Here is a 57,017-nt window from a genome sequence, read left to right as displayed (position 1 = left end):
TCCGCGACAACGGCATGCTGGTGGTCGGCGACCGTGCCGAGATCCAGCTGGACAATGGCGAAGCCAAGGTCGAGAACGCCGAGTACGTGATCCACAAGGGCCATGTCCGCGGCAACGCGCTCTACGCCAAGCGCGAAGAAAGTGCCGTCGTCCGACTCAAGGACGGTACATACACCCGTTGCGAACCGGGCAACAACGCCTGGCACCTGAAGGGCAACAACATCAAGCTGGACCCGGCCACCGGCTTCGGCACCGCGACCAACGTGACCTTGCGGGTGAAGGACATTCCGGTCTTCTACACCCCTTACATCTATTTCCCGATCGACGATCGCCGCCAGTCCGGTTTCCTTGCGCCGGGCATCGGTTCGTCGAGCGACAACGGCTTCACCCTGTCGACGCCGTACTACTTCAACCTCGCGCCGAACTACGACGCCACCCTCTATCCGACCTACATGGCCAATCGTGGTCTGATGATGGAAGGCGAGTTCCGTTACCTGACCAAAGGCAGCGAAGGTCAAGTCGGCGGCGCCTACCTGGACGATAAGGAAGACGAGCGCGAGCTGCAGTCTGACTACGAAGACCAGCGCTGGATGTACAACTGGCAGCACGTAGGTGGCCTGGACGAGCGCCTGCTGGCCGAGGTCGACTACACCGACATTAGCGATCCGTACTACTTCCAGGACCTCGACAGCGACCTGGAAAATCTGCAGACACCGGACTTCCTCAATCAGCGCGGCACTCTGAGCTGGCGCGGCGATTCCTTCACCGCCCGCCTCAATGCCCATGCCTATGCGCAGACCAGCGTGGTCGATGTCACGCCGTACGAGCGTCTGCCGCAGCTGACTCTGGACGGCAAATTGCCGTTCCAGCCTGGCGGAGTGAACTTCACCTACGGCACCGAGTACGTCCGCTTCGACCGCGATCTGCGCAGCGGCAACTTCATCGACGAGGATGGCAATCCGGAGCCTTGGTACGACAACTACGTGAGCGGCATCGCACGCGCCAACGGCGAGCGAATTCATCTTGAGCCAGGCATGAGCCTGCCACTCAACTGGACCTGGGGCTACGTCAAGCCAAGCCTGAAGTACGCCTATACCCAGTACGACCTAGATCTGGACTCCATCGGCAAGGCCCAGGTTGGCGGTGATTTCGAAGATTCGCCGGATCGCAGCGTGCCAATCGCCAGTATCGACAGCGGCCTGTACTTCGATCGCAATACCCAGTGGTTCGGCACCAACTACCGCCAGACCTTGGAACCGCGCGCCTACTACCTGTATGTACCGGAAGAAGACCAGGACGAGATTCCGGTATTCGATACTGGTGAATACCGCTTCAACTATGCCTCGCTGTTCCGCGACAACCGCTTCACCGGCCGTGATCGCATCGGCGACGAGAACAAGCTGTCGCTGGGCGTGACCAATCGCTGGATCGAGGACAATGGCTTCGAGCGTCAGCGCTTCAGCATCGGCCAGGCTATCCATTTCACCGATCGCAAGGTGCAGATGCCGGGCATTGATTATCGCACCCGCGACGATGCCAAGGCTGATTTCTCGCCTTACGCACTGGAGTACATGTACCGCTTCAATCGCGACTGGCGCCTGACCTCGGACTTCAACTGGGACGGCGAAGCGCACCGCACCCGTTCCGGCAGTCTGATGTTCCACTACCAGCCGGAAGACAATCCGAACAAGGTGATCAACGCGGGTTACCGCTACCGCGACGACACCATTCGCTACGACCAGGCCAGCGGTACCTGGACCTACGGCAGCGACTTCGGCACGCCGGGCAGCCCGAACTACATCGAGGACTACTACAAGATCCAGCAGCACGATTTCTCGGTCATCTGGCCGATCGTGTCGCAATGGAACGTGATCGCCCGCTGGCAGCGCGACTACGCACGCGACCGTACGCTCGAGGCCTTCGGCGGCTTCGAATACGACAGTTGCTGCTGGAAGCTGCGCCTGATCAACCGCTACTGGATCGACTACGACGAAACCAGCCTCAACCCTGACACCAACGAGGAGCCGGACCGCGGCATCTTCCTGCAGATCGTCCTCAAGGGCCTCGGCAACGTGTTGGGCGGCAAGACTGAGAGCTTCCTCGAGCAAGGCATTCAAGGTTACCGTGAACGTGAAGAACAAGCTTTCTGATTGCCTGCGCCCGCTGTTGCTGGGCGCAGTTTTCCTCGCTTCCGCCGCACAGGCGCAGCTCCAGTCCATTGATCGTGTGGTCGCCATCGTCGACAACGACGTGATCATGTACAGCCAACTGGATCAGCGTCTGCGCGAGGTCGAGCAGACCATCGGCAAACGCGGCGGTCAGCTGCCGCCGCAGGATGTGCTGCAGCAGCAGGTGCTGGAACGCCTGATCGTCGAGAACCTGCAACTGCAGATTGGCGACCGCTCCGGCATCCGCATCACCGACGAAGAACTGAACCAGGCCATGGAAGGGATTGCCCAGCGCAACCGCCTGAATCTGGACCAGTTCCGCGCTGCCCTGATCCGTGACGGCCTGTCCTACGACGAGGCCCGCGAGCAGGTTCGTCGCGAGATGGTCATCAGCCGCGTGCGCCAGCGCCGTGTGGCCGAGCGTATCCAGGTGACCGATCAGGAAGTGCAGAACTTCCTGTCCTCGGATCTGGGCGAGATGCAGCTGTCGGAAGAGTTCCGCCTGGCCAATATTTTGATCCCGGTTCAGGAAGCGGCCTCTCCGGACGAGATCCGTGCAGCCGCGCAGAAGACCTCCGAGGTATATGACAGCCTGCGCAATGGCGCCGACTTCGCCCAGACAGCGATGTCCAATTCCGCCAGCGAGAACGCCCTGGAAGGCGGCGAGATCGGCTGGCGCAAGGCGGCCCAGCTGCCGCCGGCGTTCGCCGAGATAATTCGCGCGCTGTCGGTCGGCGACATCACCGAGCCGGTTCGCACTCCCGGCGGCTTCATGATCGTCAAACTGCTCGACAAGCGCGGCGGCGACACCCTTGTGCGCGATGAGGTGCATGTGCGCCACATCCTGATCAAGCCCAACGAAGTGCGCAGCGAAGAAGAGACCCGCCGCCTGGTGGAACGTCTGTACCAGCGCATCGTCGCCGGTGAGGACTTCGCCACCTTGGCCAAGAGCTTCTCCGAAGACCCGGGTTCCGCCCTCAATGGCGGCGATCTCAACTGGATCGACCCCAACACCCTGGTCCCGGAATTCCGCGAAGTGATGGCCAAGACGCCGAGTGGCCAGCTGTCCGAGCCGTTCAAGAGCCCCTACGGCTGGCACGTGCTGGAAGTCCTCGGTCGGCGCGCCACCGACAGCAGCGAGCAGTACCGCGAGCAACAGGCGATGAACGTCCTGCGCAACCGCAAGTACGACGAAGAGCTGCAGGCCTGGCTGCGCCAGATCCGCGACGAAGCCTACGTCGAGATCAAGCTCTGATCGCCTGATCGCAGTGAAAGAGCCCGGTTCCACCGGGCTTTTTTTCGCCCACGCCTTTGGGCGTAATGTATCCCTATCGAATCCGCTGCACTCTGATGAGGCCGCCCATGACCACTTCCCGCCTATTTGCCTTGACCCCCGGCGAGCCCGCCGGCATCGGCCCGGACCTGTGCCTGCTACTGGCCCGCGAGGTGCAGCCCGAGGCGCTGGTGGCCATCGCCAGCCACGACCTGCTGTCCGAGCGCGCCCAGCAGTTGGGACTGAGCATCGAGCTGATCGGCGTCGGTCCCGGCCAATGGCCGAGCACCCCGGCTCCGGCGGGCAGCCTGTATGTCTGGGATACGCCGCTGGCAACTCCGGTCAGCACCGGTCAGCTGGACCAGGCCAACTCCGCCTATGTACTGGAGACCCTGACCCGCGCCGGCCAGGGCTGCATCGACGGCACTTTTGCCGGGATGATCACCGCGCCCGTGCACAAGGGCGTGATCAACGAGGCCGGCATTCCCTTCTCCGGCCACACCGAATTCCTCGCCGAACTGACCGCCACCGAGCAGGTGGTGATGATGCTGGCGACCCGCGGCCTGCGTGTGGCCTTGGTGACCACCCATCTACCGCTCAAGGACGTGGCGGCGGCCATCACCGACGAGCGCCTGGCCCGCGTCACGCGCATCCTGCATGCCGACCTGGTGCAGAAGTTCGGCATCGCCCACCCACGTATCCTGGTCTGCGGCCTCAACCCGCATGCCGGCGAGGGTGGCCACCTGGGGCGCGAGGAGATCGAGGTTATAGAGCCGACATTGGAACGCCTACGTGGCGAGGGCCTGAACCTGGTCGGCCCACTGCCGGCCGACACCCTGTTCACCCCCAAGCACCTCGAGCACTGCGACGCGGTGCTGGCCATGTACCACGACCAGGGCCTGCCGGTACTCAAGTACAAGGGCTTCGGCGCAGCAGTCAACGTCACCCTGGGCCTGCCGATCATCCGCACCTCGGTCGACCACGGCACCGCCCTGGACCTGGCCGGCAGCGGCAGGATCGATACCGGCAGCCTGCAGGTCGCGCTGGAAACCGCTTACCAGATGGTCAGCGCACGCCGCGCTTAGAGCCTGAGCCCGCGGCTGCTAAACTGCCGCTCTTTGCATTGCGCTTTGAGCTTGTGCTTGAAGCTTGGAGCCGTACCGATGTCCGAATACCAACACCGCGCGCGCAAGCGCTTCGGCCAGAACTTCCTGCACGATGCTGGGGTGATCCACCGCATCCTGCGCGCCATCCACGCCAAGGAAGGCGAGCGCCTGCTGGAGATCGGCCCGGGCCAGGGTGCACTGACCGAGGGCCTGCTGGGCAGCGGCGCGCAGCTCGACGTGATCGAGCTGGACCTCGACCTGATCCCCATCCTGCAAGGCAAGTTCGGCGATAACCCGCGCTTCAAGCTGAACCAGGGCGACGCGCTGAAGTTCGATTTCACCCGCCTGGACGCCGCGCCGCACAGCCTGCGCGTGGTCGGCAACCTGCCCTACAACATCTCCACCCCGCTGATCTTCCACCTGCTGGACAACGCCCCGCTGATCCGCGACATGCACTTCATGCTGCAGAAGGAAGTGGTCGAGCGCCTGGCCGCCGAGCCGGGTGGTGGCGACTGGGGCAGGCTGTCGATCATGGTCCAGTACCACTGCCGGGTGGAGCACCTGTTCAACGTCGGCCCAGGGGCCTTCAACCCGCCGCCCAAGGTCGACTCGGCCATCGTCCGCCTGGTGCCGCACGAGACCCTGCCGCACCCAGCCAAGGACCACCGTCTGCTCGAGCGGGTGGTGCGCGAGGCCTTCAATATGCGCCGCAAGACCCTGCGCAACACCCTCAAGCAACTGCTGCCGAACGAGGCCATCGAGGCCGCCGGCGTGGACGGTGGGCTGCGCCCGGAACAGCTGGACCTGGCCGCCTTCGTGCGCCTGGCCGATCAGCTGGCCGAGCGCCAGGCCACCGGCCAAGCGGACTAAACTGCCCTTTCAGCCTGTCGAGTTTTCCCAGATGGCCGACCCGCGTTACCAGATCGACGTCAGCGTCGAGACCCGCTACCTCCCGGAACAGTCGACTCCGGAGCAGAACCGCTATGCCTTCGCCTACACCGTCACCCTGCACAATGGCGGCACCGAGGCGGCCAAGCTGCTCAGCCGGCACTGGATCATCACCGATGGCGACGGCCGCGTGCAGGAAGTCCGCGGCGCCGGCGTGATCGGCCAGCAGCCCCGCCTGGAGCCGGGCCAGAGCCACACCTACAGCAGCGGCACGGTGATGGCGACCAAGGTCGGCAACATGCATGGCAGCTACCAGATGATCGCCGACGACGGCAAACGCTTCGATGCGCCCATCGCCCCGTTCCGCCTGGCCATGCCGGGGGCCCTGCACTGATGGCCACTTATGCGGTGGGTGACCTGCAGGGCTGCCTGCAACCACTGAAATGCCTGTTGCAGCGGGTCGCCTTCGACCCAGCCCAAGACAAGTTGTGGCTGGTCGGCGACCTGGTCAACCGCGGCCCAGAATCACTGGAGACCCTGCGTTTCCTCTATGCGATCCGCGATGCGCTGGTCTGCGTACTCGGCAACCACGACCTGCACCTGCTGGCTGTCGCGCACAACGTCGAGCGCCTGAAGAAGAATGACACCCTGCGGGAAATCCTCGAGGCTCCGGACCGCAAGGACCTGCTCGAGTGGCTGCGCCGGCAGAAGCTGATGCACCATGACGAGCAGCGCGACATCGCCATGGTGCACGCCGGCATCCCGCCGCAGTGGACGCTGAAGAAGGCACTCAAGCGCGCCGCCGAAGTCGAAGAAGTACTGCTCGACGATGCCCGCCTGCCGCTGTTCCTCGACGGCATGTACGGCAACGAGCCAGCCAGGTGGGACAGCGATCTGCACGGCGTCACTCGCCTGCGGGTGATCACCAACTACTTCACCCGCATGCGTTTCTGCACCGAGGACGGCACGCTCGACTTGAAGAGCAAGGAAGGCGTGGACACCGCCCCCCCCGGCTACGCTCCCTGGTTCAGCTGGCCCGAGCGCAAGACTCGTGGACAGAAGATCATTTTCGGCCACTGGGCGGCACTGGAAGGCAATTGCGACGAGCCCGGCCTCTCGGCTCTGGACAGCGGCTGCGTGTGGGGCGGCGCCATGACCCTGATGAACATCGATAGCGGCGAGAAATTCCGCTGCGACTGCAAGGAGACTCCCGTATGAGCGACTTCAAACGCATACCCCCGGAGCAGGCCCAGGCCCTGCGCGAGCAAGGCGCCGTGGTGGTGGACATTCGCGACCCGCAGAGCTTCGCCAACGGCCATATCAGCGGCTCGCACCACCTGGACAACCAAAGCCTGGCGGACTTCATCGCCAAGGCCGACTTCGATGCGCCGCTGATCGTCTCCTGCTACCACGGCAACTCCAGCCAGAGCGCCGCCGCCTACCTGGCGCACCAGGGCTTTGCCGAGGTGTACAGCCTGGATGGCGGCTTCGAGCTGTGGCGCAGCCAGTATCCGGATCAGGTCTCCAGCGGCGACATCGAGTAATTTTTCTGCGCGGCGCAAAGCCGCGCCACCCGCCGCCTGCAGACGACTTACCGACGAGCGGTTACGTCTTGTCACCATCTCTACACGCTTGACGCCGCCGAAATCGAACTACGCTTAGGGCGAGGCCATCCAGAAGGAAGAGCCGGCAGACCGGTTCCGGGCCATCGGTAGCGTCTTTATGGTGTCAGGGGGATTTCCAACGGCTGAGCAGCCGTCCTCTTGTGCACCCGCCCGAATGACCCGCCCCCGGCTCCACGCAAGCGAGCGAGGTGCAGTCATGAGTATATTCAGCCACTTCCAGCAACGATTCGAGGCGACTCGGCAGGAAGAATATTCCCTGCAGGAATATCTGGAGCTGTGCAAAACGGACCGCAGCGCCTATGCCACCGCGGCCGAACGCATGCTGATGGCGATTGGCTCGCCCGAGCTGTTGGACACTTCGGTCGACCCGCGGCTATCACGGATCTTTTCCAACAAGGTGATCCGCCGTTACCCGGCCTTCGCCGACTTCCATGGCATGGAAGAGTGCATCGACCAGATCGTCTCCTACTTCCGCCATGCCGCTCAGGGCCTGGAGGAGAAGAAGCAGATCCTCTATCTGCTGGGTCCGGTAGGCGGCGGCAAGTCGTCGCTGGCCGAGAAGCTCAAGCAGTTGATGGAACACATCCCCTTCTACGCCATCAAGGGCTCGCCGGTGTTCGAGTCGCCACTCGGCCTGTTCAATCCCGACGAGGACGGCAAGATCCTCGAAGAGGAATACGGCATCCCACAGCGCTACCTGCGCACGGTGATCTCGCCCTGGGCCAGCAAGCGCCTCAACGAATTCGGCGGTGACATCAGCAAGTTCCGCGTGGTCAAGCTGCACCCCTCGATCCTCAACCAGATCGCCATCGCCAAGACCGAGCCGGGTGACGAGAACAACCAGGACATCTCCGCCCTGGTGGGCAAAGTGGATATTCGCAAGCTGGAGGAATTCCCGCAGAACGACGCCGACGCCTACAGCTACTCGGGCGCCCTGTGCCGGGCCAACCAGGGCCTGATGGAATTCGTCGAGATGTTCAAAGCGCCGATCAAGGTGCTGCACCCGCTGCTGACCGCCACCCAGGAGGGCAACTACAACAGCACCGAGGGCCTCGGCGGGCTGCCCTACAGCGGCATCATCCTGGCCCACTCCAACGAGTCCGAGTGGCACAGCTTCCGCAACAACAAGAACAACGAGGCGTTCATCGACCGCATCTACATCGTCAAGGTGCCGTACTGCCTGCGGGTCACCGACGAGGTACGCATCTACGACAAGCTGCTGATCAACAGCTCGCTGGCCAACGCGCACTGCGCGCCGGACACCCTGAAGATGCTCGCCCAGTTCTCCACCCTGTCGCGCCTGAAGGAGCCGGAGAACTCAAACATCTACTCGAAGATGCGCGTGTACGACGGCGAAAACCTCAAGGATACCGATCCCAAGGCTAAGTCGATCCAGGAATACCGCGACTCCGCTGGCGTCGACGAGGGCATGGCAGGGCTGTCGACCCGCTTCGCCTTCAAGATCCTGTCCAAGGTGTTCAACTTCGACCCGCACGAAATCGCCGCCAACCCGGTGCACCTGCTGTACGTGCTGGAGCAGCAGATCGAGCAGGAACAGTTCCCTGCCGAGACACGCGAGCGCTACCTGCGCTACATCAAGGAATACCTGGCGCCGCGCTATATCGAGTTCATCGGCAAGGAGATCCAGACCGCCTACCTGGAGTCCTACAGCGAGTACGGCCAGAACATCTTCGACCGCTACGTGCTATACGCCGACTTCTGGATCCAGGATCAGGAATACCGCGACCCGGAGACCGGCGAGATCCTCAACCGCGTGGCCCTCAACGAGGAGCTGGAGAAGATCGAGAAACCGGCCGGCATCAGCAACCCGAAGGACTTCCGCAACGAGATCGTCAACTTCGTGCTGCGCGCCCGCGCCAACAACAACGGCAAGAACCCCACCTGGCTCAGCTACGAGAAGCTGCGCGTGGTGATCGAGAAGAAGATGTTCTCCAACACCGAGGATCTGCTGCCGGTCATCAGCTTCAACGCCAAGGCCAGCAAGGAGGACCAACAGAAGCACAACGACTTCGTCACTCGTATGGTCGAACGTGGCTACACCGAGAAGCAGGTGCGCCTGCTGTCCGAGTGGTACCTGCGGGTTCGCAAGTCGCAGTAACCCGCCGTCGGCGCGCCGCCCCAGGCGGCGCCGACTGCCGTGCGCCCCAGGGAGCACGCGCTAAGGAGACGTCATGAGCTACGTGATCGACCGGCGCCTGAACGGCAAGAACAAGAGCACGGTGAACCGCCAGCGCTTCCTGCGGCGTTACCGTGAACACATCAAGAAGGCCGTCGAGGAGGCGGTCAGCCGGCGCTCCATCACCGACATGGAGCACGGCGAGCAGATCAGCATTCCCGGCCGCGACATCGACGAGCCGGTGCTGCACCACGGCCGTGGCGGCCGGCAGAACGTCGTGCACCCGGGCAACAAGGAGTTCAGCGCCGGCGACCACGTGCCGCGCCCCTCCGGCGGTGGTGGCGGACGCGGGCCGGGCAAGGCGAGCAACTCCGGCGAAGGCATGGACGAGTTCGTGTTCCAGATCACCCAGGAGGAATTCCTCGACTTCATGTTCGAGGACCTGGAGCTGCCCAACCTGATCAAGCGTCACCTGACCGGTACCGACACCTTCAAGACGGTGCGCGCCGGCATCAGCAACGAGGGCAATCCCTCGCGCATCAATATCGTCCGCACCCTGCGCTCCGCCCATGCCCGGCGTATCGCCCTGTCCGGCTCCAGCCGCGGCAAGCTGCGCGAAGCCAAGGCCGAACTGGAGCGCCTCAGACGCGAGGAGCCGGACAACTTCGGCGACATCCAGGAGATCGAGGCGGAGATCGAGCGCCTCAGCGCGCGCATCCATCGCATCCCGTTCCTCGACACCTTCGACCTCAAGTACAACCTGCTGGTCAAGCAGCCCAACCCCAGCTCCAAGGCGGTGATGTTCTGCCTGATGGACGTGTCCGGCTCCATGACCCAGGCGACCAAGGACATCGCCAAGCGCTTCTTCATCCTTCTCTATCTTTTCCTTAAGCGGAACTACGAGCGCATCGAGGTGGTGTTCATCCGCCATCACACCAGCGCGAAGGAAGTGGATGAGGAGGAATTCTTCTATTCACGGGAAACCGGCGGCACCATCGTATCCAGCGCCCTAAAGCTAATGCAGGAGATCATGGTCGAGCGCTACCCGACCAACGAGTGGAACATCTACGGCGCCCAGGCCTCGGATGGGGACAACTGGAACGACGACTCGCCGGTGTGCCGCGACATCCTGATCAACCAGATCATGCCGTTCATGCAGTACTTCACCTACGTCGAGATCACCCCGCGCGAGCACCAGGCGCTGTGGTACGAGTACGAACAGGTCAGCGAGACCTTCGCCAATTCGTTCGCCCAGCAGCAGCTGGTTTCCGCCGCGGACATCTACCCGGTGTTCCGCGAGCTGTTCCAGCGCCGCATGGTCACCTGAGGGCCGCCCCATGAGCGCAGCCGAGAAAAGACGCCAGCCATTGTCCACCGGCTCGGAATGGACCTTCGAGCTGATCCGCGCCTACGACCGCGAGATCGCCCGCATCGCCGAGCGCTATGCGCTGGACACCTACCCCAACCAGATCGAGGTGATCACCGCCGAGCAGATGATGGATGCCTACGCCTCGGTCGGCATGCCGCTGGGCTATCACCACTGGTCCTACGGCAAGCACTTCCTGGCCACCGAGAAGGGCTACTCGCGCGGGCAGATGGGCCTGGCCTACGAGATCGTGATCAATTCCGATCCGTGCATCGCCTATCTCATGGAAGAGAACACCATGTGCATGCAGACACTGGTGATCGCCCACGCCTGCTACGGCCACAACAGCTTCTTCAAGGGCAACTACCTGTTCCGCACCTGGACCGACGCCAGCTCGATCATCGACTACCTGGTGTTCGCCAAGCAGTACATCATGCAGTGCGAGGAGCGCCACGGCATCGACGCGGTGGAGGAACTGCTCGACTCCTGCCACGCGCTGATGAACTACGGCGTGGACCGCTACAAGCGCCCCTACCCGATCTCCGCCGAAGAAGAACGGCGCCGGCAGAAGGACCGCGAAGAGCACCTGCAGAAGCAGATCAACGACCTCTGGCGCACCATTCCCAAGAGCTCGCGCAAGGGCCACGAGCACGACAGCAAGCGCTGGCCGGACGAGCCGCAGGAGAACATCCTGTACTTCCTGGAGAAGCACGCGCCGCTGCTGGAGCCTTGGCAGCGCGAGGTGGTGCGCATCGTGCGCAAGATTGCCCAGTACTTCTACCCGCAGCGCCAGACCCAGGTGATGAACGAGGGCTGGGCCACCTTCTGGCATTACACCCTGATGAACGACCTGTACGACGAGGGCCTGGTCACCGAAGGCTTCATGATGGAGTTCCTGCAGTCGCACACCGGAGTGATCTACCAGCCCGGCTTCGACAGTCCCTACTACAGCGGCATCAACCCCTACACCCTGGGCTTCGCCATCTACAGCGACATCCGCCGTATCTGCGAAAAACCCACCGAGGAGGACAAGCGCTGGTTCCCGGACATCGCTGGCAGCGACTGGCTGTCCACGCTCAAGTTCGCCATGGCCAATTTCAAGGACGAGAGTTTCATCCTGCAGTTCCTCTCGCCCAAGGTCATCCGCGACCTCAAGCTGTTCAGCGTACTCGACGACGACCAGCAGGAAGACCTGCTGATCCCGGCAATCCACGACGAGCCTGGCTACCGACAAATCCGCGAGACCCTGGCCGCCCAATACAACCTGGGCAACCGTGAGCCCAACGTGCAGATCTTCAGCGTCGACCGCCGCGGCGATCGCTCACTGACCCTGCGCCACCAGCAACACGACCGCAAGCCGCTGGGCGACTCCACCCAGGAGGTGCTCAAGCACCTGCATCGCCTGTGGGGCTTCGACATCCATCTGGAGAGCATGCGCGGCGATCAGGTGGTCGGCGTGCAGCATGTTCCCCCCAGGGGCGAATCGAGCGACGACAACGAGTATCCGCGCCTGGACCTGGTGATACCGCCCATCTGACTCCTTGACGCCGGAGAGACGAGGAAGCGCCGTCCGGCGCTTTCGCTTATCCTCCGCCGCAACGGAGGAATCGACATGCAGATCTACAAGGTTGGCGGCGCCGTGCGCGACCGCCTGCTCGGCCGCGAGGTCAGCGATATCGACTGGGTGGTGGTGGGCGCCACCGCCGAGGCCATGCAGGCCCAGGGCTTTCGCCCGGTGGGCGCCGACTTCCCCGTATTCCTCCACCCGCAGACCGGGGAGGAATACGCCCTCGCCCGCACCGAGCGCAAATCCGGCCAGGGCTACGGTGGTTTCACCTTCCACGCCAGCCCGGACGTCACCCTCGAAGAAGACCTGACCCGTCGCGACCTGACCATCAATGCCATGGCCGAGGACGATGACGGCCAGGTGATCGACCCCTATGGCGGCCTGCAGGATCTCGAAGATCGCCTGCTGCGCCACGTCTCCCCGGCCTTCGCCGAAGACCCGCTGCGGGTGCTGCGCGTCGCCCGCTTCGCCGCCCGCTATGCGCCGCTGGGCTTCCACGTGGCCGACGAAACCCAGGCGCTGATGCACCAGCTGGCCGAATCCGGCGAGCTCAAGGCGCTGACGCCCGAACGCAGCTGGAAGGAAATCTCCCGCGCATTGATGGAGCCGCGCCCAGATGTGTTCATCCAGGTGCTGCGCGACTGCGGCGCCCTGGCCGAGCTGCTGCCGGAACTCGACGCGCTGTTCGGCGTGCCCCAGCCCGAAGCCCATCATCCGGAAGTGGATACCGGCGTGCACTGCCTGATGGTGCTGCAGCAATGCGCCCAGCACGAACAACCGCTAACCGTACGCTGGGCTTGCCTGCTGCATGACTTGGGCAAGGGTCGCACGCCGCCAGAAGAATGGCCGCGGCATATTGCCCACGAGCATCGCGGACGCAAGCTGATCGACGCGGTGAACCAGCGCTGCAAAGTGCCCAAGGACTGCGCCGAGCTGGCCCTGCTGGTCGGCGAATATCACACCCACGGCCACCGCGCCCTGGAGCTGCGCGCCAACACCCTGCTGGAATTGCTGCAGAGCTTCGACGTGTACCGGCGGCCACAGCGCTTCGAGGAGTTCATCGCCGCCTGCGAGATGGACGCCCGCGGCCGCCTGGGCCTGGAGCAGCGCGAGTATCCGCAATCCGCCTATCTGCGCGGCGCCATGCAGGCCGCCCGGGCAGTGGCGGTGCAGCCGCTGGTGCAACAAGGGTTCAGGGGGGCAGAACTGGGCGAGGCGCTCAAGGGCGAGCGCCTGAAAGCGCTCAAAGCCTACAAGGCAGGTGCTGGCGGGGAATAGCGCTACAGCGCGGCGGGAAAGGCCTGCCGCAGCTCGGCCGGCGTCAGCTCGGCGCCACGCCACTGGAACGGCACCGGCCACAGCACCTGGTCGATGCTCGCCTCGCGCCACAGTTCGGCGAAGGATTGGCCGGTACCCGGATGAATCTCCTGCGGCGCCAGCAGGGCCAGCGGCCAGAGCACGAAGGCGTTCTTCAGGATTTCCGCCCGCGGCAACACCAGGCCATCGAAGCTGCCCGCCAGGTCGTCGTACAGCAGCACATCGATATCCAGCGGCAAGCCCTTGCGTTCGGGGGCGTAGCGACCGTTGTCGGCCTCGATGAACTTGAGCCGGCGATCCAGCTCGTGCAGCGGCAAGTCGGTGTTCGCGCTGACCACCAGGTTGTAGAAGTTGCCGCTCTTGATCCCCACCGGGCGACTCTCGAACACCGGTGAGCAGCGCAGTTCGCCGAGCAGTTCGCTCAGGGCATCGAGCCCGGCTGTGAGTAGGCGCTCGCGATCGATGTTGCTGCCGAGGCCCAGAAAGACTTGGGTCATGCGCGGCTACGCTCGATTTCCACGCCGACCGCGCGGGCGGCCGGGTTGGCGCCGGGTTTGGTCACCTTGAGGCGCAGCCAGGGCGCACCGAACTGCGCCAACAGACTCTCGGCCAGACGCTCGGCGAAGGTCTCCACCAGCTCGAACTGGGCGGCACCGGCGAACGCCTGCACATGCTGATTGATCGCGGCGTAATCGAGGGCCTTGCCCAGGTCGTCAGTGGCGGCGGCCGGGCGAATATCCCAGGCGAACGTCAGGTCCAGCAGCAGGCATTGGCGAATGCCGCGCTCCCAGTCGTAGGCCCCGATCAGGGTGTCGACTTCCAGACCTTCGATGAAAACCTTGTCCAAACCTCGTCTCCGCTGCACGACAAGACCCTTGTCCCGCCGCTAGAATCGGGGCTCTCTCGCCCCGGAATGGATACCATGCTCTGGCTGCTGGCACTGCTCGCCTATCTGCTCGGCTCGCTGTCCTTCGCCATCCTGCTCAGCCGTCTGAGCGGCGGGCCGGACCCACGCGCCAGCGGCTCGGGCAACCCCGGTGCCACCAACATGCTGCGAGTCGCCGGCAAGAAACTGGCCGTGCTCACGCTGCTCGGCGATCTGCTCAAGGGCCTGCTGCCGGTGCTGATCGCCTACCTGCTCGGCCTCGGCATCCAGCAGCAGGCGTGGATCGGCCTGGCTGCCGTGGTCGGCCATCTTTACCCGCTGTACTTCCGTTTCAAGGGCGGCAAGGGTGTCGCCACCGCCGCCGGCATGCTGCTCGGCCTGTATCCGCCGGCCGCCCTGCTGGCCCTCGCCGCCTGGGCGCTGACCTTATATCTCACCCGCACCAGCTCGCTAGCATCGCTGATCGCCACGCCCCTGACCCTGCCCCTGCTGGCCTGGCAGCAACCGGCAGCGTTGCTGCCAATGTGCGTGCTGACCGGGCTGATCGTATGGCGCCATCGCGGCAATCTACGCGACCTGCTGGCCGGACGCGAACGGCATTTCTAATCGCCGGACTGAGCCCGGCTCAGATGGCCGGCAGCTGCTCCATTGGCCAGCGGGCCTGCACCTTGATCTCCGGTCCCTCGTGCTGGCCGGCCAGCAGGCGCTGGCAGCCGGCGTAGGCGATCATCGCCCCATTGTCGGTGCAGAAGCGCGGACGTGCGTAAAACACCTTGCCCTTGAGCCCGGCCAGCATGCTTTCCAGCGACTTGCGCAGGGCCTGGTTGGCACTCACGCCGCCGGCGATCACCAGGCTGTTCAGCCCGGTCTGCTTGAGCGCACGCTTGCACTTGATGGTCAGCGTATCGACCACCGCCTCCTGGAACGCCAGGGACACATCGGCGCGGGTCTGCTCGCTGGCATCGCCGGCGTCGCGGCACTGCTGCCAGGTGTTGAGGGTGAAGGTCTTCAGGCCGCTGAAGCTGAAATCCAGACCGGGCCGGTCGGTCATCGGCCGCGGGAAGGTGAAACGCCCCGGCGTACCGTTTTCCGCTAGGCGTGCGATCTCCGGGCCGCCCGGATAATTCAGGCCCATCAGCTTGGCGGTCTTGTCGAAGGCCTCGCCGGCGGCGTCGTCCACCGACTCGCCGAGCAGCTGATAGCGACCGATGCCGTCGACCCGCACCAGCTGGGTATGCCCACCGGAAACGAGCAAGGCGACGAACGGAAAAGCCGGTGGCTGCTCTTCCAGCATCGGCGCCAGCAGATGACCTTCCATATGGTGCACGCCCACCGCCGGAATGCCCCAGGCGAACGCCAGGGCCTGGGCGCAGGAGGCGCCCACCAGCAGCGCCCCGACCAGGCCGGGGCCGAAGGTATAGGCGATGGCCTCGATTTGAGCGGCCTCGACCCCTGCCTCGCCCAGCACCTGACGAATCAGCGGCAGCATGCGCTTGACGTGGTCACGCGAGGCCAGCTCAGGCACCACCCCGCCGTAGACGCGATGCAGGTCGATCTGGCTGAACAGCGCATCGGCCAGCAGGCCGCGCTCGCTGTCGTAGAGGGCGACGCCGGTTTCGTCGCAGGAGGTTTCCAGTCCCAGCACTAGCATGGGTTCGAACCTTCAAAACTGGGCTAAATAAGGAGGCGCGCATGATAATCGCCGTCCCCGACACCGGCCAGCGCTTTTCGATCAGAGGCTTTGCATTCCACGGCGCGAGGCGTTAATATCCGCAACCCTTGAAAACCGACGTATTCCCGTGCCCTAGCCGGATCGCGTCGTCCATTCGGTAAAACAGTGAAGGTACGACCTGGATGCCAGCCGTCAAAGTTAAAGAGAACGAACCCTTCGACGTAGCTCTGCGTCGTTTCAAGCGCTCCTGCGAGAAGGCCGGTGTCCTCGCCGAAGTTCGTAGCCGCGAGTTCTACGAGAAGCCCACCACCGAGCGTAAGCGCAAAGCCGCTGCCGCTGTTAAGCGCCACGCCAAGAAAGTGCAGCGCGAACAGCGTCGCCGCGAGCGCCTGTACTGAGTTATCAGTCGCGCCGCTAAGGCTTCCGCAACGCCCGGCTTATGCCGGGCTTTGCATTTTCAGGCTGCAGCTCGCCTCAAGCTCCATCGACTCCGCTTCGCCACCCGGCGAATGACCGGAGTTTTTTCGTTTATGCTCCCGCCTTCGGCAACCGCAGACTGACGACTCCATGGCCGGCCTGATTCCGCAATCCTTCATCGATGACCTACTCAACCGCACCGACATTGTCGAGGTGGTGAGCTCGCGCATCCAGCTGAAGAAGACCGGCAAAAACTACTCGGCCTGCTGCCCATTCCACAAGGAGAAGACTCCCTCCTTCAGCGTCAGCCCGGACAAGCAGTTCTACTACTGCTTCGGCTGCGGCGCCGGCGGCAATGCCCTCGGTTTCGTCATGGACCACGACAGTCTGGACTTCCTCCAGGCCGTCGAGGATCTGGCCAAGCGCGCCGGCATGGATATCCCGCGCGAGGAAGGTGGACGAGGGCGCACACCACGCCAGCCCACCGACTCGCCGCTCTACCCGCTGCTGACCGCCGCCGCCGACTACTACCGCCAGGCACTGAAGAGCCATCCGACACGCAAGTCGGCGGTGGAGTACCTGAAGGGCCGCGGCCTGACCGGTGAGATCGCCCGCGACTTCGGCCTCGGCTTCGCCCCGCCAGGCTGGGACAACCTGCTCAAGCACCTGGGCGGCGACAGCCTACAACAGAAGGCGATGATCGACGCCGGCCTGCTGATCGAGAACGCCGAGAGCGGCAAGCGCTACGACCGCTTCCGCGACCGGGTGATGTTCCCCATCCGCGACAGCCGCGGGCGCATCATCGCCTTCGGCGGCCGCGTCCTAGGCGATGACAAGCCGAAGTACCTGAACTCCCCGGAGACCCCGGTATTCCACAAGGGCCAGGAGCTCTACGGCCTGTACGAGGCACGCAAGAGCAATCGCGACCTCGACGAGGTCATGGTGGTCGAGGGCTACATGGACGTCATCGCCCTGGCCCAGCAAGGCCTGCGCAACGCGGTGGCCACCCTCGGCACGGCGACCAGCGAGGAGCACCTCAAGCGCCTGTTCCGCCTGGTGCCCAGCGTGCTGTTTTGCTTCGACGGCGACGGCGCCGGGCGCAAGGCTGCCTGGCGCGCCCTGGAAGCCACCCTGCCAAACCTGCAGGACGGCCGCCGCGCGCGCTTCCTGTTCCTGCCCGAGGGCGAGGACCCGGACACCCTGGTGCGCAGCGAAGGCACCGACGCCTTCCGCGCGCGCATTAACCAGCACGCCCAGCCGCTGGCCGACTACTTCTTCCAGCAGCTATCGGAAGAAGCCGATCCACGCTCACTGGAAGGCAAGGCGCACCTGGTCACCCTGGCCGCACCGCTGATCGACAAGATTCCCGGCAACCACCTGCGAGCCCTGATGCGCCAGCGCCTGAGCGAGATCACCGGCCTCTCAGGCGAGATGCTCAGCCAGGTCACCCAGAGCGCGCCCCCCACCTCTGCGACAGCCGTCAGCAGCCACGAGCCGCCGGCCGACTACGGGCACTACTACGACGCCCAGCCGGAATACGGCGACATCGCCGACTACGCCAACCATATCGAGCCACCGGCCGAGGCCTACGAACAGAAGAAGCCTTGGCAGAAAGGCGAGGGCAAGTCCTGGAAGAAGGACGGCGAGTGGAAAAAGGGCGGCGACTGGAAGAAAGGCTCGCGCGACAACGCTCCACCGCGCAAACCGGTGCACGTGGAAACGCCGACCCTGACCGCCCTGCGCACACTGCTGCATCATCCGCACCTAGCCCAGAAGGTCGAGGATGTCAGCCACTTCGCCCACGAAGACGACACCTATGCCCAGTTGCTGGTCGCCCTGGTCGGCACCCTGCAGAAGAGCCCGAAGCTGCGCTCGCTGCAGCTGATCGCCCGCTGGCACGGCACAGAACAAGGCCGCCTGCTGCGCGCTCTGGCGGAAAAGGAATGGCTGATTTCGGCGGACAACCTTGAACAACAGTTTTTCGACACTATAACTAGCCTTGTAGGCCGCCAACGTGAGCGCAGCCTGGAACAACTGCTTCGCAAGGCCCGTCAAAGTGAACTAAGCGCAGAGGAAAAAGAGCAGCTGCGCGACCTGCTCAGCCGCAGTGCATCTCCCGTCTCCCCGACCTCAGCTGGCGCGTGAGGCCAATGCTCGGCTATAATGCTCAGCTTATTTTCAGCCCGCCAAGACCTTCAGTGGATAGGGTGTTATGTCCGGAAAAGCGCAACAGCAATCTCGTTTGAAAGAATTGATCGCCCGTGGTCGTGAGCAGGGTTACCTGACTTACGCGGACGTCAACGACCACCTGCCGGAGGAAATTTCCGATCCGGAGCAGGTGGAAGACATCATCCGCATGATCAACGACATGGGGATCAATGTATTCGAAACCGCTCCGGATGCGGATGCCCTGTTGCTGGCCGAAGCCGACACCGACGAAGCTGCAGCTGAAGAAGCTGCTGCTGCTCTGGCTGCGGTAGAGACCGATATTGGCCGCACCACCGACCCGGTGCGCATGTACATGCGCGAAATGGGCACCGTAGAGCTGCTGACCCGCGAAGGCGAGATCGAGATCGCCAAGCGCATCGAGGAAGGCATCCGTGAAGTCATGGGCGCCATTTCCCTGTTCCCGGGCACCGTCGACAGCATCCTCGCTGAATACCAGCGCGTCACCACCGAAGGCGGCCGTCTCTCCGACGTGCTCAGCGGCTACATCGACCCCGACGACGGCAACCTGCCGGCCGAGGAAGTCGAACCCGAGCTGAAGGAAGCCACTGCCGAGGCCAAGGACGACGAGGACGAGGAAGAAGAAGGCGACAGCGACTCCGATGACGAAGGCGATGGCGGTCCGGACCCGGAAGAAGCCGCCCGTCGTTTCGGCGCCGTTGCCGAGCAGCTGGAGAAGACCCGCAAGGTTCTGAAGAAGCACGGCCGTGGCAGCAAGCAGGCGGAGAAGGAGCAAGCGCTCCTGGCCGAGCTGTTCATGCCGATCAAGCTGGTGCCCAAGCAGTTCGACGCCTTGGTCGAGCGCGTACGCGGTTCGCTGGACCAGGTTCGCTCCCAGGAACGCGCCATCATGCAGCTGTGCGTGCGTGATGCCCGCATGCCGCGCGCCGACTTCCTCAAGCTGTTCCCCGGCAACGAAGTCTCCCAGGACTGGGCCGCCGGCCTGGCCAAGGGCAAGGCCAAGTACGCCGAAGCCATCGGCAACCTGCTGGCCGACATCCAGCGCTGCCAGGAAAAGATGTCCGCCATCGAGGCCGACGCCGGCCTGGTGATCGCCGAGATCAAGGACATCAACCGCCGCCTGTCCATCGGCGAAGCGAAAGCTCGCCGGGCGAAGAAAGAGATGGTCGAGGCCAACCTGCGCCTGGTGATCTCCATCGCCAAGAAGTACACCAACCGCGGCCTGCAGTTCCTCGACCTGATCCAGGAAGGCAACATCGGCCTGATGAAGGCGGTGGACAAGTTCGAATACCGCCGCGGCTACAAGTTCTCGACCTACGCCACTTGGTGGATCCGTCAGGCGATCACCCGCTCGATCGCCGACCAGGCGCGCACCATCCGTATTCCGGTGCACATGATCGAGACGATCAACAAGCTCAACCGCATCTCCCGTCAGATGCTCCAGGAGATGGGCCGCGAGCCGACTCCGGAAGAGCTTGGCGAGCGCATGGAGATGCCTGAGGACAAGATCCGCAAGGTCCTGAAGATCGCCAAAGAGCCGATCTCCATGGAAACCCCGATCGGCGACGACGAAGATTCGCACCTGGGCGACTTCATCGAGGACTCCACCATGCAGTCGCCGATCGAGGTGGCTACCGTGGAAAGCCTCAAGGAAGCCACCCGCGAAGTCCTGGCCGGGCTCACCGCTCGCGAGGCCAAGGTCCTGCGTATGCGCTTCGGCATCGACATGAACACCGACCACACCCTCGAGGAAGTCGGCAAGCAGTTCGATGTCACCCGTGAGCGTATCCGGCAGATCGAGGCCAAGGCGCTGCGCAAGCTGCGCCACCCGACCCGCAGCGAACACCTGCGCTCGTTCCTCGACGAGTGATGACAGAAACCCCGGCAAATGCCGGGGTTTTTGTTTATGCCGGCAGACACGCCCAGCTACACTAAAACCATCTACAGCGTTTCCGGAACCGCCCGCATGTCGCGTCCGCTGGCCATTCTCCTGTCGTGTCTGGCGTTCTGGGCGTTCCCGGCGGCCGCCCTGACCCTCAGCCCGGAAGAACAGGCTTGGCTGGCCGAGCATCCGCAATTGCGCCTGGGCATCGACGCCTCCTGGCCACCCTTCGAGTTCCGCGACGAACAGGGCCGCTACAGCGGCCTCAGCGCCAGCTACGTCGAACTGATCGAAGAGCGCCTAAAGGTCCGCGTACTGCCGGTGGAGCCCCGCAGCTGGAGTGAAGTGCTGGCCGGCGCCAAGAGCGGTGAACTGGACCTGCTGCCCGGCATCATGTCCACCCCCGAACGCCAGCGCGACCTGGTCTTCACCCGCCCCTATCTCGACTTCCCCATCGTCATCCTGGCCCAAAGCAGCGGGCCGCAACCCCGCCGACTCGATCAGTTGTATGGTCTGAAGATCGCGGTGGTGCAGGACTATGCGCCCCACGAGCTGCTGCGCAGCCGCCATCCAGATCTCAACCTGTTGCCATTGCCCAGCGTCACCGCCGCCCTGCAGGCCCTGGCCACCGGACAGGCGGACGCACTGATCGGCGACCTGGCCTCGAGCGTCTGGAGCCTGCGCCAGCTCAAGCTGGAGGGTCTGCTGGTGAGCGGCGAAACGCCCTATCGCTACCAGCTGGCCATGGCCGCGCCGCACGGCCACAGCACCTTGATCGGCATCCTCGACAAGGTCTTTGCCGAACTCACGCCAGAAGAAATCGCCAACCTGCAGGAGCCCTGGGTTGGTGGCGTGCTAGACGAGCGCGACGCCTGGCAACGCACCCTGTTGCTGTACGGCGTGCCGGCACTGCTGCTGGCCCTGCTGGTGCTGGCCATGGTGCTGCGCATCAACCAGCGTCTGCGCCAGGAAATGCGCGGGCGCAAGGAGCTGGAAGAACGCCTGCGTGACAGCGAGCAGCATTACCGCGGCCTGGTCGAGAGCCTCAACGCGGTGGCCTGGCAGATGCGCATGGAAGACCTGCGCTTTACCTATGTCTCGCCGCACGCAGAGAAACTGCTCGGCCATCCCCTCGCAGACTGGCTGGAGCCGGGCTTCTGGCAACGCACCCTGCATCCGGATGATGCTGTCCGGGCCCAGCAGTACTGCCTGTCAGAAAGCCAGGCGGGCCGCGACCACAGCCTGGACTACCGGATGCTGGCGGCCGACGGCAGCACCGTGTGGATCCGCGACATCGTCACCCTGATCCCCAGCAGCGACGGCACGCTGCTGCGCGGGCTGATGATCGACATCAGCGAGGCCAAGCGGGTCGAGCAGGCCCAGCGCCTGTCGGAAGAAAAATTCGAGCTGGTGTTCCACAACTGCCCGGACATCCTGGTCATCGCGCGGCGTCAGGATGGCGTGCTGCTGACGGTCAACCGCACGTTCGAACAGCAGCTCGGCATCAGCGCCCAGGAGGCCATTGGCAAGACCGCCACCGAACTGGATATCTGGGGTCTGCCCAGCATCGGCCCGATGCTGCTCGACCGCCTGCAGCAGAAGGTCCTGAACAATATCGAGATGCCCTTCCGCCGCCGCAGCGGCGAGCAGTTCACCGGCCTGATCTCCGCCCAGCACATCGAGATGGACGGCCAGCCGGCGCTGGTGATAGCGGTGCGCGACATCACCGAGGTGAAGCGCACCCAGCAGCAGCTGCGGCTATCCGAAGAGAAATTCGCCAAGGCCTTCCACGCCTCGCCGGACGGCCTGCTGATCACCCGCGTGCGTGACGGCATGATCGTCGAGGCCAACGACGGCTTCTTCCGCATCACCGGCCACGACAGCCAACAGGCGGTGGGCCACACCACTTTGGAGATCGGCCTGTGGGCCGACCCGCAGGACCGCGACAGCATGATCGAGCAGATCCGCACCAACGGCTCGATCAACGATTTCCGCGCCTGGATCAACACCAGCAACGGTCAGCGCCGCCTGGGCGACCTCGCCGTGCAGCCGATCATGATCGAGGGCGAGGCATGCATGCTGATCATCGCCCGCGACATCACCGAGCGCGAACAGATGCAGGAGCGCCTGCACCAGGCCGCCACTGTGTTCGAGAGCACGGCCGAGGGAGTGATGATCACCGACCTCGATCAGCGCATCACCGCCGTCAATCGCGCCTTCTCCACCATCACCGGCTACAGCGAATCCGAGGCCCTGGGCCAGAGCCCTCGCCTGCTGGCCTCGGGCAGGCACGACAGCGCCTTCTACGCCGCCATGTGGCACCAGCTGGCCGCCGAGGGCCATTGGCAGGGCGAGATCTGGAACCGGCGCAAGGATGGCGAGCTATACCCGGAATGGCTAACCATCAGCGCGGTGCGCGACCAGAGCGGGCTGATCACCCACTTCGTCGGCGTATTCGCCGACATCAGTTCGCTCAAGCACGCCCAGGCTCGCCTGGACTACCAGGCCCACCACGACCCGCTCACCGGCCTGCCCAACCGCATGCTGTTCGAGAGCCGCCTGGACAATGCTCTGAACGACGCACGCACCGACCACAGCCGCGGCGCCGTGCTGTTCCTCGACCTGGACCGTTTCAAGCACATCAACGACAGCCTCGGCCATCCGGTGGGCGACCTGCTGCTCCAGAGCATCGCCCAGCGCCTGCGCGAGCAGCTGCGCGACGTCGACACGGTAGCCCGCCTGGGCGGCGACGAGTTCATCGTGCTGCTGCCCGGCCTGCACCAGCCACGCGACGCCGAGCGGGTCGCCACCAAGCTGCTGACCTGCTTCAACGCGCCGTTCCAGGCCGACGGCCATGAGTTCTTCATCAGCTCCAGCATCGGCATCAGCCTGTTCCCGGAGGACGGCAACGACGTCGCCACCCTGGTAAAGAACGCCGACGCGGCCATGTACAGCTCCAAGGCCAAGGGCCGCAACCGCATCGAGTTCTACACCCGCAACCTGACCTTCCAGGCCACCGAGCGCATGACCCTGGAACTGGAGCTGCGCCGCGCCATCGAGCGTGACGAGCTGAGCCTGCACTACCAGCCCAAGCTGTGCCTGCACACAGGGCAACTGGTCGGCGCCGAGGCGCTGATCCGCTGGAACCACCCGGTGTTCGGCGAGATTCCACCGGACCGTTTCATCCCGCTGGCCGAAGACAACGGCATGATTCTGCAGCTCGGGGACTGGGTGCTGCAGGAGGCCTGCCGGCAAATGCGCGAATGGCAGGACAGCCATGCGCCCTTCGGCCCGCTGTCAGTCAACCTGTCCGGCAGCCAGCTGCGCCAGACACAACTGGTCGAGCGCATCGCCGGCACCCTCAGCGACTTCGGTCTGGCCGCCAGCAGCCTGCAACTGGAAATCACCGAGAGCTTCATCATGACCCAGGCCGAGGAGGCCCTGCTGATCCTGCATGAGCTGAAGAAGCTCGGCTTGCAGCTGGCCATCGACGACTTCGGCACCGGCTACTCCTCGCTCAGCTACCTCAAGCGCCTGCCGCTGGACATCCTGAAGATCGACAAATCCTTCGTCCGCGGCCTGCCCGGCGACCCGGACGACGCCGCCATTACCCGCGCCATCATCGCCCTGGGTCGCAGCCTGCAGATGACGGTGATCGCCGAGGGCGTGGAGACCAAGGCCCAGGAGATCTTTCTCACCAGCGAAGGCTGCGAGCAGATCCAGGGCTACGTGATCAGCCGACCGCTCTCTGCCGAGTCCTTCGCCGCCAATTTCCTCGGCCCATTGCCGATTGGCAGCGCGGAAAAGGCGCCGGTATAATCCGCCGCTCCTTCTGAGGGCCTATAGCTCAGTCGGTTAGAGCAGAGGACTCATAATCCTTTGGTCCACGGTTCGAGTCCGTGTGGGCCCACCAAATGAAAAGTCGCGCACTGCGCGGCTTTCGCTCTTCTAGCCGCCCTTGCGGCGCAGGAAGAATGCGCCACAGCTCACACTGCACTGATGTAGAGTCCAAGTACCGGACGCTTGGTAGCGGAGCCCGTTGCTCAAACCTTGAAAACCCGTGTCGTTCTCAATAGATTTGCGCGCGCCCCACCGCCGTGCCGGCCAGGCCTTCCGACCGGCCAGTCTTTCCTTGAATTACCAGGATGGTGATTGATATGCCGAGCCCCAGCGATTCCACGCCTTTCTCTTATGTGAATCTATCGAGCAGCGTACAGACCAACAGTGTTATCCACGGAACCAAGTGGGGAGGTGCGACTGGCACTGGCACGACGCTGAGTTATAGCTTCATCGGCGCATCTGCGACCTTTGCCGCCGACTACTCGGGAGACAATGAACACCTTGCCGCCTTCGTCCTAAGCGCCGGCCAGCAGACTGCAGCTATCAGTGCCCTGGCCAAGTGGAGTTCGTTAGCCAATATCGCCTTCAACTTTGTCAGCGAAACCACAGCAGAGGTGGGCACGCTGCGCTTCGGTGGTTACACCAATATGGATGCGGACGCATCGGCCTGGGCTTACCTTCCAGGTGGATATGCCGCGGCCGGAGATGTCTGGCTTAGCCCATCAACCGGCAGCGATCCAGAGCCGGGCGACTTCGATTACCACACACTCGTTCACGAGATAGGTCATGCGCTGGGTCTCAAGCATCCCTTCACGACCAGCAGCCTAAACAGTACATCGCTGGCGGGCACGCTATACGACGACGTACGTTATACGGTGATGAGCTACTACGGTCCTTATGCTTTTGAGCCCACCGGGCCGATGTTGCTGGACGTAGCGGCAATCCAGCATCTATACGGCGCTAATATGAACTGGCAAACCGGCAACAACGTTTATCAATGGGGGGCAGACCAGAGTATTTTCGAAACAATCTGGGATGCAGGCGGTATCGACACCATAGATGCCAGCAACCAAGCAGGCGCTGTCAGCGTCAACTTGAATGCAGGTAGCTTCAGTAGCATCGGCACAACCTTCTGGAGCAACGACGGCTATACCAACAACGGGTTGTCAATCGCATATGGCGCCCAGATTGAGAATGCCATTGGCTCTGCACACGACGACACTGTGATAGGCAACGGCGCCAATAATGTACTGGATGGTGGTGCAGGCAACGACACTATCTCCTATCTCTATGCCATACAAGCCGTAACGGTGAGTTTGGCGCTTACCGCCCCCCAAGCCACCGGCGTCTCAGGCACAGACACGCTGACCAACTTCGAAAATCTTGTCGGCAGCCAGTACGACGATCGACTCGCAGGTAATGCTGCGGATAACCAGCTTATTGGCGATGCTGGCAAGGACGTACTGAACGGCGGCGGCGGCGCAGACAACATGATCGGTGGCGACGGCGACGACACCTACCATGTGGACAACCATCGTGATGTTGTAAGCGAAACCAACGCCCTAACCAGCAGTGGTGGCACTGACATCGTCTATAGCGCCCTGAGCGCCTATACATTGGGCAGCAATATCGAAAACCTGCGCATACTTTCCAGCACTGCGGCAGACGCTAGTGGCAATGCTCTAAACAATGTGATCTATGCCGGCGCTGGCAATAATGTTCTCAATGGCGCCGCGGGTATCGACACCCTCTCCTACATCTTCGCCACCCGATCTGTTTCCGTGAACCTTAGCCTTACCAGCGCCCAGACCACAGGAGGCTCAGGCGCTGACACCCTGCTTAACATCGAAAACCTAAGCGGCAGCATCTATGACGATGCGCTCACGGGAAATGGCCTGGCAAATCGACTGATCGGAGATGCCGGTCGGGACATCCTAAATGGCGGAGCGGGTGCCGATGTACTGATAGGGGGCAATGGCAACGACGCTTACTATGTAGATAGTAGTGACGACATAGTCAGCGAAACCAATACTGATTTGACCATCGGCGGCAGCGATACCGTATATAGCTATCTTTCGTCCTATACCCTTGGAAGTAATGTCGAGAATTTATTCATTAATGCCAAGGGCATTGCGAGCGGAGCCGGTAACTCCTTAAATAATACAGTGCATGCGGGGAGCGGAGATAATCGCCTTGATGGAGGTGCTGGGGACGATATGCTTTCGTACCTCAACTATGTCAGCCAAGGTGTCTCCATCAATCTCAGCGTGACTACCGCCCAGTCCACTGGCGGCTCTGGTATAGATACCATTCTTAATTTCGAGCGGCTGGCCGGCAGCAACTACGACGATCGCCTTACCGGAAATGGCGCAGACAACACGCTTTATGGGAACGCCGGCAACGACATTCTGAATGGAGGCGCAGGCAGCGATGTTCTACTGGGCGGCAGTGGTAGTGACCAACTGACAGGAGGAGCCGGTGCAGATCGTTTCGACTTCGATGCCCTGAACGATTTTGGTCTAGGTTTCCTGCGCGATGTGATCAAAGACTTCAAGCTGACCGAGGGCGATACAATCGATTTGTCCGGAGTGGATGCCAACATCGCCACTTCTGGTACCAACGATGCTTTCAGCTTCATCGGTAACAACGCCTTCAGCAATGCGAATGCCAGCGGGCAACTGCGCTTCGAAAGTGGCATTCTCTACGGTAGCGTCAATGCCGACGCAGCCGCCGAGTTTGAAATCCAACTGCTAGGAGTCAGCAGTTTCAGCAGCAACGCCCTTATCGCCTAGAGCATCAATAGCACGATATCACCGCTGCTATAACCATGAAAAAGCCGCGCATCTGCGCGGCTTTTTCTGTATTTCATGCGCTTAAAACCGCGCACATGCAGCACGCCGAACAGCAGCACCTGCAAACGATCCTGCCAGGGCTGGGCCGGACGTTGCAGACGTCCGCAGCAGGGCGATCTCCAGCATATGCACCAGCAGCATCAGTGCCGCGACCCAGGTAATGTAGGGGCCGGAGAAAGGCTGCAGCAGGTTGACCAGCGCCAGCAGCCAGAACACGACCAGCGCGCCCTTGGCGATTCTCAGCATGGACGAATCCTTCAGCTGTAGAGAAAGGTCGGGCCCGGATGTTCGCGGCCGTCGTCGACGCCTACTTCCAGGGCCAGCAGTTCGTTGAGCCGGCCGCTCAGGCGCTCGATCAGCGCGCGCTGCGCCTGTGGGTCGGCGGCCAGGTTGTGCAGCTCGTCAGGATCGCTCTGGGTGTCGTACAGCTCCAGGTCGTTGCGCGCCAGCAGGTCGTCGAAGCTGGCCGAGATGTTGTGATCCTCGGCGGCGAAGTAGCGGGCAAACTTGTAGCGGCCGTCATGGATGCCACGGAACAGCGCGCGATTCTTCATCGACGGACCGAGCTGCATATGCGCCAGCGACTCCTGGATGATCGCCCGGGCGTGACCTGGTCATGGTCGCGCATCACCGCCTCGGTGAAACCCGGGTCCAGATACATGACCACGCCGTAGTCGTACAGGTGGCCGCGCTCATCGCGCGCGGAGCGCTTGCTCGCCCCGCCGATGCTCTCGGCCAGGCTGACGTCCGCCAGCTGCGGATAGCGCTCGACCTGCCCCGCCATGCCCAGCCCGGCCAGTTCCAGCACGGTCGGCACGATGTCGACGGTGGAGCCCAGCGCTTCGCTGGTGAAACCCTACTGGATATCCGGGTGGCGGACGATGAAATTGACCCGGGCGTTCTCCTTGTACATGTGCGGGCCCTTCTGCCGCAGCTGGTGGGCACCGGCCATCTCGCCGTGGTCGGCGGTAACGATGACGATAGTGTCGTCGGCCAGGCCGCTGCTCTCCAGCGCCAGCAGCACCTGTTCGATGGACTGGTCGACGTCGCGCACGCAGTTCAGGTAGTAGCTCTGCAGGACCTGCCAGGCCTGCTCGTCCTTGGGGTCGAGGCGACCATAGACGTTATTGCACAGCTCCACGTCGGCGCGCTGGGCCCAGGGTTTGCGGCTCAGGTCCTCGGCGTAGAAGCTCTTCGGCAGCGGCAGGTCCCAGTGCTGCTCGTACAGCCCGGTGCTCGGCCCGGCGAGATCGGGCCGAGGAAGTTACGCCGCAGGCGGCTCTGCTCCTGCCTGATTCCCGAGCTGTAGAACATGATGTCGTGCGGGTTGACGAAGTTGACCGCGAGGAACCACGGCTGCTCGTCGCTGCGGTGCTGCTGCAGCCAGGCCACCGAGTCGCTGGCGGTGACCTTGTCGTAGATGGAGCCGGTCATCAGCGAGCCATGCGGGTCGCCATTCAGGTTGTAGTCGGCGAAGCCATACGGCAGCAGCGCATCGGTGCTCGGCTGTACCACGCCGTAGGTGAGGTTGCTCGACTGCTCGATGTGCGACAGGTGCCACTTGCCCTTGTAGGCGGTCAGATAGCCCTGCTTGCGCAGCATGTGGCCGAGGGTGGGAATCTGCGGCGACAGCTCGCGGAACGGCGGCAGGCCGACGTTGGCGGTGATCAGCGTCTGCTGCGTGTGCTGGCCGGTGAACAGCACCGAGCGCGACGGCGAACAGGGCGTGGTGTTGACGTGGAAATTGCCCAGGCTCGCCGCGTGCTGCAGCAGCCGCTCGTGGCCGGGCAGCGGCACGGCGCTGGGCAGGTCCTGATGGGCGCGCTGCTGGTCGGTGACGATCAGCTGGATGTTCGGCTTGCGCCCGGCCGGGCGCTGCACCGCCGGAGCCCCCAGCAAGGGGCCGGCCAGGCTGGCGACGCCGGTCGCCCCCGCCAGCTTGAGCAGATCACGACGCCGCATCAGTGCCTCCTTGTCAGCGAATGGTCAGCCCGAAGGGCTCTTCGCCGAAGTCGAAGCAACCGAGGAAGGTCTTGATATCCAGCAGGTTGCCGTCGACCTTGACGTCGCCCAGCAGCATGCCCTTGACCAGCCCGCCCTCGCCAGTCAGCAGGGTATCCATGAAGCTCTTGTCCATCGTCAGCTTGAGCACAGTGCCCTCGGGGATGCCGCGATGCAGTTGGGCCACACCGCGGCGCACTTCCAGCGCCCACTGCTCGCCGACATCGGGGAACTCGAAGCCGAGGGTCATCTGCACATCGGCCGATTTTTCCGGGTCGATGCGGGTCACCCAGTTGCCGAGGAAGGCCTGTGGGGTGAAGTTCTTCACCATCTGCGGCGAGAGGAATACGCCGCGCAGTACCTGAGCCTGCTCGCGCACATCCTCGCCGTCGAACTGCCGTTCCAACTCCATGGCGCTGGTCAGGTACCAGTTGCGCCAGTTGATGTTCATGCTGGCGTAACCCAGCTTGCGGAAGCTGCGCGCCTTGATGTCGCGCGCCAGCTCATCCTCGCGGTCGACGCGGATGGCATAGCCGGAAAGCTCCGCGGCCCATTGGTAGTCGCCGGCGAGGTAGGCCTTGCCCGCCTCCAGCAACAGCTTGTCGCGCCCACCCATCAGGGCGATCAGGCGCTGCGCTTTTTCGCGCGGCGGTATCGGGTCGAGATCCACCGGGTCGCCCTGGAACCAGCCCAGGTAGCCGTTGTAGATCTGCCGCACGCTGTGCTTGACCGTGCCGTAGTACTCGCGCAGGTAGGGGGTGTAGCTGGCCAGGTGCGGCGGCAGCTTGACCTTTTCCACCAGCTCGTCCGGAGTCAGCCCCTTGTTCATCCAGCGCACGGTCTGATCGTGGATATAGGCGATACCGTCGCGGGTCATGCGCAGCACCTCCTCCACTTTTTCTGCGCCGGTCACCGGGCGGCCGTGCAGTGGCACCATGTACTCGGCCTTGAGCGAGCGCAGCAGGTCGAGGCTGGCCACCCACAGCACCGGGTCGCGGAACTTGGTGCCGCGCAGGGTGTGGATGTTCGGCAGGGTCGGCCCCTGGTCGACCTCGGCGCTGATCAGCACCTTGTTGTTCGGCAGGTACAGCACTATCTCGTCCGGCGCCTCGCTGGGCGCGTGGAAGAATTGCACCGGCAGGCCGGCGATGGTGGTGTCCAGACGCTCCTTGAAGGTGATGGTGGGGGCGATGAAAGTCGACGGATCGGCCTTGGCGATCGGGCCGATGCCACCGTTCATATCTTTGTTGTCGGCCGGCTTGAGGAAGGTGCCGAAGGTATAGGCCGAACGCACGCCGAGAACCGGCCCGACCTGCGCGCCCTGGGCTACCACGTTGGCCAGCAGGGTATCGTGGGCGTAGATCTGCACCTCGCCGCTGGCCACCTGCTCGGGGCTGACGAAGGCCTGCACGCCGTTGATGTGGTCCGGGTGGAAGTGGGTGTAGACCACCGCCTTGACCGGCTTGGCACTGACCTTGCGCAGCTCGTCCATGATCTTGCGCGACTCGCTCACCGACTCGCCGGTGTCGACGATGATCAGCCCCTCGGGCGCATCGATGGCGACCACGTTGCCGAGCTGCCAACCGACCGCCGACCAGACGTTGTCGGCCACCTTGTACAGCTTCTGGGTGAAGTGCGCGGTATGCGCCTTGAGTTCGGGATGGATGCTCGGCTCGATGCGTTCCTCGGGCAGGGCGGCAACGGCAGACAAAGGCAGGCTGGCGGCCAGCAGCAGGCCACCGAAACGGCTGGACAGTCTCATGGGGCAGGGGCTCGTGGTGTTTGTTAAAAGTAGCTGCAGACTGATCCAGCCCAAGCCATAATTCCAATGCATTCTTTTCTATGACTTGATGCGTATTTCGCATGAACGATCTTCGTCAGCTTCGTCACTTCGTCGCCCTCGCCGATCATGGACACTTCGCCCGAGCGGCCGAGGCCGTGCACCTCAGCCAGCCGGCGCTGAGCCGCAGCATCCAGGCGCTGGAAAGCGGCCTGGGCTGCACCCTGGTGGATCGGCACAGCCGGGGCATCAGCCTCACCGCGCATGGCCAACTGGTGCTGGAGCACGCACGGCGCCTGCTCGCCGGCAGCCAGGCGCTGAGCAATGCGGTGAGCCAGCTAGGCAATCTAGCCAGCGGCGAACTGCGCCTGGGTTCAGGCCCATACCCCGCCGCGCGCCTGGTACCGCAAGCCATCGGCCAGTTCGCCCAGCGTTATCCGCAGGTGCGCGTGGACCTGCAGATCGACAACTGGCAGCAGCTGCGCACGCGCCTGCTCAACGACCAACTGGAACTGTTCGTCGCCGATATCCGCGAGCTGCACGAAGACCCGCAACTGCGGGTGGAGGCGCTGCGCCGTCATCCCGGTGTGCTGTTCTGCCGCCCGCAGCACCCCCTGCGCCAGCATGCCCGCCCCCTGCAGAGCGGCGAGCTGCAGGCCTATGCCCTGGCCGGCACGCAGCTGCCACAGACGGTGGCGGATGCACTGCAACACCTGGGCGGCGGCCAGGCGCTAAGCATTCAGTGCGACAACTTCATGGTTCTCAAGGAACTGGTATCCAGCAGCGATGTGCTGAGCATGGCGCCCTGGGACGTGATCGCCCACGACGTGCAGGCCGGGCGCCTGGCCCTGTTGCAGCTGAGCGAACTGCCGTTGGCCAGTTCGGCCTACGGCATCGTCAGCCGCGCCGGGCACAGCCTCTCGCCGGCCGCGGAGCAGCTATTGCAGCTGCTCCGCGAGCAGGACCGCGATAGCGAGATCCCGGACCTGCCTTCACCCTGATCCACCTCAGAGCTTATGCCGGGCGGCGTACAGGCAGACCATCTCCATCGCTAGGGTGGCGCCAGCCAGGGCGGTGATTTCCGCGTTGTCGTAAGGCGGCGCCACTTCCACCACATCCATGCCAACCAGGTTGATGCCACGCAGGCCACGGAGGATTTCCAGGGCCTGGTGACTGCTCAGCCCGCCGCAGACCGGGGTGCCGGTGCCCGGCGCGAAGGCCGGGTCGAGGCAGTCGATGTCGAAGGTCAGGTACACCGGGTTGTCGCCGACACGGGCGCGGATCAGCTCGGCGATCTGTTCAGGGGTGCAGCGGTTAACCTGCCGCGCATCCAGCACCTGGAAGCCCATCACATCATCGTTGGTGGTGCGCAGGCCGACCTGCACCGAGCGCGCGGGGTCGACCAGGCCGTCCTTGGCGGCGTGGTAGAACATGGTGCCGTGGTCGATGCGCGCGCCCTCCTCGTCCGGCCAGGTGTCGCTGTGCGCGTCGAAGTGGATCAGCGACAGGGTGCCGTGCTTCTTGGCGTGGGCCTTGAGCAGCGGGTAGCTGATGAAGTGGTCGCCACCCAGGGTGAGCATGGCGCAGCCGGCGGCGAGGATCTTGTCGGCGTGCGCCTCGATGGCCGCCGGGGTGTCCTGCGGCGTGCCGTGGTCGAAGTAGCAGTCGCCGTAGTCGATGCAGGCCAGCAGGTCGAAGGGGTCGAACTCCCAGGGGAAGTGACGGGCCCAGGCCGATTGGATCGACGCGGCGCGGATGGCGCGCGGACCGAAGCGGCTGCCCGGGCGGTTGGTGGTGGCGGTGTCGAACGGCACGCCGCTGACCACCAGATCCACTCCGCGCAAATCGCGGGTGTAGCGGCGGCGCATGAAGCTGGTGATGCCGGCGTAGGTCGGCTCGGCCGCAGTGCCGTAGAGGCTGTCGCGGGTCATCGCCTGGTCGTTGTCGAAGGCTTGGTCCATGGTCATTGCTCGGTCTGGAAGAAGTAATGCTTTTGTAGGAGCGAGCTCTGCTCGCGAAGCATTCGCCGGGGAATTTCGCGAGCAGAGCTCGCTCCTACAGTGGCTCGCTGAACAATCAGTACTGGGTGCGGAACGCCGTCCACAGGCGGGTACGCTGGCGCATCTCGCGCAGCGGCAGGCTCTGTTCGGCGAACAACTTGGCGCGCATGTCCGCGCCCGGATAGATGTCCGGATCGCCGCTCACCGCCTCGTCCAGCAACGGCGTGGCGGCGCGGTTGGCATTGGCGAAGTACAGCGAGTTGGTCAGCTCGGCGATGGCGTCGGGCTTAAGCATGAAGTCGATGAAGGCGCGGGCGGCCGCGGGGTGCGGCGCGTCCACCGGGATGGCCAGGGTGTCGAACCAGATCAGCGTGCCTTCCTTAGGAATCCGGTAGACCACCGAGAACGGCTGCTTGGCCTCGAGGGCGCGGGCGGTGGCCATGCCGGCGTCGCCGGTGTAGGTCAGCGCCAGGCAGGTTTCGCCCTTGGCCAGGTCGTCGATCTGCCGGCTCTGGCCGACGTAGCGCAGGTTCGGCTGCAGCTGGGCCAGCAGATCCTTGGCCGCCTCGCGGTCGGCCTCGGCGGTGCTGTACGGGTCCTTGCCCAGGTAGTTGAGCACCACGGCGATCACCTCCTGCGGCGAATCGAGCACGCTGATGCCGCAGTCCTTGAGCTTGCTGGCGTACTCGGGCTTGAACAGCAGGTCGAGGCTGTCCAGCGCCACGCCGGGCAGGCGCTGCTCCACCGCTTCCTTGTTGATGCCCAGGCCGATGGTGCCCCAGGTGTAGGGCACGCCGTAGGCATTGCCGGGGTCGACGCCGGCCAGCTTGGCCAGCAGTTCGGAGTCGAGGTTGACCTTGCCGGCCAGCTCGCCCACCGGCTGCAGCGCCTTGGCGCTGATGGCGCGGCCGAGCACGCTGGAGGACGGGAAGACGATGTCGTAGCCGCTGCCGCCGGTGAGCAGCTTGCTCTCCAGGACTTCGGCACTGTCGAAGGTGTCGTATTTGACCTTGATCCCGGTCTCGGCCTGGAAGCGCTGCAGCGCCTGCACCGGCACGTAGTCCGCCCAGTTATAGAGGTTGAGAACTTTTTCCTCGGCCTGCACCGGCAAGGCGAAGGCGAACACAAGCAAACTGGCGACTAGGCGCATGAGCGGATTCCTCGGCAGATTCGGTAGCCCGCGCCCCTCTGTTGGGGGCTGTGGAGTGAAGCCATCCTGCGCCGCCGTTTGCTTCCGATAAATACGAAGTGATCTACTCTGGCATCGCCATCTATCAATGTATGGAGCCCCCATGCTCAGCCAACTGCGCGACCTCGACCTGCAACTGCTGCGCCTGTTCGTCAGCGTGGTGGAGAACGGCGGCTTCAGCGCCGCCCAAGGCGAGCTGGGCATCGGCCAGTCGACCATCAGCACGCAGATGGCCAAGCTGGAGACGCGCCTGGGTTTTCGCCTGTGCGAGCGCGGCAAGGCCGGGTTCCGCCTGACGCCCAAAGGCGAGCAGGTGCTGGCCGCCACGCGCAGGCTTTTCGGCGCCATCGAGACCTTCAAGGGCGAGGCCCAGGGCATGGCCGACAAGCTGCTCGGCGAGCTGATCATCGGCCTTTCCGAGTCGCTCGACGGCCATGTTCTGCAAAGCGTCGCCGCGGCCATCGGGCGCTTTCGCCGGCGTAACCAGGCGGTGCAGATCGAGCTGATCAGCGCTACTCCGGCGGAGCTGGAACGGCGTCTGCTGCAGGGCCAGCTGCACCTGGCCATCGGCTACTTTTCCGGCACCCAGAGCGCGCTGGACTACCAGCCGCTGTTCGAGGAACAGCAGTCGCTGTATTGCGCCAAGGGCCACCCGCTGTTCGGCCAGGCTAAAGTCAGCCACGCCGACCTCGACGCCTGCGATCGGGTACTCCACCCCTACCGCTTCATCGCCGCCGACGAACCCTGGCAAGCCGGCAGCAGCAGTGCGCGCTGCGAGCAGGTCGAAGGCAGCCTGGCGTTCATCCTCTCCGGCGCGCACATCGGCTATCTGCCGCAGCACGTGGCGGCGCCCTGGGTCGCCAGCGGACAGCTACGCGAAGTGCTGCCGAACGAAGTCGGCTTCAGCGTGCAGTTCCGCCTCACCCGGCATCGAGGGCGCCAGCCCAGCGAAGCACAGCAGGCCCTCAATGCGGACCTGCTGGCGAGCTTCGCCGGCTAGGGCTCAGCGGCGTGGTCGGCGTCCTGCGTGCTCGCGCTGGCGCAACCGCTCGGCGAGAGCATCGAGCGCATGCAGGGCCTGATGGATGCCCTGGTGCAGGGCGCGCGGCGCGGCGGCCGAGGTGGATGCAGCGGCGAAGTCTTCGGCTTCGAGCTGATAACGCGGGTCGAAGAGGTCGAACCTATCCATAACCAATTCCTCACGAATCGTGGCCAACGCGGTATGCGCGGGCGCAATCGGGCAGTGACAGGCATCGGGGATTGTTCTTGTTCGGCCAGCGTGCCGCCGGTTGATGACACGCCTGCAGGCTATGACCCACCTGCGTGTCGGCGGTTTCGCCGCCGTTGATCAAATTCTGCGCAAACGCCTTCACGAACAAGCCGGCGAAATGTCGCAGCCTGGCCAAACCGCGCGCCAGAGCGGGGGCGTAATCGGCGCGGCGCACTATAGTTTCCTGCTCAAGTCTTCAGTCCGTTCCCCCACTCGTATCCCAGGAGTCACCATGAGCAAGGTTTACAAGGTCGCGGTCATCGTCGGCAGCCTGCGCAAGGCCTCGATCAACCGCAAGCTAGCACTGGCGCTGGCCGAACTAGCTCCGCCCTCGCTGCAACTGCAGATCGTCGAGATTGGTGAGTTGCCGCTATACAGCGAGGACATCGACGTCACTCCGCCCCCGGCCGCCTACACGGCCTTTCGCGACCAGGTGAAAGCGGCCGACGCGCTGCTGTTCGTCACCCCGGAATACAATCGCTCGATCCCCGCACCGATGAAGAACGCCATCGACGTGGGCTCACGCCCCTATGGCCAGAGCGCCTTCAGCGGCAAACCCGGCGCCGTACTCAGCGCCTCGCCAGGCGCCGTCGGTGGCTTCGGCGCCAACCACCACCTGCGTCAATGCCTGGTGTTCCTCGACGTCCCCGTGCTACAGCAACCCGAGGCCTATCTGGGCGGCGCCGGCAACTTCTTCGACGACAACGGCAAGCCGAACGACGGCATCAAGGGCTTCCTGCAGAAGTTCATCGACGCCTATGCCGCTTGGGTGGAGAAAAACCTGAAGGACTAGAGCCCTTGTAGCAGACTGAGGATGGCCTGCGGCCGCTGGTTGGCCTGGGCCAGAATGGCGGTTGCCGCCTGTTGCAGAATCTGGTTCCTGACCAGGTTGGCGACCTCCACCGCGTAGTCGGTATCCCTGATCCGACTGCGCGCCGCGGAGAGGTTTTCCGACATGTTCTGCAGGTTGGCGATGGTGTATTCGAGGCGATTCTGCACCGCGCCAAGCCCGGCCCTGGTGCTGTCTATCATGCTCAGCGCCCCGTCTATGACACCGATTGCCGTCTGCGCTCCGGTATCGGTGAGCAGGTCGACTTCAGCGACCTGCTCAAAGTGGCTGAAGTTGGTCGCCGTGCTGCCGTCCACGGTCGCCACATCCACTGCAGTCGAGAAGGCCGAGGCACTGCTCAGGCGCACCACACCGATGGCACGTAGGGCCGAGTCGTCGGTCAGCGTGGCCACCGAGGCGGTCAGCTCTTCCTCGCCGGCATAGTCGAAGCCCTGTACCTGAGCCGTACCGGTACTTTCCGAGAGGAAATTTTCCAGGGCAATATCGTCGCCCCGCTCGCTGATCATCCATAGCTGGCCGCCTTCGACGCGCGTGAAGATACCGGTTTCCAGCGACTCGGCATTGATTGCTTCGGCCAACTGCGTGAGGTCGCCATTCTCGATCTCGGCACTGATGCTGAGCGCATCGCCATTCAAGTCCTGGAGATCGAAGGAGTAGCGGTCATCGGCACTAAAGCTCAGCTGCAGCACGGTGCGCGCATCCGCCGTCACGCCTGTCTGATCGGAGCGCTTGTTGATGGCCTTGGCCACCTCCCATGCAGAGCCCGCCACCGCGAAGCTCTGGGTCTTGCGCCCGGCGATGGTCAACTCGCCACTCACATCGTTGTCCGGCAGGCTGCCGTTCTGCTGCAACAGCCCACCCAACTGATCGGCGGTGCCACTGCCCGCGGTGCCATTGGTCAAATCGCGAACATTGCTGCCCAGACGGTTGGCGTTGAAGTTGCCGAGCCCGATGGGAATAGACTCGAAAGCACCTGCGCCTACCTGGATGGCGGTCGAGCCAAAACTGCCATCGAGCAGCTTGCGACCGGCGAAGCTGGTGGTTTCGGCAATTCGCGTCAGCTCCTGCTGCAGCTGCGCGACCTCCTGCTGCAGTGCATCGCGCTCGCTACCGCCGTTGGAGCCGTTGGCCGCCTGCAGCGCAAGGTCGCGCATGCGCTGGAGGATATTGGTGGATTGTTGCAGCGCCCCTTCGGCGGTTTGCGCCAAGGATATGCCATCGTTGGCATTGCGGATCGCCACGCCCATGCCGCTGATCTGGCTATTCAGGCGATTGGAGATGATCAGACCGGCGGCATCGTCCTTGGCGCTGTTGATGCGATAGCCGGTGGACAGACGCTGCATCGAAATTTCCAGCGCACGCGTCGACTCATTCAGCGCACGCTGAACGCCGAGTGACGACACGTTGGTAAGAGTCAACGCCATGCAGGCAATCCCTTGGACAACAGCTGTTCCCTGGCCGATACCACAGGCCCAATCCGACCTATCGCCAGAGCCATCGGCCGTAGCCGGGAATTCTTTAGACCGTCCGTCTCCCTCGTCAGGACGGGCTAGGCTTGTCTGCACTGCAGGAGATTGCCATGTCCACCGAGCCGCCCGACGACAGCCACTGGCTGGCCCCCGACCAGGATCGGCGCCAGGCCGAGGGGCTGGGCGCGGCGCTGGAGGTGCGGGCGCGCAGCGGCGAGTCCATGCGTGGCTTTCGCCTCAAGTACGCCAATCTCGCCGGCATCGACCTGGTCCATCACGGCAGTCGCGAGGGCTATGACCTGCGTGAGGCCGACCTGTACCGCGCCGACCTGCAGAACGCTCACCTGTTCGCCCTGAACCTGCGCGGTGCCTCGCTGATGAAGGCCGACCTGCGTGGCGCCAACCTACACTGCGCCGACCTGCGCGACTGCAACCTGCTGGGCGTGCGCCTGGAAGGCGCGCGGCTGGACAATGTGCTGTGGGATCGCCAGCTGATCCAGGAGCGCCGGGGTCGCGAGCGCCAGCGGGAAGGCGACGCGGAAGGCGCGCGGCAGAACTTCGAGGAGGCCGAGGAGACCTACCGCAACCTGCGCCTGCGTCTGGAGAAGGCCGGCCTGTTCGAGCAGGCCGGGCAGTTCTTCCACCGCGAGATGGTCATGCGCCGCCTGCAGATGCCGCGGCTGTCGAGCCGGCGCCTGTTCTCCTGGTTGGTCGACCTGTTCTCCGGCTACGGCGAGAAGCCGCTCAACGTGGTGCTGTTCTCCCTCGGCCTGATCGTCGCCTGCGGCCTGCTCTACTTCCTGGTCGGCGTGCGCCATGGCGACCTGCCCCTAGGCCTGGCCCTGGAGCGTGGCCTGGCGGCCAACCTGCGCGACCTGCTCGACTGCCTCTATTACAGCGTGGTGACCTTCACCACCCTGGGCTATGGCGACATCACGCCCCACGGCCTGGCGCGGCCGATCGCCGCCTTCGAGGCCTTCGCCGGCAGCTTCACCATGGCACTGTTCGTGGTGGTGTTCGTGAAGAAGATGACCCGCTGATGCAGGGCGAATCGACCGTGTTGGCGGTGCTGGTGATCGGTGCCGGCTTCTCCGGCATCGGCATGGGCATTCGCCTGCGTCAGGCCGGCATCGAGGACTTCTTGATCCTAGAAAGGGCCGGCGAGATCGGCGGCACCTGGCGCGACAACCATTACCCGGGCGCCGCCTGCGATGTCGAGTCACACCTCTACTCCTTCTCCTTCGAGCCGCGTGCCGACTGGTCGCGCAAGTATTCCGGGCAGGCGGAAATTCTCGACTACCTGCAGCACTGCGTGCGCCGCTACGGCCTGGCGCCGCATATCCGCTGCAACGCGACCATGACGGCGGCCCGCTATGACGAAGCCGGCGGCCACTGGAGCGTGCAGCTGGCGAGCGGCGAACAGCTGCGCACGCGGGTGCTGGTCAGTGCCGTCGGCGCGCTCAGCGAACCGGCGATTCCCGCACTGCCGGGCCTGGCCGACTTCCGCGGCGTGCGCTTCCACTCCGCGCAGTGGGACCACACGCAGGACCTGAGCGGCAAGCGGGTGGCGGTGATCGGCACGGGCGCCAGCGCCATCCAGTTCGTGCCGCCGCTCGCCGAACAGGCCGGCCAGTTGCTGCTGTTCCAGCGCACCCCGCCATGGATCCTGCCCAAGGCCGACCGCACATTCAGCCCTGGGGAGAAACGCCTGCTGCGCCTGCGTCCGTTGCAGTGGCTGTACCGCGCACTGATCTACTGGATCAACGAATCGCGGGTGCCCGGCTTCGCCCGGCGCAGCGACTGGCTGCTCAAGCCGGCCGAACGCATGGCCCTGCACCACCTGCGCCGGCAGGTGCGCGATCCCGAGCTGCGCCAAGCACTGACACCGGACTACCGCATCGGCTGCAAGCGCATCCTGATCGCCAACGACTACTACCCGGCCCTGCAGCGCCCCAACGTGCGCCTGGTGCGCAGCGCCATCGCCCAGATCGGCGCCGACCATGTCGACACCCAGGACGGCCAGCGCCATGCGGTGGACACACTGATCTTCGCCACCGGCTTCCGCGCCACCGAATACCTGCACGGTGTCGATATCGTCGGGCGCCAGGGCCTGAGCCTGCGCGAGGCCTGGCGCGATGGCGGCGAGGCCTACCTGGGCATCGCCTGCGCCGGCTTCCCCAACTTCTTCATGCTCACCGGCCCCAACACCGGCCTCGGCCACAGCTCGATGATCTTCATGATCGAGGCTCAGCTGAGCTTTATCATGCAGGCCATCCAGCGCCTGCACGACGACGCTCTGCGCAGCATCGAGGTGCACCCCGAGGCGCAGCAGGCATTCAACGCGCAGTTGCAGCAGCGCATGGCCAACTCGGTGTGGACCAGCGGCTGCCGCAGCTGGTACCTCGATGCCAACGGGCGCAACACCACCCTGTGGCCGGCCAGCACACTGGCCTACTGGTGGCAGACCCGGCGCTGGCCGGCCGAGGCCTTCACCCTGGAGCCGAACGGCTGATAGGCTGCATCAGCTCAACCGAACGAGGAGCCAGCATGAGCACCATGACCCTGTACCACTCTCCCGCCTCGCCCTTCGTGCGCAAGGTGCTGGTGCTGCTCCACGAGACCGGGCAGACCGAGCGGGTCGCCCTGCATGCGGTGCAGCTGACTCCGGTGGCGCCCAGCGCCGATGTGCTGCACGACAACCCGGCCGGCAAGATTCCCGCCCTGCGCCTGGCCGATGGCACGGTGCTGCACGACAGCCGGGTGATCCTCGACTACCTCGACAGCCAGCATGTCGGTGAACCGCTGATTCCCACCGGCGGCGCGCGCTGGCGGCGCCTGACCCTGGCCTCGCTGGCAGACGCCGTCCTCGATGCTGCGGTGCTGCTGCGCTATGAGACCTTTCTGCGTCCCGAGGACAAGCGCTGGGACCAGTGGCAGGCGGCACAGCAGGAAAAAATCGAGCGGGCCCTGGCCTACTTCGAGAGCGAATGCCTGGCCGAACTCGCCAGCCGCTTCGACATCGCCGCCATCGGCCTGGCCTGCGCCCTCGGCTATCTCGATTTTCGCCAACCTCAGCTGGGCTGGCGCGAGCGCTTTCCGGGCCTGGCCGCCTGGTATGCGGATGTCAGCCAGCGGCCGTCGATGCGCGACACTCATCCGAAGTAACCGAACACGATCAGCCCCTCGGCCGGCAGTACCAGCAGCAACGCATCGCCCTTGCGGGTATAGAAAGAACCGGGACTCTGCATGGCCAGCAGAATGCGGCGCTCCAGGTCTTCGTCCGCGTCGGCGCAGGCCAGCGGCGGCCAGCCCTCGCTGATTTCCCCCGCCAGCACCGGTGTGCTCTGCCAGGCCTCGTAGTGGTAATAGTCGTCGGCGTAGCCACGCGCCTGGCGGGCCTCGTCCAGCGCGGCCAGCCCCGAGTTGTTCAACTCATCGAGGGTCTCTCCTGACAGGCGAAACACCGCCACGCCACAACCCTCGCGAAAACCGCTCTGACCGCTGATCAACACCACACCGGCGGGTTCAATGGCCGCCGGCAGCACATCAATGAAGTGCGAGCGCTCGTACAGCTTGAATACCAGGTACAGGCACAGCAGCGCCCATGCTAAAAGCACCAGAACCTTACAAAGTCCCTGCCATAGGTTCAGCATTTTCCGTCCAACCTGAGATGCGGCCGCGACCATAGTCTCAGATAGACATAGAGCCCCATGGCAAGGGCTAGTGGCTGGGCAAACGGAGCGACCGTGTAAGGACAGAACATTCCCACGGAGCTAACGCAACCAGCGTTCACAAATAACAGAATGACCAACGCTGCACACAAGTAGCTGCTCGTCATCGCTCCCAGGCTGAACAGCACGAAAGAACGGCGGCTACCGTCCAAGCCTTTTCGATAGCGCCAGTAGACCAGCCAGGACCACACAACTAACACCGAACAGAACAGCAAGGCAGTCCCACGCAGACTCACGACCGGACCAATGAAATAACCGCTCCAAAGAACGATCATGGCACCGGCCCCAACCCATGTACCACTCACCACTGCCTGCCTCCTCTCCATCTCCGGCGCTCTCCAGTAGCGCCACAGCACCAGCAAGATTGGCAGGGACAACGTCGTAAAGAATGCGTTGAACGGCCAAGACGGCAGCAAAAGGCCGAGCACCACGAGGAATACGTAGGCTGCGGTCGAGCCACAGATCACACCTAGCCCCCAGTCTCTTATCGACATCTTTGCGCTCCCTTAACCTTTCCTTCCGCCAGCAACCGCTGCGGATCGAACAACCGCGCAATGCGCCGTGCCAGCAGATGTCCCAGACGCGCCTCCTCGCGCAGACCGACACGGCCGCTCATGTGCGGTACCACAGGCGGAAGAAGCCAGCGGCCAGCAGCAGGGCGACCTGGGCCAGGGCCACGCACAGCTGCAGGAAGGACTGCACGTGGGCGTTGCTGGCGGCATCAGACACGCCGGTGAGGCCATCCCAGAAGCCGCCCGGCAGCAGCGCCAGGGCGACGCTGGCCAGCGGTCGGCCGCTGAGGTTGAGGCCGTGGATCAGGTCGAACTGGCCGAAGAACATCAGGCCGACCAGGAGCATCCCGGCCACCACCAGGCCGAGGGCGAAACAGGCGGAAAACTGCATCAGTAGACGAATCATGGCGATCTCCTCTGGGGGCGCGGCCACCGCCGCGCCCGTATCGATCAGGCAAGGGTGGTGGTCGGCTTGGCGATGCCGTACCAATCGAGTTTGCGGGTCAGCACCATCACTGCGGCGAGCAGGCCGAACACCAGCAGCGAGCCCATCAGCAGGGCGTAGTCCTCGGCGCTGAGCAGGGCGTAGAGCATTGCGTAGAGCCCGGCCAGGGCGACGGTGAAGCTGGCGCCGCGCAACCAGCTGTGCAGCACGTGGCTGACGTAGAAGCCGATCAGCAGCACGCAGCCGGAGGCCGCCAGGGCATAGGCCTGGGCGAAGGCCATATGCTCGGCCAGCGACAGCAGCAGCAGGTAGAACATCGCCAGCGACAGGCCGACCAGGCCGTATTGCACCGGGTGCACGGACAGGCGCTTGAGCACCTCGAAGAGGAAGAAGCCGGCGAAGGTCAGGGCGATGAACAGCAGGGCGTACTTCAGCGCGCGGTCGCTCTTCAGGTACTGGTCCACCGGGTCGACGAAGCTGACGCCGAACTGGCGGCCGAGGAAGGCGTTGCAATCGCCGGCATTGGCGCAGTCGTTCAGGGCCTCCTCCATGTTGGTGGCGAAGAAGCTGGTCTGCCAGCGCGCGCTGAAGCCATTGGCGGTGATCTCGCGCTCGCTCGGCAGGTACTCGCCGATAAAGCTCGGGTGCGGCCAGTCGGCGCTCAGGTCGACCTGGGTCTCGCGGCCCACCGGGGCGATGCTCAGCTCGCCGGTGCCCTGCAGCAGCAGGTCGAAGGCGAAGTCCAGGCGCTGTACCTGGTGGGTATCGGCCACCGCCATCGGCAGCGGCGCGTGCACACCGGTGCCCAGCAGCTGGTCGGCGCTGCCCGGCTGGAAGGCCAGCTTGCGCTCGCCCTGCTCTAGCACCAGGTTGTTCTTGATGCCGCGGATGTCGCTGATGCCGACGCTGACGAAGGGCTCGCCGAAGCGGAAGTCGCCGAGATCCTCGGTCACGCCGAAGTTGGCCGGCACCTCGAAGTGGCCGGAGAGGCGGCTGTTGCTGTGGAACAGGCGCGCCTGGTAGATGCCGCGGGCGCGCAGCTCGGTACCGATCTCCCCGCCGACGGCCAGGCGCTCCGGCAGGAAGTACACGCGGCCGCTGACTTCGCTCTCTTCCAGGTAGCGCTCGCCGGTCTTGTCGTGGGTCTTCCACTCGCGCACGGTCTTGCGATAGGGCACCACCAGCAGCGGGCCGGTGATCTTCTGGCTGTGGCTGGAGCTGCGCGCGATGTCTTCCAGCACGCCGTCGCGCAGCTCCTGCCGCTCCTCGATCATGCCGTCGATCATGATGATGGGGATCATCAGCAGAATGATCAGCGCGGCAATGGCGCCGAGCTTGATCAGCAGGTTGCGATTCATGGGGAAACTCTCCTTGGGTTGGACCGTGGGGAGAGTCTCGACGGCGCCGATGGTGGCGCCGTGCGGGGATTGTGGAGAGGTTATGGAGTTTGTGTGGATCTGACAGCGGGGTTGCTAGAGCCAGGCTAGGCGCAACGACCAACGGGAGTAACAGCCGAAGGCTGGTCCGCAGGGCGAGCAACGCGAGTCAGCGGGCCGAAGGAGCGGAGTTTACAGCGAGTAAATGAGCATCCTGAGGCTCGCTTCAACGACGCATGGCCGACGCACGGCGCGCTGTCACTCGCCGCGGATGTATTGCTCCAGCTGCTGGATAAGACTGGCCTGATCGGCGATGGTCTGCTTGACCAGATCACCGATCGACAGCATGCCGATCAGCTCGCCCTCGGCCACCACCGGCAGGTGGCGCAGGCGGTGGTCGGTCATCAGCTGCAGGCAGTGCTGCACGCTGTCACGCGGGCCGACGGTGATCACCTCGGCGGTCATGATCTCGCTGACCTTGGCCTCGAAGGCGCCGCGCTCCAGTTCGGCCAGTTTGCGCACGTAGTCGCGCTCGCTGACGATACCCACCAGGCGGCCGCCGGCCAGCACCAGCAGCGCGCCGATCTTCTTCTCGGCAAGCTCCTTGACCGCATCCAGCACCGAGGCCTCCGGGGCGATGTGGTGGACGTAAGCGCTGGGCTTGGTTCTGAGCAGTTCCGCAACGGTCTTCATACATCGCCTCCCCGGGCTGATTGTTAGTCCCCATCAAGCAGGATCTCTGCCAGCCATGCTGCTGGCTCGATCTGTGACGAAGCATAGCCCAGCTCAGTCGAGGCTCCTCTGCAAGGCCGCCAGGTCGAGCTGGGCAACCGCCTGGCGCACCTTCAGGCCCAGGGTCTTGTCGTTGAGGAAATCCTTGCCGACCACGCTGATGGTCAGCAGCTGCACGCTGCTCGGCGGCAGGCCCGGCTGGAAGTAGCCCGGCTCGAAGGTCACGTAGTACACCGCGCCCGGATCGCTGCAGGGGGCGAACAGGCCGCGGCTAGCGCTGCTCTGGCAGGTCGGCGAGCGCCGCTCGGCGTCGGACATCGCATCGAGCGTGGCCTGCTTCTGCGCCGCCGTGCCCTGCCACTGGCGGATGAACTGCTCTAGCTGATGGCGACTCTCGGCATCCGTGGCCTCGGCCAGTTGCTGCTGCAGGCTGGCGATATGCTCGCGCTCACCGGCCAGCAGCCCCTCCAGATAGCGCTGGCAGCTGACATGGGCGAACGGCTTGCGCCCGGCCTTGTGCACCACCACCACGTCCTTGCTGCCGACCTGCAGCACCGGCATGCCCTGTAGCCGGCGCGGCTTGACCAGCAGCTGGTAGTAATCGCCGTGGGCGTCCTTACCCACCGGGTAGCCGAACAGCGCGCCCTGGTCGTTGACCCGCATCTCGATTGCCGGGCCCTCGCCGTATCCACGCAGACCGCCGCTGGCCGGGTCCTTGGCGCTGCGCGCCGGGTCGACCCGGCGTACCAGCAGGTGCGCCCAGCCACCGGATGGCGCGCCGCTCAGCGCAGCCGGCTGCTCGAACAGGCGGATGCTCTGGTTGATGGCGAAGCCCTGCAGCGGCGCCAGTGCCCCGGTCTGGCGCAGCAGCGCCAGCAGACCGTCCAGGCGCGCACGCAACTGCGGCACCTGAGCCTGCGGCAACGGGCTGCCCTGGATGTCGAACCCCACCGGGGCGACCGAGCCGCGGGCGCTGCTCAGGCCATCGGCAACGGCCAGGGCGCTGCCGCCCAGGCCCAGCAGCAGACACAGCAGGCGCAGGCCGGGCATGACTACCAGACCTCCGCGTCTTCGGCGGCCGGCTCGGCGCTGGGCGTCGGGGCGCTGCCCTGAGCGACGCTGCTCTGCTCGCGGTTGCCGGCGCTCTGCGCCGCCACCTGCACGGCCTTGACCGCCAGGCCCTGGTCAGTACCGCTGAGAGAGGTTTCCTGCATGGCGCGGCTGAGCACATCGCCAAGCAAGGCGTTCTGCCCAGAGCCGGTGCAACCGCTCAGCAGGCAGGCGAGAGTAAGTGTGGCGAACAGTGGACGAATCATCGGTGCGGCTCCTGGAATGGTGCAGCGGCCAGGAGCCGCTGCAGTCGGGAACCGCAGCTTGGCGGCGCAGCGTTCGCGAATCGTTCAGGCCAGCGGCAGGCGCAGGCTGGCGCGCACGCCGCCGGGTACGTTGCACAGGGCCAGTTCGCCACCGTGCAGCGCCGCCACTTCCTGCACGAAGTTGAGCCCCAGACCGGTGCTCTTGCGCCCGCTGGCGGGGCGCGGCAGCGAATAGAAGCGCTCGGTCAGGCGCGGCAGGGCGTAGTCGGGAATCGCCTCGCCCTGGTTGAACAACGCGAGCTCCACGTGCCCCTCGGCGGCCTCGGCGCTGAAGCGCAGCTCGCCGCCCGGCGGGGTGAAGTCGAGGGCGTTGTCCAGCAGGTTGGCCAGCGCCTGGCGCAGCAGGAAACGCTCGCCGGGCACCACCAGGCCGGCCTCGATCTGGTTCTCGACCCTCAGGCCCGCGGCCTGGATGCGCGCGGCCTGGGCCTGCAACAGGCCGTCGGCGAGATCGTGCAACTCCACCTCCACCCGCTCCTCCAAGCCCTGGCGCTGTTCCACCAAAGCCAGGTTGAGCAGGCGCTCGATCAGCTGCTGCAGGCGCGCGCCCTCGCTGGCAATATTGGCCACGAAGCGCTGGCGTTGCTCGGCGGGCATGTCGCCCTCGAGCAGCTCGGCGGCGCCGCGGATCGCCGCCAGCGGGCTCTTCAGCTCATGGGTCAGGGTATGCACGTACTGCTCGACGTAGTCCTTGCCCTCCAGCTCGGTGCGCATCTTCTGCACCGCCTGGGCCAGCTGGGTCAGCTCGCCACCGCGCAGGGCCGGCAGCTCGGCGCGCTGGCCCTGGCTGACCGCCTGGGCGTAGCGGGTCAGCTTGCGCAGCGATCCGCTGAGCCACCAGGACAGCACCCCGCCGATCAGCAGGCCGAGCACGATCAGCCCGGCGCCGAGCCAGCCCAGGCGGCGCTGGGAACGCTCGATATAGGGCTGCAGCGACTGGTTCGGCTTGGCCACCGAGACCACGCCGATGATCTGCGCACCATCCTTGATCGGCGCCGCCACATACATCACCGAACTGTTCTCGTCGGCGGGGTCCTCGCGGGTCGAGCGTGCGCCGTACTCGCCGCGCAGGGTCAGCAGCACGTCGTTCCAGCGCGAATAGTCCTGGCCGACGGCGGCGCCGCTGGAGTCGAGCAGGACGATGCCCCTGGCGTCGGTGACATAGATGCGGTGGCTCACCGCGCTCTTCTCCACGCCCCATATCTGCGCCTGCGGCTGGCGCAGGCCATAGGCCTTGAGCAGCTCAGGCAGCCGGCCCTGGGCCAGCTGGCCGCTCTTCACTTCGTCGCGCAGGATCTCGGCCAGCAGGTTGGCGGTGTCCACCAGGGTTTCCTCGGTGGACTGGCGCACGCCGGGGCGGATCTCGTCCATCACCGTGCTGAGCACGAACCAGCCGGCCAGGCCGACGAACAGGAAGTACACCAGGAAGATGCGAACGCCTAGCGGCATGGCCGCCCTCCCGGCTGTGACATGGGGCTGTGGTGCATGGTGACGTCCCTGTGCGAGGTTGGCCGAACGGTCAGCTAGGCTGGGCGGCCGTGGGCTTCGATGGCAGAATGATGCCGCGGTCATGGCCGACAGTTGCCCGCAGGCATCGGCAGCTCAACGACAAGGCCAGCATACCGCACAACCGAACCGGATCTGCCCCACTCGCCACCGAGCCCGCGCCGCCCTGGCCGGGAAAGCTTTGACATGAACGCCGCCAGCCCTACCCAGCCGTTCGCCCTGAACCTGCTTGGCAGCTTTGCCGCCTCCTGGCATGAACAGCCGCTGGAAGGCTTCAACTACGACAAGATGCGCGCCCTGCTCGCCTACCTGTGTCTGGAGCACCATCGCGAACACAGCCGCGAGACGCTCGCCGCCCTGCTCTGGGAATCCAGCCCCAGCGAGACGTGGCGCGGCAACCTGCGGCGCACCCTGTCCGACCTGCGCCGGGTGCTGGAAACCCCCACCGGCCTGGAACTGTTCGACGCCAGCAAGAACAGCCTGCGCTTCCTCCCCGACGGCCACATCGACGTGCTGCGCTTTCGCCGCGAGCCCCAGCGCTGCGCCAGCCATCCAGCCTGCCAGCAGTGCCCGAGCTGCATCGCCGAGCTGGAGGAAGCGGCGGCGCTCTATCGCGGCGATTTCCTCGCCGGCCTCGACCTGCCGGACTGCCCGGACTTCGAGGATTGGCTGCTGCTGCAGCGCGAGTCCCTGCGCTGCCATGCCCTGGCCCTGCTGGAGCACCTGAGCAACCTGTTCGAACAGCGCGGCGAACTGCAGCGCGCCCTGCCCCACGCGCGCCGCCTGGTGGAGCTGGATCCCTGGCAGGAAAGCGGCCAGCTGCGCCTGATGCGCCTGCTGGCACGCAACGGGCAGAGCGTGGCAGCGCTGTCGCAGTACGAGAGCTTCCGCAACCAGCTGTGGAAGGAACTGGGTGTCCACCCGAGCAAGGACTGCCAGGCACTGCAGCAACACATCCGCGATGGCAAGCTGCAGCCCGCGGCGCCGGTGCCGGAAGCCCGCGCAGTGGCCGTGCCGCCACCGCCGGCCGAGCTGCGCCAGGTCACCGTGCTGTATTGCGAGATATCCGTCGCCGGCTGCGCCGACCCCGAAGAGGCCCTGGCCCTGCTCGGCGCGCCGCAGGCCCAGTGCATGCAGGTGATCCGCGCCCACGGCGGCCATGTGGTGCAGGCCCATGGCGGCGGCCTGCTGGCCTACTTCGGCTACCCGCATGCCCGCGAGAACGCCGCGCGCATGGCCGTGCTCGCCGCCCTGTCGCTGGCCGCCGCCTGCGAGCCAGCCCAGGTGCGCTGCGGCCTGCACACCGGGCAGATCGTCACCGCGCCGGGCCAGCAGATTCCCGATGCCACCGGCTTCACCTCGGACATCGCCGTGCAGGTGCGCCAGCATGCCGACTACCAGCAGGTGGTCCTCAGCGGCGTCACCCATCGCCTGGTCGAGGGCTATTTCCGCTGCCTGCCACTGCACCGTGGCCTGGCCGGCCCAGGCGCCAGCACCGGCACCCTGTACCGCGCCGAGGTGGTCAGCGGCGCCCGCCACCGCCTCGCCGTGCAGCCGCAGCTCACTCCGCTGGTGGGACGCGACCAGGAGCTGCAACGGCTGCTCGACCTGTGGCAGCAGGTGCACGACGAGGGACGCGGCCAGGGTCTGCTGCTCAGCGGCGACCCCGGTGTCGGCAAGTCGCGCCTGGTGCACGAGCTGAGCAAGCGGCTGCCGGCCACCCTGCCCGGCCGCCAGGTGGAACTGCGCTGCCTGGAGCAGCACCGCAGCGACCCGCTGTTTCCCTGCGCCGAGCTGATCCGCAGCCTGGCCAGCTTCGAGCCCGGCACCAGCCTCGCGCAGCGCTACGCCCATCTGTGCGAAGTGTTGCGGGTATTCGGCCTGGATGCGCAGAGCCACGACCTGGTCGCCGACCTGCTCGGCCTGCCCCTGCCGGAAGGCTCGCCGGTGGCGGCGATGCCCGGCGAGGTGTGGCGCGAACGCATGCAGGAGATCCTCCTGACCATCGTCCGCGCCAACCCGCGCCAGCCGTTGCTGCTGGTGCTGGAAGACGCCCACTGGGCCGACTCCTCGACCCTGCAACTGCTCGACCGCCTGCTGCGCGAGCCGGAGCAGCGCCCACTGTTGATCCTGATCACCGCGCGCCCCGAGTTCCCCGCCCAGCCCTGGAGCGAGGCCGGCGCCCAGCAGCTGACGCTGCCGCACCTGAGCCAGGACCTGGCCCGCAGCATGGCCTCGCGCCTGCAGGTCGACATCGACCAGGGCGACCTGCAACGCGTGCTCGCCCTGGCCGACGGCGTACCGCTGTTCATCGAGGAGCTGGTGCAGTGGGGCGCGCGCGACGACCGCCTGCAGAGCATTCCGCTGACCCTCAATGACCTGCTGATGGCGCGCATCGACCGCCTCGGCCCGGCCCGTACCGTCGCCCAGCTGGCGGCGAGCATCGGCCGCGAATTTCACATCGAGCTGCTCGAAGCACTGCACGACGGCGAGCCGGCGCAGCTGCACGAGCGACTTCAGGAGCTGCTGCGCAGCGGCTTGGTCAACCCCGGCAGCCAGCAGACCCTGTACCAGTTCAAGCACGCGCTGATCCACCAGGCCGCCTACCTGTCGCAGCCCAGGGCCCAGCGCCGGCGCACCCATGCGCGCATCGTCGAGGTGCTGCTCGAACGCTTCCCGGCCCGCGCCCAGCATGCACCGGCGCAGGTCGCCCACCACCTCGGCGAGGCCGGCCGGCACACCGAGGCCATCGCCTATTGGCAGCAGGCAAGCAACAACGCGCGGCGCATCTCGGCCAACCGCGAGGCCGCCGAATGCCTGCAGCGCGCCCTCGAATGCCTGGCCGAGCTGCCGGCCGAGGCCAGCCGCGACCGCCTGGAGCTGGAGCTGCAACTGGCCCTCGGCACCGTGCTCAACTCCGCCGACGGCTATGGCGCGACCGCCACCCTGGCGGCCTTCGCCCGCGCCCATGCGCTCGGCGCCCAGGTCGACGATCCCGAGCTGCGCTTCCGTACCCTGTTCGGCATCTGGGGCGGCGCCGGTTCCGAGCAGACCCACGACCGCGTGCAGGAGCTGGGCCTGCAGGTACTGGAGGCGGCGCAGCGCACCGGCCGCCCGGTACACCTGCTGATCGGCCAGAACTGCTGCCTGGTCGGCTCCTTCTGGGGCCGCCCGCTGCGCGAGACCCGCGCGCTGGCCGAGGCGATGATCGCCAACTGCAAGCCCGAGGTGCGCCTGGAATGCCTGCGGGACTTCGGCGAGGACCCGCTGGTCAACGCGCGCAACTACCTGCTGCTCGGCCTGTGGATCGCTGGCCATGCCGAGCGCGCGCAGGCGGTCTGCCGGGAGCTGCTGGAAGATGCCCGCGCCGGCGGATTCGCCAACGCCATCTGCTATTCGCTGGTGTTCACCTCGATGCTCCACTTCCTGCGCCAAGACCCGCAGCAGGTCGCCGCAATGGCCGCGGAAACCATCGAGCTGTGCCAGCGCAACGGCCTGCAGGTGTGGCACGACATCGCCGATGTGATGGCCGGCTGGGCCCGCGTGGCCCAGGGCGATGTCAGCGGCATGGCGGATATCGAGCGCGGCGTGGCCGGCAATCGCCAGTCCATGTCGAGCATCGAGGTCACGCTCGGCACCCTGCAGCTCGACGCCCTGCTGCGCCTGGGCCGGCATGCCGAGCTGGTGCGCGAGGCAGAACGCCTGGGCAAGATCGCCGAGCGCCGCGCCGACCGCTATCTGATGCCGGAGCTGCTGCGCCTGCGGGTCGAGGCCCTGCTGGCACTGGGGCGCGTGGAAGAGGTGGCGCCGCTGCTGACACTGGCCGATGAACTGGCAACCTACCTGGGCGCCGACGCCTGGCACCTGCGCCTGGCGATGACGCGCCTGCGCTGGCAGCCGACGGCGGCGCACCGCGCGGCGTTGGCTGAGCTGCTGGCCAAGCAGGCCGCGAGCGCCGACCCGCAGGACCGCCTGCAGGCCGAGGCGCTGCTCGCCGGCTAGGCGCTGCGCGGGCTGTAGCTGTAGCCCAGGCCGCGATGGGTCTGGATCGGCTCGGCGTCTGGGGCCACCTGCCGCAGCTTGGCTCGCAGGCTCTTGATGTGGCTGTCGATGTTGCGCTCGTAGCCGGCATCGGCCGGCACGCCCAGGGCGTCGAGCAGCTGCTCGCGGGCGAACACCCGCTCCGGCTGCGCCAGCAGTGCCTGCAGCAGGCGGAACTCGTGGCGGGTCAGCACCAGCAACTGCTCGCGGTAGTGGATCTGCACCCGCTCGGCATCCACGCGAAACAGCCCACCATCGCCCACCACCGCTTCGGCCGCGCGCGGCGCCATGCGCTTGAGGATGGCCTTGACCCGCGCCGCCACCTCGCGCGGGCTGAACGGCTTGACCACGTAGTCGTCGGCGCCGATCTCCAGGCCCACCACACGATCGATCTCCGCATCGCGGGCGGTGAGGAAGATCACCGGTACCTCGGAGAAGCGCCGCAACCGCTTGCAGGCCTCGAAGCCGCTGATGTCGGGCAGGCCGACGTCGAGAATCAGCAGGTCCGCGGGGGTGCGCTGCTGGAACTCCAGGGCCGCCTCGGCCAGGTTCAGCCAGGTGGTGGTGAAGCCCTCGCCCTGCAGGGCGAACACCAGGGTGTCGGCGATGGCGGCTTCGTCTTCGACGATAAGGATGTGCGGCATGGCTTCCGTGCGGGGCTGGCGGTAACTGCCGGGCACGGTGCCGCATGCCGCGCATGGCGTCAATCGCGCCGGACCGGCCCGGCGACATACAGACCGCTGAGGTACACCAGCAGCAGGCCGCCGGCGATCAACCACTCGTACATGGCGAACTCCTGGAATAGGTGGGCGACATCCCTGTCTGCCCGTGACACGCGGTGAAAGGGTGGGCGCCGTCTCTGGCGCCCGAACTCAGAGCTGGGGCCAGCGCGGGCGCACGCTGGCGATGAAGGCGCGCTCGCCCTCCAGCTGGCCGACCAGCAGCTGGCCATCGGCGCTGATGCCGGTGGCCTGCACCACCGGCATCGCGGCGGCGGCCAGGGAATTCTCGTAGAGCCAGGCCTCGACCGTGCGCATGCCGCCGCTGGCGGTCCAGACGAAGCCGCGCTCGCCGTCGTCGGCGCTGCCGTCACTGGCCACGCCGACGACCACCGCGCCGTCGGCACTGACCGCATTGGCGCGCGAGACCAGGCCGCCGTTCAGCCCACCGAGGCTGCGCATGCCGGTCTCCTCACGCCAGACGAAGGCACGCAAAGCCTCGCCGGCATGGCCGTCGGCGGCCACCCCGACTATGGTGCTGCCGTCGGCGCTGATCGCCGTGGCCATGGAGTAGTGACCGCCGTTCAGCGTGCCCAGGCTGCGCAGGCCATCCTGCTCGGTCCAGCGCACGGCGCGACGCGCGTTGTCGCGGGCGCCATCGTCGGCGTAGCCGGCGATCACTCGGCCGTTGGCGCTCACCGCACAGGCGTGACTGCTCAGGCCACCACTCAGGGTGCCCAGGCTGCGCATGCCCGTGGCGAAGGTCCAGTAGAAACCGCGGCAGGCATGGCCGATGGCGCCGTCGGCAGCATCGCCGACCACCACCAGACCGTCGGCGCTGCAGGCGTAAGCCTGGGAGTAGCGTCCGTAGTTGAGCGCGCCGAGGTTGTGCATGCCGCCCTGACGAGTCCAGCGGAAGGCACGATCGGCGCCCTCGGCATCGCCATCTTCGGCGGTGCCCACCACCACCCGCCCGTAGGCGCTGATGGCCTCGGCCGCACAGTAGCGGCCACTGTTGAGGCCATTGAGCTTGTGCAGGCCGCCAGCGCGAGTCCAGACGAACGCGCGCAGGCTCAGCGCATCCGCCGGATCGGCCAGCATGCCGACCACGTGTAGGCCGTCGGCGCTCACCGCGGTCACCCGCAGGTAGCCATCGCCGGCCGGCCCGGCAATACGTTCCAGACCTATGAACTCGGGCTCCGTCGCGAGCAGCCGAGCGGTCAGCGCGGAGCTGACGGGCCAGGCCTGATACTGCAAGTCTTTCATCCTTGTCACCGTTTCACTTACCGAAAGAGCAGGCGGCGCTCCCCTGATTCCAGCTTCCCGACACGGAAGCACCGCCTGCCATGCCCATTTTCCAGCGCACCGTTCGCACAGCGTTCGCTAGCGGGCCGAAGGCTCGATTTCCCGCAGCAGGGCCTTCCAGTCGGTGAGAAACAGCACGCCGATCATGCGACCGATGGTGCCGGCCGGGTCCATCTGCTTCTGCGGCACGCCGCGCCACTGGCTGGACACCCGTGCAGTGAGGAACTGGATCTCCCCCGCCGGCCGACTGGGGTCGAGCAGCCGCGGGTTGACCTTGTAGCCATACGGCGGATTGGCCAGGAACAGCGGCCGGCCGCTGTTGTTCAGCACCAGCATGTAGCCGTCGCCACGATTGACCAGGGCGATGTCGTTCCAGCGTCCCACCGGCTGGCGGCCGTCCAGGTCGTCCAGCTCGTTGGCCCGCACTTCGAGGAACGACGCCTCGCCGGGCGTGTGGTAACGGCCATCGGCACCGCGGCGGGTGGCCGGGTCATCGAGGTTCAGCGGATAGGCACCGACACCCACGCCGCCGGTGGCCGGCACCGGCATCGGCCCGCCGCGCACCGGCCCCATGGAGCCACTGACGGTCATGCTGAAACCCCGTGGATCGCGCAGCAGCGGGTGGCGCAGCAGTTCGCCCTGCAAGCGTGCCAGCTTGGCGCGCAGCTCCACCACCCCGGGCCCCTGGGTCGGGCCGCCACCGGTGTGGGTCTTTTGCACTGTCCGGCCCGGCGCCTGGCGCGAAGGATTGGCAGAGACGGCCAGCGCCGGCTGGCGCCAGTAATCGACGATGTACTGGGCATAGAAGGGCGCGCCTTCGAACATCCTTGCGCCATCACCGGCCTGGGCCAGCGAGGCCCAGGCCAGCAGCGGCAGTGCACACAGCAGTACGGACAATCTGCTCGACATGAGGCCTCCTAGGGCTGCCGCGGCGCGTTGATCGAGGTCGGCTGGTGCGGCTTGCCCGCAGCCCGCTCCCCCGCGGTCGAACGCTCCGCATCGGTGTTGGCGTGGCTGGCGCCGGCGGCCAGCAAAGTGATGGAGCAGAGCAGCCACAGCACGGTGGCGAGCGATATCTGGTGCATGGTGTGTTCCTCGTTCCTGAAGGATTGCGCCACCGACTTCCGCGCTGGTGGCCAGCCGTGCCCCCTCGGCAAGGCGGCGCCTCGGGGACACGCCGGCACTTTGCGCAGCCAGCGTTCGCCGTTCGTTCACCTGGGCGAACCGGCGTGCACGGGCCGACGGGCGGTAGCGTTGGCCACCACCACAGGAGAGAGGGAAGGTTGATGCGCCGGCGTGTGCCGACGCCGCGGGGTCAGCCGAAGATCGAGCCCTTGCCGGCCGGAACGCCGGACCAGATTTCCTCGATGTTCTTGAAGCCCCAGTCCTCGGCGGACTCGCGCGCGACTATCTTGTCGCGCCCGGCCAGCTTGGCCAGGTCGAGCACTTCCTGGGGAATCGGCAGCCTGGAGCGAGCGGAGAAAAACACCTTGACCCGCGGCGTGAGCAGTGACTTCTCGTGCTGCTCCAGCACCACGCCGAGGCGGCCGCTCTCCAGGCGGACAAGGGAGCCGACCGGATAGATACCCACCGACTTGACGAAGATCTGGAACACCTGCGGATCGAAGTGGCCCTTCCACTCGGCCATCTTGCGGATCGCCTCGGCCGGGTCCCAGCCCTTCTTGTACGGGCGGTCGGACGTGATCGCATCGTACACGTCGCACACCGCGCCCATCCGCGCGAACAGGCTGATCTGCTCGCCGGCCAGGCGATGTGGATAGCCCGTACCATCGAACTTCTCGTGATGGTGCAGACACACGTCGAGCACCAGGGCGCTGACCTGCCGGCAGTCCAGCAGCATCCGCGTGCCCTGCTCTGGGTGGCCGCGCATGGTGCCGAATTCGGCATCGGTGAGCTTGTCCGGCTTGTTGAGGATGGCGTCAGGTACTGCCATCTTGCCGATGTCGTGCAGCAGGCCCGCCTCGCCAGCCTCGCGCACCTGCTCTTCGGACAGCCCCAGCTGACGGGCCAGGGCGATCATCAGCGCACACACCGCCACCGAGTGCATATAGGTGTATTCATTGGAGGTCTTCAGCCGAGCCAGGCTGATCAGGGCGTTGGGATGACGCAGCACCGAATCGGAGATTTCCTGCACCAGTTCGCCAACATGCTCTAGGGCGATGGCCTGGCCCATGCGCGCGTCGTTGAACATCTGCACGACCGCCGCCTTGGCCTGTGAGCACAGCTTGATCGCGCGCTGCACTTCGTCTTCGAGGCTGGCGCGGGCCGGCGGGGTACGGCTGTCAGCGGCGAGCAGCTGCGCCTCGGTCTCCGCCTCGACCTCGGCGACGCTCTGGCTGGCCTGCCCCGGGGCCACGTCGCGCCCCTTACTGACGTCGATCCATACCTCGTGCACGTCGCTGTCGCGCACGCGCTGCAGGTCACGCTCGTTGTCGAGCAGGAAGCGACCTTTCCAGAACGGATGGTCCATCCATGAACCGCAGAACTCGTGGATATACATACCGAGAACCAGCTCGGAAACGGCAATACGCTTGAGCACGATGGATGGGCCGCTGCTTTGTTTGATTTCTGCCATGCAGGATACGCCAGGACCAGATAAGGCACATTGCCACTAGCGATTTTATTTTTTCGTCTACAGCTATCATGGCGGCCTTCGCGACAAGGAGTCCTCATGCGTCGACTGCTCACCGCCTTTAGCGTAGTCCTGCTACTGCTGCTCAACACCTTGATCCTGATCGGCCCGCTGCTGCTGATCGCCCTGCTCAAGCTGGTGCTGCCGGGCAGGCGCCTGCGCAACGTCTGTTCGCGCGGGGTGATGTGGGTGGCGGAAACCTGGGCCGAGATCGACAAGCTGATCTTCGCCCTGCTCACCCCGACCGTCTGGGACATCCGCGGCGGCGAGGGCCTGCGCCGCGACCGCTCCTACCTGGTGGTCAGCAACCACCAGTCCTGGGTCGACATCCCGGCGCTGGTCCAGGCCTTCAACCGCAAGACGCCCTACTTCAAGTTCTTCCTCAAGCAGGAGCTGATCTGGGTGCCGTTCCTCGGCCTGGCCTTCTGGGCGCTCGACTACCCCTTTATGAAGCGCTACTCAAAGGCATTCCTGGCCAAGCACCCGGAAATGGCCGGCAAGGACCTGGAGATCACCAGGCGCGCTTGCGAGCGCTTCAAGGACCTGCCGGTGACGGTGGTCAACTACCTGGAAGGCACCCGCTGCACCCCAGCCAAGCAGGCCCAGCAGGGCTCGCCTTACCAGCACCTGCTCAAGCCCAAGGCCGGCGGCGTGGCGTTCACCCTGGCGGCCTTGGGCCCGCAGCTGGATGCATTACTCGACGTCACCCTGGTCTACCCGGGCCAGCGCCCACCGGGCTTCTGGAAGCTGATCAGCGGCCAGGTGCCGCGGGTGATCATGGATATCCGCACCCGCGAGCTGGACCCGACACTGTGGGCCGGCGACTACGAGGGCGACCCGGAATTCCGCCAATACGTGCAGGCCTGGGTCAGCCAGCTG

General features: G+C 65.3%; 52 protein-coding genes, 1 tRNA gene and 2 pseudogenes (2 of these 55 only partly in view). 26 read left to right on the top strand and 29 right to left on the bottom strand.

Features of this window, described 5'->3' with window-relative positions:
- The 11 genes and pseudogenes from IB232_RS18465 to IB232_RS18415 all read left to right on the top strand — a co-directional run.
- Positions 1–2,150, top strand: the 3' portion of a protein-coding gene (locus tag IB232_RS18465) for an LPS-assembly protein LptD (RefSeq protein ID WP_192400037.1). 619 nt of this gene lie to the left of the window's left edge; 2,150 of the gene's 2,769 nt are visible here — the last part of the coding sequence; the start codon falls outside the window, past its left edge; it ends in the stop codon at positions 2,148–2,150.
- Positions 2,125–3,423: a peptidylprolyl isomerase gene (locus IB232_RS18460; protein WP_192400036.1), complete on the top strand. Its 1,299-nt coding sequence runs from the start codon at positions 2,125–2,127 to the stop codon at positions 3,421–3,423. Before IB232_RS18465 ends, IB232_RS18460 begins: the two co-directional genes overlap by 26 nt.
- Before the next feature lie 107 nt (positions 3,424–3,530).
- The gene (gene pdxA / locus IB232_RS18455) at positions 3,531–4,526 is read left to right on the top strand and encodes a 4-hydroxythreonine-4-phosphate dehydrogenase PdxA (RefSeq protein WP_192400035.1); all 996 of its coding nucleotides are present in this window, start codon (positions 3,531–3,533) and stop codon (positions 4,524–4,526) included.
- A gap of 78 nt (positions 4,527–4,604) precedes the next feature.
- Positions 4,605–5,404, top strand: a pseudogene (rsmA, locus tag IB232_RS18450) (16S rRNA (adenine(1518)-N(6)/adenine(1519)-N(6))-dimethyltransferase RsmA); the annotation flags it as partial.
- A 44-nt stretch (positions 5,405–5,448) separates the two neighbouring features.
- Entirely contained in the window at positions 5,449–5,829 is a 381-nt protein-coding gene (apaG, locus tag IB232_RS18445) for a Co2+/Mg2+ efflux protein ApaG (protein WP_192400033.1), read from the top strand.
- The gene (locus tag IB232_RS18440; RefSeq protein WP_192400032.1) at positions 5,829–6,653 is read left to right on the top strand and encodes a symmetrical bis(5'-nucleosyl)-tetraphosphatase; all 825 of its coding nucleotides are present in this window, start codon (positions 5,829–5,831) and stop codon (positions 6,651–6,653) included. The genes apaG and IB232_RS18440 overlap by 1 nt, the downstream gene beginning before the upstream one ends.
- On the top strand, positions 6,650–6,979 hold the full coding sequence (glpE, locus tag IB232_RS18435; protein WP_192400031.1) for a thiosulfate sulfurtransferase GlpE: 330 nt from the start codon (positions 6,650–6,652) through the stop codon (positions 6,977–6,979). The genes IB232_RS18440 and glpE overlap by 4 nt, the downstream gene beginning before the upstream one ends.
- A gap of 277 nt (positions 6,980–7,256) precedes the next feature.
- The gene (locus IB232_RS18430) at positions 7,257–9,179 is read left to right on the top strand and encodes a PrkA family serine protein kinase (RefSeq protein ID WP_137974813.1); all 1,923 of its coding nucleotides are present in this window, start codon (positions 7,257–7,259) and stop codon (positions 9,177–9,179) included.
- A gap of 73 nt (positions 9,180–9,252) precedes the next feature.
- A complete protein-coding gene (locus IB232_RS18425; RefSeq protein WP_137974812.1) occupies positions 9,253–10,524 on the top strand; it encodes a YeaH/YhbH family protein in 1,272 nt (423 codons plus the stop codon).
- Positions 10,525–10,534: 10 nt separating this feature from the next.
- Positions 10,535–12,100 (top strand): SpoVR family protein, encoded by a 1,566-nt coding sequence (locus IB232_RS18420; RefSeq protein ID WP_192400030.1) that lies wholly within the window; start codon positions 10,535–10,537, stop codon positions 12,098–12,100.
- Between the two features lie 75 nt (positions 12,101–12,175).
- A complete protein-coding gene (locus IB232_RS18415; protein ID WP_192400029.1) occupies positions 12,176–13,408 on the top strand; it encodes a multifunctional CCA addition/repair protein in 1,233 nt (410 codons plus the stop codon).
- 2 nt (positions 13,409–13,410) lie between these two features.
- Here the strand turns inward: IB232_RS18415 and folK are convergent, their stop codons facing one another.
- Positions 13,411–13,944, bottom strand: a complete 534-nt coding sequence (gene folK / locus IB232_RS18410) for a 2-amino-4-hydroxy-6-hydroxymethyldihydropteridine diphosphokinase (RefSeq protein ID WP_192400028.1) — start codon at positions 13,942–13,944, stop codon at positions 13,411–13,413.
- Entirely contained in the window at positions 13,941–14,294 is a 354-nt protein-coding gene (folB, locus tag IB232_RS18405) for a dihydroneopterin aldolase (RefSeq protein ID WP_192400027.1), read from the bottom strand. The genes folK and folB overlap by 4 nt, the downstream gene beginning before the upstream one ends.
- A gap of 75 nt (positions 14,295–14,369) precedes the next feature.
- Between folB and plsY the strand changes: the two genes are divergently transcribed.
- Entirely contained in the window at positions 14,370–14,939 is a 570-nt protein-coding gene (plsY, locus tag IB232_RS18400) for a glycerol-3-phosphate 1-O-acyltransferase PlsY (RefSeq protein ID WP_192400026.1), read from the top strand.
- A 19-nt stretch (positions 14,940–14,958) separates the two neighbouring features.
- Here plsY and tsaD read toward each other — a convergent pair whose 3' ends face one another.
- On the bottom strand, positions 14,959–15,984 hold the full coding sequence (gene tsaD, locus IB232_RS18395) for a tRNA (adenosine(37)-N6)-threonylcarbamoyltransferase complex transferase subunit TsaD (RefSeq protein WP_192400025.1): 1,026 nt from the start codon (positions 15,982–15,984) through the stop codon (positions 14,959–14,961).
- A gap of 203 nt (positions 15,985–16,187) precedes the next feature.
- Between tsaD and rpsU the strand changes: the two genes are divergently transcribed.
- The 6 genes from rpsU to IB232_RS18365 all read left to right on the top strand — a co-directional run bounded on the left by rpsU (position 16,188) and on the right by IB232_RS18365 (position 27,123).
- Entirely contained in the window at positions 16,188–16,403 is a 216-nt protein-coding gene (rpsU, locus tag IB232_RS18390; RefSeq protein WP_021702507.1) for a 30S ribosomal protein S21, read from the top strand.
- A 169-nt stretch (positions 16,404–16,572) separates the two neighbouring features.
- Positions 16,573–18,567: a DNA primase gene (dnaG, locus tag IB232_RS18385; protein WP_192400024.1), complete on the top strand. Its 1,995-nt coding sequence runs from the start codon at positions 16,573–16,575 to the stop codon at positions 18,565–18,567.
- A 67-nt stretch (positions 18,568–18,634) separates the two neighbouring features.
- Entirely contained in the window at positions 18,635–20,479 is a 1,845-nt protein-coding gene (gene rpoD / locus IB232_RS18380) for an RNA polymerase sigma factor RpoD (protein ID WP_192400023.1), read from the top strand.
- Positions 20,480–20,575: 96 nt separating this feature from the next.
- Entirely contained in the window at positions 20,576–24,310 is a 3,735-nt protein-coding gene (locus tag IB232_RS18375; protein WP_192400022.1) for a bifunctional diguanylate cyclase/phosphodiesterase, read from the top strand.
- 17 nt (positions 24,311–24,327) lie between these two features.
- A tRNA-Ile gene (locus IB232_RS18370) sits at positions 24,328–24,404 on the top strand.
- A 244-nt stretch (positions 24,405–24,648) separates the two neighbouring features.
- Positions 24,649–27,123, top strand: coding sequence for a M10 family metallopeptidase (locus IB232_RS18365; RefSeq protein ID WP_192400021.1), 2,475 nt, complete (start codon positions 24,649–24,651; stop codon positions 27,121–27,123).
- An 81-nt stretch (positions 27,124–27,204) separates the two neighbouring features.
- On the opposite strand, the gene IB232_RS18360 is transcribed toward IB232_RS18365, so the two are convergent.
- From IB232_RS18360 to IB232_RS18350, 6 genes are read right to left on the bottom strand one after another with little or no spacing between them, the layout of a single operon-like run.
- Positions 27,205–27,429, bottom strand: coding sequence for a DUF1145 domain-containing protein (locus IB232_RS18360; protein ID WP_225592390.1), 225 nt, complete (start codon positions 27,427–27,429; stop codon positions 27,205–27,207).
- Between the two features lie 11 nt (positions 27,430–27,440).
- Entirely contained in the window at positions 27,441–27,755 is a 315-nt protein-coding gene (locus tag IB232_RS23605; RefSeq protein ID WP_225592389.1) for a hypothetical protein, read from the bottom strand.
- Positions 27,734–28,000, bottom strand: a complete 267-nt coding sequence (locus IB232_RS23600) for a hypothetical protein (protein ID WP_225592388.1) — start codon at positions 27,998–28,000, stop codon at positions 27,734–27,736. The genes IB232_RS23605 and IB232_RS23600 overlap by 22 nt, the downstream gene beginning before the upstream one ends.
- 39 nt (positions 28,001–28,039) lie before the next feature.
- Positions 28,040–28,324: a sulfatase-like hydrolase/transferase gene (locus IB232_RS23705; protein ID WP_412547743.1), complete on the bottom strand. Its 285-nt coding sequence runs from the start codon at positions 28,322–28,324 to the stop codon at positions 28,040–28,042.
- 29 nt (positions 28,325–28,353) lie between these two features.
- Positions 28,354–29,145 carry a sulfatase-like hydrolase/transferase gene (locus IB232_RS23595; RefSeq protein ID WP_263863950.1) on the bottom strand — a complete coding sequence of 264 codons (792 nt, stop codon included), beginning with the start codon at positions 29,143–29,145 and terminating at the stop codon, positions 28,354–28,356.
- A gap of 13 nt (positions 29,146–29,158) precedes the next feature.
- Positions 29,159–30,946: an alkyl/aryl-sulfatase gene (locus IB232_RS18350; protein WP_192400020.1), complete on the bottom strand. Its 1,788-nt coding sequence runs from the start codon at positions 30,944–30,946 to the stop codon at positions 29,159–29,161.
- A gap of 101 nt (positions 30,947–31,047) precedes the next feature.
- Between IB232_RS18350 and IB232_RS18345 the strand changes: the two genes are divergently transcribed.
- Positions 31,048–31,965, top strand: a complete 918-nt coding sequence (locus IB232_RS18345) for a LysR family transcriptional regulator (RefSeq protein ID WP_192400019.1) — start codon at positions 31,048–31,050, stop codon at positions 31,963–31,965.
- Between the two features lie 6 nt (positions 31,966–31,971).
- Here IB232_RS18345 and speB read toward each other — a convergent pair whose 3' ends face one another.
- Together speB and IB232_RS18335 are read right to left on the bottom strand one after the other, a co-directional pair.
- Entirely contained in the window at positions 31,972–32,925 is a 954-nt protein-coding gene (gene speB / locus IB232_RS18340; protein ID WP_192400018.1) for an agmatinase, read from the bottom strand.
- Positions 32,926–33,040: 115 nt separating this feature from the next.
- On the bottom strand, positions 33,041–34,114 hold the full coding sequence (locus IB232_RS18335; protein ID WP_192400017.1) for a polyamine ABC transporter substrate-binding protein: 1,074 nt from the start codon (positions 34,112–34,114) through the stop codon (positions 33,041–33,043).
- A 142-nt stretch (positions 34,115–34,256) separates the two neighbouring features.
- On the opposite strand from IB232_RS18335, the gene IB232_RS18330 reads away from it, so the two are divergent.
- Positions 34,257–35,153, top strand: a complete 897-nt coding sequence (locus IB232_RS18330) for a LysR family transcriptional regulator (RefSeq protein WP_192400016.1) — start codon at positions 34,257–34,259, stop codon at positions 35,151–35,153.
- A gap of 3 nt (positions 35,154–35,156) precedes the next feature.
- On the opposite strand, the gene IB232_RS18325 is transcribed toward IB232_RS18330, so the two are convergent.
- Positions 35,157–35,342, bottom strand: coding sequence for a hypothetical protein (locus IB232_RS18325; protein WP_192400015.1), 186 nt, complete (start codon positions 35,340–35,342; stop codon positions 35,157–35,159).
- A gap of 10 nt (positions 35,343–35,352) precedes the next feature.
- On the bottom strand, positions 35,353–35,598 hold the full coding sequence (locus IB232_RS18320) for a hypothetical protein (RefSeq protein WP_192400014.1): 246 nt from the start codon (positions 35,596–35,598) through the stop codon (positions 35,353–35,355).
- 57 nt (positions 35,599–35,655) lie between these two features.
- Between IB232_RS18320 and IB232_RS18315 the strand changes: the two genes are divergently transcribed.
- The gene (locus tag IB232_RS18315) at positions 35,656–36,216 is read left to right on the top strand and encodes an NADPH-dependent FMN reductase (protein WP_192400013.1); all 561 of its coding nucleotides are present in this window, start codon (positions 35,656–35,658) and stop codon (positions 36,214–36,216) included.
- On the opposite strand, the gene IB232_RS24025 is transcribed toward IB232_RS18315, so the two are convergent.
- Both IB232_RS24025 and IB232_RS24020 read right to left on the bottom strand, forming a co-directional pair.
- Positions 36,213–36,779 (bottom strand): flagellin, encoded by a 567-nt coding sequence (locus IB232_RS24025; protein WP_412547746.1) that lies wholly within the window; start codon positions 36,777–36,779, stop codon positions 36,213–36,215. The genes IB232_RS18315 and IB232_RS24025 overlap by 4 nt on opposite strands.
- A gap of 558 nt (positions 36,780–37,337) precedes the next feature.
- Positions 37,338–37,697, bottom strand: a pseudogene (locus IB232_RS24020) (flagellin); the annotation flags it as partial.
- A gap of 155 nt (positions 37,698–37,852) precedes the next feature.
- Here IB232_RS24020 and IB232_RS18305 point away from each other — a divergent pair.
- The 3 genes from IB232_RS18305 to IB232_RS18295 are packed head-to-tail and all read left to right on the top strand — an operon-like array spanning position 37,853 to position 40,907.
- Positions 37,853–38,782, top strand: a complete 930-nt coding sequence (locus IB232_RS18305; protein WP_192400012.1) for an ion channel — start codon at positions 37,853–37,855, stop codon at positions 38,780–38,782.
- A complete protein-coding gene (locus tag IB232_RS18300) occupies positions 38,782–40,254 on the top strand; it encodes a flavin-containing monooxygenase (RefSeq protein ID WP_192400011.1) in 1,473 nt (490 codons plus the stop codon). Before IB232_RS18305 ends, IB232_RS18300 begins: the two co-directional genes overlap by 1 nt.
- A gap of 35 nt (positions 40,255–40,289) precedes the next feature.
- Positions 40,290–40,907 (top strand): glutathione S-transferase, encoded by a 618-nt coding sequence (locus IB232_RS18295; protein ID WP_192400010.1) that lies wholly within the window; start codon positions 40,290–40,292, stop codon positions 40,905–40,907.
- On the opposite strand, the gene IB232_RS18290 is transcribed toward IB232_RS18295, so the two are convergent.
- From IB232_RS18290 to creC, 8 genes are all read right to left on the bottom strand, one after another.
- Positions 40,895–41,359 (bottom strand): hypothetical protein, encoded by a 465-nt coding sequence (locus IB232_RS18290; protein WP_192400009.1) that lies wholly within the window; start codon positions 41,357–41,359, stop codon positions 40,895–40,897. The genes IB232_RS18295 and IB232_RS18290 overlap by 13 nt on opposite strands.
- Before the next feature lie 29 nt (positions 41,360–41,388).
- Positions 41,389–41,967, bottom strand: coding sequence for a hypothetical protein (locus IB232_RS18285; protein ID WP_192400008.1), 579 nt, complete (start codon positions 41,965–41,967; stop codon positions 41,389–41,391).
- A 118-nt stretch (positions 41,968–42,085) separates the two neighbouring features.
- Positions 42,086–42,391: a hypothetical protein gene (locus tag IB232_RS18280; RefSeq protein WP_225592387.1), complete on the bottom strand. Its 306-nt coding sequence runs from the start codon at positions 42,389–42,391 to the stop codon at positions 42,086–42,088.
- Between the two features lie 44 nt (positions 42,392–42,435).
- Complete coding sequence (creD, locus tag IB232_RS18275; RefSeq protein WP_192400007.1) at positions 42,436–43,788, bottom strand: cell envelope integrity protein CreD; 1,353 nt, start codon at positions 43,786–43,788, stop codon at positions 42,436–42,438.
- Positions 43,789–44,064: 276 nt separating this feature from the next.
- Positions 44,065–44,499 carry a CBS domain-containing protein gene (locus IB232_RS18270; protein ID WP_192400006.1) on the bottom strand — a complete coding sequence of 145 codons (435 nt, stop codon included), beginning with the start codon at positions 44,497–44,499 and terminating at the stop codon, positions 44,065–44,067.
- Between the two features lie 93 nt (positions 44,500–44,592).
- Positions 44,593–45,588 (bottom strand): hypothetical protein, encoded by a 996-nt coding sequence (locus IB232_RS18265; RefSeq protein ID WP_192400005.1) that lies wholly within the window; start codon positions 45,586–45,588, stop codon positions 44,593–44,595.
- A 2-nt stretch (positions 45,589–45,590) separates the two neighbouring features.
- Positions 45,591–45,854 (bottom strand): hypothetical protein, encoded by a 264-nt coding sequence (locus tag IB232_RS18260; protein ID WP_192400004.1) that lies wholly within the window; start codon positions 45,852–45,854, stop codon positions 45,591–45,593.
- Positions 45,855–45,938: 84 nt separating this feature from the next.
- Positions 45,939–47,363 carry a two-component system sensor histidine kinase CreC gene (creC, locus tag IB232_RS18255; RefSeq protein ID WP_192400003.1) on the bottom strand — a complete coding sequence of 475 codons (1,425 nt, stop codon included), beginning with the start codon at positions 47,361–47,363 and terminating at the stop codon, positions 45,939–45,941.
- Between the two features lie 243 nt (positions 47,364–47,606).
- Here creC and IB232_RS18250 point away from each other — a divergent pair, with 243 nt between their 5' ends.
- Positions 47,607–51,422 (top strand): AAA family ATPase, encoded by a 3,816-nt coding sequence (locus IB232_RS18250; RefSeq protein WP_192400002.1) that lies wholly within the window; start codon positions 47,607–47,609, stop codon positions 51,420–51,422.
- On the opposite strand, the gene creB is transcribed toward IB232_RS18250, so the two are convergent.
- The 6 genes from creB to IB232_RS18225 form a co-directional block, all read right to left on the bottom strand.
- Positions 51,419–52,105, bottom strand: coding sequence for a two-component system response regulator CreB (gene creB, locus IB232_RS18245; protein ID WP_192400001.1), 687 nt, complete (start codon positions 52,103–52,105; stop codon positions 51,419–51,421). The two genes, IB232_RS18250 and creB, sit on opposite strands and share 4 nt — an antisense overlap.
- Before the next feature lie 59 nt (positions 52,106–52,164).
- Complete coding sequence (locus tag IB232_RS23700; RefSeq protein WP_263863949.1) at positions 52,165–52,296, bottom strand: hypothetical protein; 132 nt, start codon at positions 52,294–52,296, stop codon at positions 52,165–52,167.
- A gap of 37 nt (positions 52,297–52,333) precedes the next feature.
- Positions 52,334–53,446 (bottom strand): PEP-CTERM sorting domain-containing protein, encoded by a 1,113-nt coding sequence (locus tag IB232_RS18240; protein WP_192400000.1) that lies wholly within the window; start codon positions 53,444–53,446, stop codon positions 52,334–52,336.
- 117 nt (positions 53,447–53,563) lie between these two features.
- Positions 53,564–54,394, bottom strand: coding sequence for a hypothetical protein (locus IB232_RS18235; RefSeq protein WP_192399999.1), 831 nt, complete (start codon positions 54,392–54,394; stop codon positions 53,564–53,566).
- An 8-nt stretch (positions 54,395–54,402) separates the two neighbouring features.
- Entirely contained in the window at positions 54,403–54,570 is a 168-nt protein-coding gene (locus IB232_RS18230; RefSeq protein WP_192399998.1) for a hypothetical protein, read from the bottom strand.
- 230 nt (positions 54,571–54,800) lie between these two features.
- Positions 54,801–56,045, bottom strand: coding sequence for an HD-GYP domain-containing protein (locus IB232_RS18225; protein ID WP_192400078.1), 1,245 nt, complete (start codon positions 56,043–56,045; stop codon positions 54,801–54,803).
- A 132-nt stretch (positions 56,046–56,177) separates the two neighbouring features.
- Between IB232_RS18225 and IB232_RS18220 the strand changes: the two genes are divergently transcribed.
- Positions 56,178–57,017, top strand: partial view of an acyltransferase gene (locus tag IB232_RS18220; protein WP_192399997.1) — the 5' portion only. The gene runs 48 nt beyond the window's last position; the window shows 840 of its 888 coding nt (coding positions 1–840); its start codon is at positions 56,178–56,180; its stop codon lies beyond the right edge, outside the window.

Source organism: Pseudomonas sp. PDM15 (assembly GCF_014851565.1).
Lineage (GTDB): Bacteria > Pseudomonadota > Gammaproteobacteria > Pseudomonadales > Pseudomonadaceae > Aquipseudomonas.
Note: the sequence above shows the minus strand (reverse complement) of the source record. Positions and strands in the feature narration are given on the sequence as shown.

Bases quoted from the DNA above. Each gene is read 5' to 3' on its own strand.
- IB232_RS18235 (WP_192399999.1), bottom strand. From the start codon at position 54,394: ATGTCGAGCAGATTGTCCGTACTGCTGTGTGCACTGCCGCTGCTGGCC.
- pdxA (WP_192400035.1), top strand. From the start codon at position 3,531: ATGACCACTTCCCGCCTATTTGCCTTGACCCCCGGCGAGCCCGCCGGC.
- IB232_RS18360 (WP_225592390.1), bottom strand. From the start codon at position 27,429: ATGCTGAGAATCGCCAAGGGCGCGCTGGTCGTGTTCTGGCTGCTGGCG.
- speB (WP_192400018.1), bottom strand. From the start codon at position 32,925: ATGGACCAAGCCTTCGACAACGACCAGGCGATGACCCGCGACAGCCTC.
- IB232_RS18440 (WP_192400032.1), top strand. From the start codon at position 5,829: ATGGCCACTTATGCGGTGGGTGACCTGCAGGGCTGCCTGCAACCACTG.
- IB232_RS18345 (WP_192400019.1), top strand. From the start codon at position 31,048: ATGAACGATCTTCGTCAGCTTCGTCACTTCGTCGCCCTCGCCGATCAT.
- IB232_RS18305 (WP_192400012.1), top strand. From the start codon at position 37,853: ATGTCCACCGAGCCGCCCGACGACAGCCACTGGCTGGCCCCCGACCAG.
- creC (WP_192400003.1), bottom strand. From the start codon at position 47,363: ATGCCGCTAGGCGTTCGCATCTTCCTGGTGTACTTCCTGTTCGTCGGC.
- rpoD (WP_192400023.1), top strand. From the start codon at position 18,635: ATGTCCGGAAAAGCGCAACAGCAATCTCGTTTGAAAGAATTGATCGCC.
- IB232_RS18375 (WP_192400022.1), top strand. From the start codon at position 20,576: ATGTCGCGTCCGCTGGCCATTCTCCTGTCGTGTCTGGCGTTCTGGGCG.
- IB232_RS18265 (WP_192400005.1), bottom strand. From the start codon at position 45,588: ATGCCCGGCCTGCGCCTGCTGTGTCTGCTGCTGGGCCTGGGCGGCAGC.
- creD (WP_192400007.1), bottom strand. From the start codon at position 43,788: ATGAATCGCAACCTGCTGATCAAGCTCGGCGCCATTGCCGCGCTGATC.
- IB232_RS18420 (WP_192400030.1), top strand. From the start codon at position 10,535: ATGAGCGCAGCCGAGAAAAGACGCCAGCCATTGTCCACCGGCTCGGAA.
- IB232_RS18415 (WP_192400029.1), top strand. From the start codon at position 12,176: ATGCAGATCTACAAGGTTGGCGGCGCCGTGCGCGACCGCCTGCTCGGC.
- IB232_RS18285 (WP_192400008.1), bottom strand. From the start codon at position 41,967: ATGTCGATAAGAGACTGGGGGCTAGGTGTGATCTGTGGCTCGACCGCA.
- IB232_RS18330 (WP_192400016.1), top strand. From the start codon at position 34,257: ATGCTCAGCCAACTGCGCGACCTCGACCTGCAACTGCTGCGCCTGTTC.
- IB232_RS18335 (WP_192400017.1), bottom strand. From the start codon at position 34,114: ATGCGCCTAGTCGCCAGTTTGCTTGTGTTCGCCTTCGCCTTGCCGGTG.
- IB232_RS18295 (WP_192400010.1), top strand. From the start codon at position 40,290: ATGAGCACCATGACCCTGTACCACTCTCCCGCCTCGCCCTTCGTGCGC.
- IB232_RS23595 (WP_263863950.1), bottom strand. From the start codon at position 29,145: ATGCGGCGTCGTGATCTGCTCAAGCTGGCGGGGGCGACCGGCGTCGCC.
- IB232_RS18260 (WP_192400004.1), bottom strand. From the start codon at position 45,854: ATGATTCGTCCACTGTTCGCCACACTTACTCTCGCCTGCCTGCTGAGC.
- IB232_RS18280 (WP_225592387.1), bottom strand. From the start codon at position 42,391: ATGATTCGTCTACTGATGCAGTTTTCCGCCTGTTTCGCCCTCGGCCTG.
- folK (WP_192400028.1), bottom strand. From the start codon at position 13,944: ATGACCCAAGTCTTTCTGGGCCTCGGCAGCAACATCGATCGCGAGCGC.
- IB232_RS18325 (WP_192400015.1), bottom strand. From the start codon at position 35,342: ATGGATAGGTTCGACCTCTTCGACCCGCGTTATCAGCTCGAAGCCGAA.
- IB232_RS18250 (WP_192400002.1), top strand. From the start codon at position 47,607: ATGAACGCCGCCAGCCCTACCCAGCCGTTCGCCCTGAACCTGCTTGGC.
- IB232_RS18230 (WP_192399998.1), bottom strand. From the start codon at position 54,570: ATGCACCAGATATCGCTCGCCACCGTGCTGTGGCTGCTCTGCTCCATC.
- IB232_RS18425 (WP_137974812.1), top strand. From the start codon at position 9,253: ATGAGCTACGTGATCGACCGGCGCCTGAACGGCAAGAACAAGAGCACG.
- IB232_RS18430 (WP_137974813.1), top strand. From the start codon at position 7,257: ATGAGTATATTCAGCCACTTCCAGCAACGATTCGAGGCGACTCGGCAG.
- IB232_RS18270 (WP_192400006.1), bottom strand. From the start codon at position 44,499: ATGAAGACCGTTGCGGAACTGCTCAGAACCAAGCCCAGCGCTTACGTC.
- plsY (WP_192400026.1), top strand. From the start codon at position 14,370: ATGCTCTGGCTGCTGGCACTGCTCGCCTATCTGCTCGGCTCGCTGTCC.
- IB232_RS23605 (WP_225592389.1), bottom strand. From the start codon at position 27,755: ATGCAGCTCGGTCCGTCGATGAAGAATCGCGCGCTGTTCCGTGGCATC.
- IB232_RS24025 (WP_412547746.1), bottom strand. From the start codon at position 36,779: ATGATCAGCGAGCGGGGCGACGATATTGCCCTGGAAAATTTCCTCTCG.
- glpE (WP_192400031.1), top strand. From the start codon at position 6,650: ATGAGCGACTTCAAACGCATACCCCCGGAGCAGGCCCAGGCCCTGCGC.
- IB232_RS18315 (WP_192400013.1), top strand. From the start codon at position 35,656: ATGAGCAAGGTTTACAAGGTCGCGGTCATCGTCGGCAGCCTGCGCAAG.
- creB (WP_192400001.1), bottom strand. From the start codon at position 52,105: ATGCCGCACATCCTTATCGTCGAAGACGAAGCCGCCATCGCCGACACC.
- IB232_RS18300 (WP_192400011.1), top strand. From the start codon at position 38,782: ATGCAGGGCGAATCGACCGTGTTGGCGGTGCTGGTGATCGGTGCCGGC.
- rpsU (WP_021702507.1), top strand. From the start codon at position 16,188: ATGCCAGCCGTCAAAGTTAAAGAGAACGAACCCTTCGACGTAGCTCTG.
- tsaD (WP_192400025.1), bottom strand. From the start codon at position 15,984: ATGCTAGTGCTGGGACTGGAAACCTCCTGCGACGAAACCGGCGTCGCC.
- IB232_RS18240 (WP_192400000.1), bottom strand. From the start codon at position 53,446: ATGAAAGACTTGCAGTATCAGGCCTGGCCCGTCAGCTCCGCGCTGACC.
- dnaG (WP_192400024.1), top strand. From the start codon at position 16,573: ATGGCCGGCCTGATTCCGCAATCCTTCATCGATGACCTACTCAACCGC.
- IB232_RS18365 (WP_192400021.1), top strand. From the start codon at position 24,649: ATGCCGAGCCCCAGCGATTCCACGCCTTTCTCTTATGTGAATCTATCG.
- apaG (WP_192400033.1), top strand. From the start codon at position 5,449: ATGGCCGACCCGCGTTACCAGATCGACGTCAGCGTCGAGACCCGCTAC.
- IB232_RS18350 (WP_192400020.1), bottom strand. From the start codon at position 30,946: ATGAGACTGTCCAGCCGTTTCGGTGGCCTGCTGCTGGCCGCCAGCCTG.